A 43,932-nucleotide genomic window follows, 5' to 3' on the forward strand; every position below is an offset into this window, starting at 1 on the left:
GAAAAACGTAAAAGATACGTCAAATGTCCAATCCGTTATTTCGGAAAAACTGGTGGAAATCTATGAAGCTGGTGAAGCAGAAATCAATGAAATCAATTTTGTTGAAGGATTGACGGTTATTTTGATGGTTGGAGTTAACGGTGTTGGCAAAACTACCACTATCGGAAAACTCGCTCATCGTTTCAAAAATGAAGGCAAGACCGTTATGCTTGCGGCAGGTGATACATTCCGTGCCGGTGCAATCGAGCAATTGGATGTCTGGGGCAAGCGAGTTGGCGTAGATGTGATTAAACAAAGTGAAGGGTCAGACCCAGCAGCGGTTATGTATGACGCTGTACGTTCCGCTAAATCCCGCGGAGTGGACGTGCTTATTTGCGATACGGCAGGACGTCTGCAAAACAAAGTCAATTTGATGAACGAACTGCAAAAAGTTCATCGTGTTATTTCGCGTGAAATTCCCGGTGCGCCTCATGAAGTATTACTGGCACTTGATGCTACGACCGGTCAAAATGCTATGCTCCAGGCGCAGACATTCAAAGAAGTTACCGATGTTACAGGCATTGTGCTAACAAAACTAGATGGGACAGCAAAAGGCGGAATTGTCTTGGCGATTCGCAATAAATTAAAAATTCCTGTGAAATTTGTAGGGCTTGGTGAAAAACTAGATGACCTGCAACCTTTCGACGCGCAAAAATACGTTTACGGCTTGTTTGCTGAAGGATTGGATAAAGAGCAAGAATTGGAAGATGCAAAAGCAGACAAGTAAAATTACTTGACAGCTTTGTCGATTTTCAGTATTGTAAGCAATAGAATGAATGGGGTGAGCGTCAATGATGGGACTAGAAAAAACAACACGTATGAACTATTTGTTTGATTTCTATCAGGAGTTACTGACGCCAAAACAGCGTAGCTATATGATGCTGTATTATTTAGACGACCATTCACTGGGCGAAATTGCCGAAGAATACCATATCACCCGTCAGGCAGTTTACGATAACATTCGCCGGACAGAAGCAATGCTAGAAGAATATGAACGCAAGTTGCAGCTATTTGAAAAGTTTCAGAAACGGCAGCAACTGGTTTCGTCATTTGAAAAACAGCCATTCACAGAAGAGCGCGTCCAGCAATTTTTGGGCGAACTAAAGGAATGGGATTAGGAGGCGGAAAGAATGGCATTTGAAGGTTTATCCGAACGCCTGCAAGGGACGATGACTAAGATAAAAGGTAAAGGTAAAGTCAACGAAGCAGACGTTAAGGAAATGATGCGTGAAGTTCGTTTCGCCTTGATCGAAGCGGATGTCAACTTAAAAGTAGTGAAAGAATTCGTCAAGAAAATCAGTGAACGAGCGATTGGACAAGATGTCATGGACAGCCTAACACCAGGACAACAAGTCGTTAAAATCGTTAAAGATGAACTGACAGAATTGATGGGTGGCGAAGAGCGGAAAATCGAGTTTTCCACAAAACAACCGACGGTCATTATGATGGTTGGTTTGCAAGGTGCCGGTAAAACGACAACCACGGGAAAACTTGCTAATTTGTTGCGCAGAAAACACAATCGTAAACCGCTACTCGTAGCGGCCGATGTTTATCGTCCGGCCGCAATTCAGCAGTTAGAGACGATTGGTAAGCAGTTATCGCTTCCGGTTTTTTCTAAAGGGACAGACATGTCTCCTGTGGAAATTGCGCGTCAGGCAATTGAACATGCGAAGGCAGAGCATTTGGATACGGTCATTATTGATACAGCAGGGCGTTTGCATGTCGATGAGGCGTTGATGCAGGAATTGAAAGATATTCGTGCGCTTAAAGAGCCAGATGAAATTTTCTTGGTCGTCGATTCTATGACAGGGCAAGATGCTGTCAACGTGGCTCAAAATTTTGATGCAGCCATTGGCATCACTGGCGTCGTTTTAACGAAGCTTGATGGTGATACACGAGGCGGTGCGGCATTATCCATTCGTTCTGTCACTCAAAAACCGATTAAATTTGTCGGGATGGGTGAAAAAATGGATGCGCTTGAAGCTTTCCACCCCGAACGTATGGCGTCACGAATACTTGGCATGGGCGATATGCTGTCGCTCATTGAAAAGGCGCAGTCAAATGTCGATGAAGTAAAAGCAAAAGAGTTAGAAGAAAAGTTCAGAACTTCTACTTTTACTTTTGATGATTTTCTTGAACAAATGACACAAGTCAAACAAATGGGACCATTGGATGAGATACTGAAAATGTTGCCAGGTGCCAATAAAATCAAAGGGTTAGAAAACGCAAAAGTCGATGAAGGCCAAATGGATCGCGTAGAAGCGATTATCTATTCGATGACCAAAAAAGAGAAAACCACTCCCGAAATCATTAATGCCAATCGAAAAAAACGAATTGCTAAAGGGTCGGGGACCAATATTCAAGATGTCAACAGACTGCTAAAACAGTTTGAAGACATGAAGAAAATGATGAAGCAAATGTCTGGTATGAACACGAAAAAAGGAAGAAAAAAAATGGGAATGCCGGGCCTAGACTCACTTTTTAAGTAAAGATTTCAAGGTGTTAAGAAAAAATACTTTACAAACTATTTAAAGCTTGCTAATATAATATCTTGTGTGAAACTATTCGGAGGTGCTTTAAGAAATGGCAGTAAAAATTCGCTTGAAACGTATGGGAGCTAAAAAATCTCCTTTTTACCGTATTGTAGTAGCTGACTCACGTGCTCCACGTGACGGCCGTCAAATCCAGACAGTAGGTACTTACAACCCACTGACAGTTCCAGCTGAAGTTAAGATCGACGAAGAGCAAGTATTGAAATGGCTTCATGATGGTGCAAAACCATCTGATACTGTACGTAACTTGTTTTCTCAAAAAGGCATTATGGAGAAATTCCATAACGAAAAACTAAACAAATAAGGGAGAGTTTTTTATGAGGCAGCTGATTGAGAGCATTGTCAAACCGTTAGTTGATTATCCGGAAGAAGTTCGCGTCGTTACTGACGAAAACGCAAGCCGAATTGTCTACAAGCTTTCTGTGCATCCAGAGGATACAGGGAAAGTGATCGGGAAGCAGGGGCGTGTAGCGAAAGCTGTTCGTTCAATTGTGTACTCAGCAGCAGGTGGTTATCATAAGAAAAAAACGTATCTCGATATTGTTGATTAAGAAGAAGGAGCCCAGGTTCCTTCTTTTTTTTTCAGAAAAATAAAAGTGAAAGGATGTTTGCTTATGCAATGGTTTAATGTAGGAAAGATTGTCAATACACACGGAATTCGTGGCGAAGTACGTGTTTTATCGCGTACGGATTTTCCAGAAGAACGCTTTGCAGTTGGGACGAAGCTCGGGCTTTTCATGCCGGATGCAAAAAAACCAATCATGGTAAAAATCGCCAGTCAGCGCCGACATAAAAACTTCGAGTTACTAACTTTTGAGGGTTATCCATATATCAATGACGTAGAGCCGTTTAAAGAATCTTATTTGCGAATTTCTGAACATGATTTGACTGAACTAGAAGATAATGCGTATTACCATCATGAAATTTTGGGGTGCACAGTGTTTTCAACCGAAGGGCAAGAACTCGGAAAGATCAGTGAAATTTTGGAAACGGGTGCCAATGACGTTTGGGAAGTTACACCTGAGTCGGGGAAGAAGCATTATATTCCTTATACTGAAGAAATCGTCCAAGAAATTGATATTGACCAAAAGAAAGTCGTGATCGAAGTAATAGAAGGGTTATTGTCTTGATGAACATAAATGTTCTATCGTTATTTCCGCCGATGTTTGAAGGGGTCTTTCAACATTCAATTATGAAAAAAGCGCAGGATAAAAATGCAGTTAGGTTAAACGTTGTGGACATTCGTGAATTTGCCGATAACAAACGCCAAGTTGATGATTACCCATTTGGTGGCGGAGCAGGAATGGTTCTAAAACCAGAACCGATTTTCAATGCGGTTGAAAGTCTCACGCCAAACAGCAAACCACGCGTTATTTTAATGTGTCCACAAGGTGAGCGCTTTACGCAGCAAAAAGCTGAAGAGTTAGCAAACGAACAGGAACTAGTATTTATTTGCGGACATTACGAAGGCTATGATGAACGAATTCGGGAACATTTGGTCACAGATGAAATTTCAATTGGAGACTTTGTGCTAACCGGAGGAGAACTTGCAGCCATGACGGTCATTGATAGTGTCGTTAGACTGCTTCCTGGGGTGCTAGGTAACGCCGATTCGCCAATTCGCGACTCATTCTCTACAGGACTTCTAGAGCACCCGCAATACACCCGTCCTGCCGATTTCAGAGGTTGGAAAGTACCAGATGTCTTAACTTCCGGTAATCACGGTAAAGTTGATCAATGGCGCGAAGAACAAACCTTAAAACGGACGCTTGAAAGACGACCAGATCTGCTCGAACACATCAGGTTGGATGACAAACAGAAAAAAATAATCGCCCAATTAAAGAAATGAAAATAGAGTGCAGCTTGCTCTTGCGCTGTCAGGTTATCAGTGGTATTATGGACACTGTACTTTTATGTGAAGTACAGGATCACGATGTTCCGCTGCAACAGCTGATTTGGTGTAAGAACATCTGTAGAAGGAGAGAAAAATAATGCAAAACATTATTACAGAAATCACTAAAGAACAAATTCGTACGGATCTTCCAACGTTCCGTCCTGGAGACACTGTTCGCGTCCACGTTAAAGTTGTTGAGGGTACACGCGAACGTATTCAGGTATACGAAGGAGTCGTAATTGGCCGTCGCGGAGGCGGAATCAGTGAGTCATTCACTGTTCGCAAAATCTCTTACGGTGTTGGTGTTGAGCGTACATTCCCTGTACACACACCAAAAATTGCACAACTTGAAGTTACCCGTCGTGGTAAAGTCCGTCGTGCTAAATTGTATTACTTGCGTGACCTACGCGGTAAAGCAGCTCGTATCAAAGAAATTCGATAAGCTTGTATTAATGAAAGAGGGCGCTTGCGCCCTCTTTCTTTTTGCTAAAAAGTTTAATTCCTTGTACAATTAAAACAGTAAGTTTGGGGAGGAACGCGCATGGAGACTGAAGTGAAGAAGAAAAATGAAATGTGGGAATGGTCCAAAGCTCTGTTGATCGCCTTCGGTTTGGCAGCAATTATCCGTTTCTTTTTATTCACACCGATTGTAGTAGATGGAGAGTCAATGATGCCGACTTTAGAGCACGGAGATCGCATGATTGTCAACAAGATTGGTTATTCAGTTGGGGAACCTGACCGTTTCGATATTATCGTTTTTCATGCCCCTGAACAAAAAGATTATATTAAGCGTATAATCGGTTTGCCAGGTGATCACATTGCCTATGAAGATGACCAATTATATATAAATGGAGAAGCAGTAGAAGAACCTTATCTAGACATTTATAAGCAAGGAATTACCGGTACACTGACAGAAGATTTTGTCTTAGAAGATGTTACCGAAGGACAAAGTACCATACCTGAAGGATCTATCTTTGTGATGGGGGATAATCGCCGTGCAAGCAAAGATAGCCGCCATATTGGATTGGTCTCGACCGATGAAGTGATCGGGGACACAAATTTTGTTTTCTGGCCATTGGCTGAAGCGGGAATTGTAAAATAAGGAGTGGTTTTATGACGATACAATGGTTTCCTGGACACATGGCGAAAGCGCGAAGACAAGTTACTGAAAAACTAAAGTTAGTGGATATTATTTTCGAACTTGTGGATGCCAGATTGCCTTTATCTTCACGAAATCCAATGATCGATCAAGTGATTCAGCAAAAACCACGTCTTATTATCTTAAACAAAATGGACATGGCCGATGAAGTTGAAACGAAAAAATGGATTCGTTATTTCGAAGATCAAGGTACTCGTGCAGTTGCCATCAATTCACTTGAAGGCAGAGGGTTGCAATTAGTTACGAAAGCATCAAAAGAAATACTTGAAGAAAAATGGGATCGGATGATTTCAAAAGGTATTAAGCCTCGTGCCATTCGAGCGATGATTGTTGGAATTCCAAATGTCGGTAAATCGACACTCATCAACCGTTTATCGAAAAAAAGCTTAGCGAAAACTGGAAATATGCCAGGTGTTACGAAAGCTCAGCAGTGGATTAAAGTCGGGAAAGAAATTGAACTATTGGATACACCGGGTATTTTATGGCCGAAGTTTGAAGATCCTGAGACTGGATTGAAACTGGCCGTTACGGGAGCAATCAAAGATTCAGTTATTCAAATGCAGGAACTGGCTATTTATTCTCTGAAATTTCTAGCAGAACGCTATCCAGAACGCATGATGGAGCGTTATGGAATTGACCATGTGGATGAAGAAATCGTCAATACCTTTGATCATATCGGAAAAAAGCGTCGTTGTTTAGATCAGCATGGCGAAATCGACTATGAAACAACCGCTGAAATAATTGTTCGCGATATTCGGAACCAGCATTTGGGCAAAGTGACGTTCGATTATAGAGATGAAATGATTGAAGAAGAGTGAGGGTTTCCTCTATTCGATTACCGGCTGTTCCTCGATTTTGAGGAACAGCTTTTTTGATAAGTGACACAAGCGTTGCGGCTTTAACCGTAGCATTGGAATTGAAAAAAGCGATGGTGTAGTGAAACAGCACGAATAATTCAGAAAAAATTAAATGGTGAGAGAAGTTGAATCGATGCAAACAACTACGGAAATAAAAGAAAAATTGAATGGCATAACGGAATGGCAACCGTGGATGGAGGAGCTTGAAAAGGACACGCGTAAAAGTGTTCAAACTTTATTAGCATCTTGGCTACGCAAGCAAATGCATCGGAAAAAATTGTTGGAAAATCATAATTCTAAATTAGTGTTCGACGATGTATTCAGAAAAGCCAAAGCTGATTTAGTAGCAGGAATTGATGAAGCCGGAAGAGGTCCACTAGCTGGTCCTGTGGTAACAGCTGCCGTCATTTTGCCTGAGGACTGCTCGAGCCTTGTGGGTTTAGATGATTCTAAGCAGTTGAGTAAAGTTAAGCGCGATCAGTTTGCAGAAATTATTAAAACGATTGCCATTAGCTATTCGGTTCATGTCCAGTCCCCTGAAGAAATTGATCGGCTTAATATTTATCAGGCAACAAAAAGCTCGATGACCCAAGCAGCACTGGCGCTCTCCCCTTCTCCTCATATCGTACTGGCTGATGCGATGATGCTCAAACTGCCAATGCCTTGTGAATCCATCATCAAAGGTGATGCTAAGAGCTTAAGCATTGCAGCAGCTTCTATTTTAGCGAAAACAGGAAGAGATGCCCTTATGGCGGAATACGCTCTTCAATATCCACAGTACGGATTTGAAAAACATTCCGGTTATGGCACGAAAGATCATATTACAGCGCTTGAAAAATATGGTCCATGTAAAATCCACCGATCAACATTCGAACCGATAAAATCTCTTTTGACAAAAAATTCACTGGTTTAAATAGATGAAGTTTTGTCGGAATAACGAACAACGGTGGACTTTTTGTGACAACTTTAATACAATGGTAAAGGCAATAAAATTACGATAAAGATGTTTGATTGGAGGATGACAGATGAATATCCATGAATATCAAGGAAAAGAACTCCTCAGACAATACGGCGTAGCAGTTTCTTACGGCACTGTTGCTTTTTCTCCGGAAGAAGCAGTAAAAGCGGCGAAAGAACTGAGTACGGATGTTGTCGTGGTTAAAGCGCAAATCCACGCAGGTGGACGAGGCAAAGCTGGCGGTGTTAAAATCGCTAAAAATCTGGATGAAGTCCGTACATATGCAAAAGAACTTTTAGGTAAAGTTCTTGTGACTCATCAGACAGGTCCAGAAGGCAAAGAAATTAAACGCCTGTTGATCGAAGAAGGATCTGACATTAAGAAGGAGTATTACATCGGATTGGTGCTTGACCGCCAAACTGCTCGTGTTACTCTTATGGGCTCTGAAGAGGGCGGAGTTGATATCGAAGAAGTTTCTGAAAACACTCCTGAAAAAATCTTTAAAGAAATTATCGATCCAGTAATCGGTTTGACTGGTTTCCAGGCACGCCGCATGGCTTTCAACATGAATATTCCGCCAAAGCTTGTAAACAAAGCAGCGAAATTCATGCTTGGTCTATACACTGTATTTATCGAAAAAGATGCATCTATCGTTGAAATTAACCCGTTAGTTGAAACTGGCGACGGCAATATTTTAGCGCTTGATGCGAAATTTGATTTCGATGAAAACGCTCTTTACCGCCACAAAGACATTGTGGAACTTCGCGATTTCGACGAAGAAGATGCAAAAGAAATCGAAGCCTCTAAGTATGACTTAAGCTACATTTCTTTAGATGGGAACATCGGCTGTATGGTTAACGGCGCCGGACTTGCTATGGCAACAATGGACACGATCAACTATTACGGCGGAACACCCGCTAACTTCCTTGACGTTGGGGGCGGTGCGACCGCTGAAAAAGTAACGGAAGCTTTCAAAATCATTCTTTCAGATAAGAATGTAAAAGGAATTTTCGTTAACATTTTTGGCGGTATCATGAAGTGTGACATCATTGCAGAAGGCGTTATTCAAGCTGCCAAAGAAGTAAGCCTTGAAGTGCCATTAGTAGTCCGTCTTGAAGGAACAAACGTAGAAATCGGTAAAAAACTGCTGAATGAATCAGGTCTTAATATCGTAGCTGCTGGAACAATGGCAGACGGCGCTAAACAGATCGTAGAACTTGTAGGCTAAAGAAGGGCAGGGACAAAAATGAGTGTATACATTAACAAAGACACAAAAGTGCTTGTACAAGGAATTACAGGGTCAACTGCCCTTTTCCATACAAAGCAAATGCTTGAATACGGAACGAAAATCGTTGCGGGTGTAACACCAGGTAAAGGCGGAACTGAAGCTGAAGGCGTACCTGTCTTCAATACTGTTGAAGAAGCAGTAAAAGCTACAGGCGCTAACGTATCTGTAATTTACGTACCGGCACCTTTCGCAGCAGACGCAATTCTTGAGGCTGTTGAAGCTGAGCTTGACATGGCAATTTGTATCACTGAGCACATTCCTGTATTGGATATGGTGAAAGTGAACCGTTACATGGAAGGCAAGAAAACACGTCTTGTTGGACCAAACTGCCCGGGCGTTATTACTCCGGACGAATGTAAAATCGGCATCATGCCTGGATACATTCACAAAAAAGGACATGTTGGCGTTGTTTCCCGTTCAGGTACATTGACGTATGAAGCGACTCACCAATTGTCTGAAGAGGGAATTGGCCAATCGACAGCTGTCGGTATCGGTGGAGACCCTGTAAACGGTACAAACTTTATCGATGTGTTGAAAGAATTCAACGAAGATGAAGATACGTACGCAGTTGTTATGATCGGTGAAATCGGCGGAACAGCTGAAGAAGAAGCTGCTGAGTGGGTTAAAGCGAACATGACAAAACCTGTTGTCGGATTTATCGGCGGACAAACTGCACCTGAAGGAAAACGTATGGGCCATGCCGGTGCGATTATTTCTGGCGGTAAAGGAACAGCTGCTGATAAAATCAAAGCAATGAACGAAGCTGGAATCGAAGTTGCAGACACTCCATCCGTAATTGGAGAAACGTTGATTAAAGTGATTAAAGAAAAAGGTTTATACGACAAGTGTAAAACTCATTGATCTATAAGGAAGGCTCAAAATGCTGTGTTATCAGTATTTTGAGCCTTTTTTTGCATTGTGAAAATCCGGTGAAAGCAAACTGGCAATAACTGGATTAATTATAGAATTCCTGATTTTATCAAAACCGATACAGTACTGACTGTTTTATCTTAGCTTTTGATAATCCATTAAAAGGATTCTGTCCGAACGGTCATATGGTTAGTAAAAAACTTTACTATTCATTTTCCTTTATTTACAGCAAGTGTAAAACCTATTAATATGGACTATAAGTGCATGCGAAGATATGCATTTTTACCTTAAAAAAGAACAGGAGGAATAACATGAACAAAGAATTTACAGAACGGTTACTAGCGCTGCATTACGTATATCCAAAAAGCTTGAACAAATTACTGCCACTACTGGCGGATGATCCAGATTTATCAGCACTTGAACAAAAATCACCAAATGAATTAATGTCACTACTGAACATTAAATTAGAACAAGCAATCAAACTAAAAGCCTCTTACAGACAATCCCTGACATATCCCTTACGTGAAGCCTACGACAAATATAAGATCCTCCCCATGTCTTATCAACATCCTTTTTATCCCGAAAGTTTATTTGAATTAATCGATCCACCGGCTGTAATTTATGCTAAGGGAGACCTCACTTTACTCGCAAATCCTCAAAAAATCGCCATTATTGGTTCTCGGAAAGCCACTTCTTATTCGCAAAAAGCGTTGCACACAATCATTCCCCCTCTTGTTGAGAACAACTTTATCATTGTAAGTGGATTAGCAAGAGGTGCGGATGCGATGGCCCATCAAAAAACGATTGACTTAGGTGGTCGAACGATTGCTGTTACAGGTAGTGGTTTTTTGCATCCTTACCCAAAAGAAAACAACGCATTAAACGATATAATAGAAGAAAAACAGTTGGTTTTGACTGAGTATCCCCCTTATATGAAACCCTTAAAATGGAATTTTCCGATGAGAAATCGCATCATTAGTGGATTGTCTAAAGGAATTGTTGTAACGGAAGCTCTAGTGAAAAGTGGTACTTTGAGTACAATTGAACATGCGCTAGATCACGGAAAAGATATTTTTGCAGTTCCTGGAGATATTGGTTCGCTATTATCTGAAGGACCGCATAAATTAATTTTAGAAGGCGCAAAACCCGTGTGGAATGGCTGGCAAGTACTCGAAGAATACCAACAAATGACAGCTGAAAAACAATGAAAAAAATGAAAAGCCTTGCATTAAGCTAAAATCTGTTATACATTTTGCAACAGGTAATTCTTTTAAGCATTTTGAGAAACCTCTATGAGGAGGAAATAGTTATGGCGGATTTTTTAGTGATTGTTGAGTCGCCTGCAAAGGCTAAGACGATCGAACGGTATTTGGGTAAGAAATATAAAGTCCGTGCTTCACTTGGACATTTACGCGATTTGCCCCGGAGTCAAATGGGTGTAGACGTGGAAAACAATTATGAACCTCGATATATTACGATAAGAGGTAAAGGACCAATCTTACAAGATCTTAAAAAAGAAGCGAAAAAAGCGAAAAAAGTCTTTCTCGCGGCTGACCCCGACAGAGAAGGAGAAGCAATTGCATGGCATTTGGCGACGGCACTCGGTATTGATCAAACTTCAGATTGCCGTGTCGTTTTTAATGAAATTACCAAAGATGCGATTAAGGAATCATTTAAGCATCCGCGTAAAATTGATATGGACTTAGTCGATGCGCAACAAGCACGACGGATATTAGATCGACTTGTCGGCTACAGCATCAGCCCATTACTTTGGAAAAAAGTAAAAAAAGGCTTATCAGCTGGACGCGTACAATCTGTCGCGTTGCGTTTAGTTATCGATCGAGAAAATGAAATCAAGAGCTTCGAACCAGAGGAATACTGGTCAATCACTGGACAGTTCGAAAAAGCGAAGAAAAACTTCGAAGCGCAATTTTATGGCAACACAAAAGAAAAAATGAAATTGCATAATGAGGCTGACGTTAAAGCGGTCATGTCTTCCATGTCAGGAAAAAACTTTACCGTAAATCGCGTAGTGAAAAAAGAAAGAAAAAGAAACCCTTCGCCTTCTTTTACAACTTCTTCACTTCAGCAAGAAGCTGCTCGTAAATTAAACTTCCGAGCTAAAAAGACCATGATGCTTGCACAACAGCTGTATGAAGGTATTTCAGTAGGGAAAGAAGGCATCACGGGTTTGATTACGTATATGAGAACGGACTCTACCCGAATCTCGGATACGGCAAAAAAAGACACAATGGACTTTATCGTCGAGAACTACGGCGAGGAATACGTAACACAAAAAGCGCCAGCTAAGCAGTCAGCAAAATCACAAGACGCCCATGAAGCGGTTCGACCGACAAGCGTGATGAGAACGCCAGAATCGATGAAGAGCATTTTATCACGTGATCTTTACCGTCTATATAAATTGATTTGGGATCGATTTGTAGCGAGCCAAATGTCATCGGCTGTTCTAGATACAGTTATGGCAGAGTTGCAAAACGGTGAAGCAGTGTTCCGTGCAAATGGTTCACAGGTTAAGTTTCCCGGTTTTATGAAGCTTTATATTGAAGGCACCGATGACCAAAAAGAAGAAAAAGATAATATACTGCCGGAAATGGCTGAAGGCGATATCGTGAAAGCGGTCGACGTTACACCAAATCAGCATTTTACGCAGCCACCTCCGCGTTTTACAGAGGCTCGCTTAGTACGAGCACTTGAAGAACTAGGGATTGGACGTCCATCAACTTATGCACCAACTTTGGATACCATTCAAAAACGCGGCTATGTTACATTAGACGCTAAACGCTTTATTCCAACGGAGTTAGGTGAAATTGTTCATCAGCTAGTGCTCGAGTTTTTCCCGGACATTTTAAATATCGAATTTACGGCTAAAATGGAGCATGATTTGGATACAGTGGAAGATGGCGAAATTGAATGGCGCACCATTATCGATGCTTTTTACCAGAAATTCGAAAAAAATGTCGAAGTGGCAGAAAATGAAATGGAAAAAGTACAGATTAAAGATGAACCAGCTGGTGAAGATTGCGAACTGTGTGGTTCGGCAATGGTTTATAAATTGGGACGTTATGGTAAGTTCATGGCTTGTAGCAATTTCCCTGAATGCCGAAATACAAAAGCCATCGTCAAGCATATTGGCGTGAAATGCCCAACATGTAAAGAAGGCGAAATTGTTGAAAGAAAAAGTAAGAAGCGCCGGATATTCTACGGCTGCGAACGTTATCCAGAATGTGAATTCGTATCATGGGATAAACCAATTGAACGCCCATGTCCGAAATGTAACGAGTTGCTGGTAGAGAAAAAAGTGAAAAAAGGCGTTCAAATCAATTGCACAAGCTGTGATTATAAAGAAGAAGTTCAATAATACTATAGAGGTGTTTGAAAATGACGAAATATGTAAACGTAATTGGGGCAGGATTAGCTGGTAGTGAAGCAGCGTGGCAAATCGCAAAACGCGGGATTAATGTCCGTTTATACGAAATGCGCCCTGTTAAACAGACAGCAGCCCATCATACAGACAAATTTGCCGAGTTGGTGTGCAGCAATTCACTACGTGCTAACTCTTTAACTAATGCAGTTGGAGTTATTAAAGAAGAAATGCGTAAACTGGATTCAGTGATTATCGAATCAGCAGACGGTGCGTCTGTACCGGCTGGAGGGGCACTTGCGGTGGATCGCCATGAATTTGCGGCGGCCGTTACTGACAAAGTAAAAAACCATCCGTTAGTAGAAGTAATCAACGAAGAAGTAACAGAGATTCCAGAAGGCATTACGATTATCGCGACAGGCCCATTAACATCTCCTGCGCTTGCTGAAAAAATACGTGGCTTGACTGGCGAAGAATATTTATACTTCTATGATGCAGCAGCGCCAATCGTTGAAAAAGACAGTATTGATATGGATAAGGTTTATTTGAAGTCCCGTTACGATAAAGGCGAAGCGGCTTACCTGAACTGTCCGATGACAGAAGAAGAATTTAAACGTTTCCACACCGCGCTTGTCGAAGCAGAAGTTGCGCCTCTGAAAGAATTTGAAAAAGAGATTTATTTTGAAGGCTGTATGCCTGTCGAAGTGATGGCGGCTAGAGGTGAAAAAACCTTAACGTTTGGTCCGATGAAACCAGTAGGACTAGAAGATCCGAAAACAGGCGAGCGTCCGTATGCGGTCGTTCAACTTCGTCAAGACGACGCTGCTGGAACACTTTACAATATTGTTGGATTCCAGACGCATTTAAAATGGGGACCTCAAAAAGAGGTATTGAAATTAATTCCCGGTTTAGAGAATGTGGAAATTGTGCGTTATGGTGTGATGCACCGTAACACGTTCATCAATTCACCACGCGTACTGAAACCGACGTATCAGCTGAAAGCAGATGCCAATATCTTCTTCGCAGGTCAAATGACTGGAGTCGAAGGGTATGTAGAATCTGCAGGAAGTGGGTTACTAGCAGGAATCAATGCAGCGAAATTAGCGTTGGGCGAAGAATTGCTAGTGTTCCCAGCGGACACAGCGTTAGGTAGCATGGCACGTTACATTACTGAAGCAGACAGCAAGAATTTTCAGCCGATGAATGTTAACTTTGGGTTATTCCCGGAGCTAGGTGAACGGATTCGTTCGAAACAAGAACGTGCTGAAAGACACGCAAACCGTGCACTCGAATCAATTCAAAATTATATGAATACAGTAACGGTTTAATTGATAAAAGCCTCTAAATGTTGTTATAATTTAGAGGCTTTTCTATTTGGTGAAAGGTGGAGCACATATGGAGAAAGAAAAGATGCTTGAATCCTTTATGACCTATATTCAATTAGAGAAAAATTATTCAGAACACACTGTCCACCATTATGAACATGATTTGGCGGATTTTTTTCTGTTTTTGAATGCTGAAGGCGTACCTAACATTAGAGAAGTTGAGTATATACATGCCCGAAACTATATGACAAAGCTATATGATGCCAAGTTGTCTAGAACGACGGTTTCTAGGAAAATTTCTGCGATTCGATCATTTTTCCGTTACGGCAATCGTGAGTTTGGACTAGATGAAGCTGCATTTAGATCTCTCTACCATCCAAAAAAAGAAGAACGTCTCCCACAATTTTTTTATGAAGAAGAGCTTGCGCAGCTTTTTAAGTCCGTTCTAGGTGAAGACAAATTATCAGTACGCAATACCGCGCTCTTAGAATTGTTGTACGCGACAGGAATGCGAGTCAGCGAGTGCGTCTCTATTCGCTTAGGTGATTTAGACCAAGCCATACAGATTGTCAAGGTGATGGGCAAAGGCAGAAAAGAACGTTACATCCCTTATGGGCAATTCGCACAAGACGCGTTGGAACATTATATGGAAGATGCGCGTCCTAAACTGATGAAGAATCAAAAACACGATTACTTATTTGTAAATAGCCGGGGAGAGGCAGTAACCGATCGTGGAGTTCGCCACATTTTGAGCGAGTGCATGAAAAAGGCTTCTGTCAATTCTTCAATCTATCCGCACATGATTCGCCACAGTTTTGCAACTCACTTAATAAACAACGGAGCCGACATTCGGACCGTCCAAGAACTGCTTGGGCATTCCCACTTGAGTTCTACACAAGTTTATACGCATGTGACGAAAGAACATTTGCGCAATACGTATTTAAATTCACACCCGCGAGCTTAGAGAGGAGAATTTCACAATGCAAGAATTCCATGCAACTACGATATTCGCTGTTCGCCACAATGGCCAATGCGCCATGTCAGGCGACGGTCAAGTAACATTTGGTAATGCTGTTGTCATGAAGCACACAGCCAGAAAGGTACGGAAACTTTATAACGGACAAGTTCTGACTGGATTTGCAGGGTCAGTCGCAGACGCTTTTACTCTCTTCGAAATGTTCGAAGGAAAACTGACTGAGTACAACGGCAACTTGCAACGAGCAGCTGTCGAATTAGCAAAACAATGGCGCGGAGACAAAATGCTTCGTCAATTAGAAGCAATGCTCATCATTATGAACAAAGATGAATTGTTGCTCGTTTCAGGTACTGGAGAAGTAATTGAACCTGATGATGGAATTTTAGCAATCGGTTCGGGCGGCAACTACGCACTAGCAGCAGGGCGGGCGTTAAAGAAATATGCAGGTGATCATTTTACAGCTGCAGAAATTGCAAAATCGGCTTTAGAAACAGCCGCAGATATTTGTGTTTATACAAATCATCAAATTGTTGTGGAGGAATTGTCCGAATGAAAAATCAGTCAGATTTAACGCCAAGACAAATTACTGATCACTTAGATCGTTATATCGTTGGTCAAAAAGACGCAAAGCGTTCTATAGCAATCGCTTTGCGCAATCGCTACAGAAGAAGCCGTTTGGACGAAGAAATGCGTGGAGAAGTTATTCCGAAAAACATTTTGATGATCGGACCTACAGGCGTCGGAAAAACAGAAATTGCTCGCAGAATTGCTAAATTGACAGGGGCGCCATTTATCAAAGTCGAAGCAACCAAGTTTACAGAAGTTGGCTATGTGGGTCGAGATGTCGAGTCGATGGTTCGTGACTTGGTCGAGGCAGCTGTTCGTATTGTCAAAGAGGAAAAGTTTGAAGCAGTTCAATTTCAAGCAGAGTCGGCGGCTAATGAACGAATTGTAAAATTGTTAGCTCCCTCGATGCGTAAAAAACAAGCAAACCAAAATCCGTTAGAAATGCTATTTGGTCAGAAGCTTGAACAAGAAGAAGAAGAAGAACCGACTGCAGAAGTTGAAGTTCGTGTGAAAAGAAGAGAAATCGCTGCGGACTTAAAAGCAGGTAAGTTAGAAGATGAGTGGATAACTGTAGAAGTAGTTGAAAATTCAAATTCTATGTTTGATGCATTGCAAGGTTCGGGCATGGAGCAAATGGGTGCGAGTATGCAAGATGCATTTTCTTCCCTTATGCCAAAGAAAAAGAAAAAACGTCGTTTGCAGGTAAAAGAAGCGCGTCGTATTTTAACAACTGAAGAGGCGGCAAAATTGGTGGATGATGAAGAAGTGGCATCAGAAGCAATTGAGCGCGCAGAACAGCATGGCATCATCTTTATTGATGAAATGGACAAGATTGCTAGCAAGAATGGTTCTTCATCTGTAGATGTGTCACGAGAAGGTGTGCAGCGTGATATTTTGCCAATCGTTGAAGGCTCTACTGTGTCCACAAAATATGGTGCGGTTAAAACGGATTATATGTTATTCGTTGCTGCTGGAGCTTTCCATATGTCCAAACCGTCTGATTTGATTCCTGAATTACAGGGGCGTTTTCCGATTCGTGTTGAATTACAGAAGCTAGAAGTGGGAGATTTTGTTAAAATTTTAACGGAACCAAAACATTCTTTAATAAATCAGTATAAAGCTCTTCTCGAAACAGAGGGAGTTGTGGTACAATTTAATGATGCCTCAATAGTCAGACTTGCAGAAATTGCATATGAAGTAAATCAGGACACAGATAACATCGGCGCACGCAGACTGCATACCATACTCGAGCGTCTGTTGGAAGATTTGTCTTTCGAAGCTTCCGAGATTTCACCGGCACAAATTGACATTACCCCTCAATATGTGAACGAAAAACTCGAGAATGTGGCGAAAAACAAAGACTTGTCACAATTTATTCTGTAAAACAAGGCGAAATAGTTTCAATAAAGAGTAAAAACCTTTAGAATATTGAATAAACAGAGCAAGAATTTATGTAGGAGGTTCATTTAAATGAATTTATTAGGGAAAACAAGACGAATTAACTCAATGCTGGAAGCAGCAGGCGGGAAAAAAGTAAACTTTAAAGACATGGCTGAGACTTTAAGCGAAGTAATCGAATGCAACGCATTCGTAGTTAGCCGTAAAGGTAAAGTATTAGGCTATGCAATTAACCAACAGATCGAGAATGATCGTATGAAAGGTATGCTTGAAGATCGTCAATTCCCAGTTGAGTATACACAAAAGCTTTCAAACATCACTGAAACGACTGAAAACTTAGATGTTAACAGTGAGCACACAATCTTCCCTGTAGAAGAACGCGAATTGTTTAAAAACGGTTTAACAACGATCGTGCCAATTAATGGTGGCGGCGAACGTCTTGGAACTTTGCTTCTTGGACGTGTGGATGCAGAATTCCATGACGACGATTTAATTCTTGGTGAATATGGCGCTACTGTAGTAGGGATGGAAATCCTTCGCGAAAAAGGTGACCGTATCGAAGAAGAAGCACGCAGCAAAGCAGTTGTACAAATGGCGATTTCTTCACTTTCTTACAGTGAACTTGAAGCTATCGAGCATATCTTTGAAGAACTTGATGGCAACGAAGGATTGTTAGTTGCTTCTAAAATCGCTGACCGCGTAGGAATTACACGTTCAGTAATCGTTAACGCACTTCGCAAACTTGAAAGTGCTGGTGTTATCGAATCACGTTCTCTAGGAATGAAAGGGACATACATCAAAGTATTAAACGCAAAATTCCTTGCAGAACTAGAACAATTAAAAATGAACTAAACGAATTTCAAGATGTCAGGAATTTATCCTGACATCTTTTCTTCTGTCTATTTAACCTTATTTAAGATAAAAGTGTTGCGCTTTAAAGCGTTAGCGTGATATAATTTCAAATGGTGTTAAATACACACGCATTTCGATTTGAGTCGTGGGTGCCCAATCCGGGTAACGGTTCAGAGAAGAAAAATGCGGAGGGAAAAAAATAACCTATCAGGAGGAAACATATCATGGCAGTAATCTCAATGAAACAATTGTTAGAAGCTGGTGTACACTTCGGTCACCAGACTCGTCGTTGGAACCCGAAAATGAAAAAATATATTTTCGTGGAACGTAACGGTATCTACATCATCGATCTACAAAAAACAGTTCGCAAACTGGAAGAAGCTTATAGCTTCATGAAACAAGTTGGCGAAGAAGGCGGAAAAGTTCTTTTCGTTGGTACGAAAAAACAAGCTCAAGACGCTATCAAAGAAGAAGCAGAACGCTCTGGTAACTATTACATCAACCAACGTTGGTTGGGTGGAACACTTACTAACTTCGGTACAATCCAAAAACGTGTGAACCGTTTGAAACAAATCGAGCGCATGGAAGAAGATGGAACTTTCGAAGTTCTACCGAAAAAAGAAGTTGTTCAGTTGAAAAAACAACACGAACGTCTTGTTAAATTCCTAGGCGGTATCCGTGATATGAAAGCTCTACCGGACGTAATGTTCGTAGTTGACCCACGTAAAGAACGCATTGCAGTTGCAGAAGCAATGAAATTGAACATTCCAATCGTTGGTATCGTTGATACTAACTGTGATCCGGATGAAATCGATTATGTTATTCCTGCAAACGACGATGCGATTCGCGCAGTTAAATTGTTAACTGGTAAAATGGCGGATGCTTTGCTTGAATCAAAACCGGAAGAAGATGAAGAAACTCAAGCTGAATCTGCTGAGTAATTCACGATTACACAGGTGATAAGCGGCCAACCCCTCTTATCACCTTTTTTTGAGAAAATAGCAACAAATTATGAAGGAGGAAATTAATCATGGCAGTTACAGCACAAATGGTGAAAGAATTGCGCGGAAAAACAGGCGCGGGTATGATGGATTGTAAAAAAGCATTAGTAGAAACAGACGGTAATATGGAAGCAGCACTTGATTTCCTACGCGAAAAAGGTCTTTCAAGCGCTTCTAAAAAAGCAGACCGCATTGCAGCTGAAGGAATTACTTCAATTCTTGTAAAAGAAAACGAAGCAATTATCTTCGAAGTAAACGCTGAAACTGACTTTGTTGCGAAAAACGACGGTTTCCAAACCTTAGTAAAAGAATTGGGCGAGCACCTGATTACAACAAAACCAGCTACTGTTGAAGAAGCAAATTCATCAACTATGTCTAATGGTTTATCAGTTGCAGACCACATTTCAAACGCAATCGCTAAAATTGGTGAAAAAATCACATTGCGTCGTTTTGAAATTCGTACAAAAACAGATGCAGATGCTTTCGGACCATACCTTCACATGGGTGGACGAATTTCAGTGCTTGTAGTTCTTGAAAACTCTACAGATTCAGATGCTGCACGCGACATCGCTATGCACATTGCTGCATTAAACCCTAAATACATCTCACGTGACGAAGTTTCTGCTGACGAAGTAGAACACGAGCGTAAAGTGTTGACTGAGCAAGCATTAAACGAAGGCAAACCAGAAAAAATCGTTGCGAAAATGGTTGAAGGCCGCCTTGGTAAATATTTCGAAGACATTTGCTTGCTTGACCAAGCATTTGTTAAAAACTCTGATCAAAAAGTTCGTGATTTCGCTACTTCTACTGGTGGATCGATTAAAGAATTCATCCGTTACGAAGTTGGAGAAGGCATCGAAAAACGTGAAGACAACTTTGCTGATGAAGTTATGAGCCAAGTTAACAAAAAATAAGATTTTTTATCATATGTTTTATCTTGGGGAACACAAGAATGTGTTCCCTATTTTTCAATAAAAGTGTAACGGAGGGTACCGATGAGTGTTCAGCAATATAAACGCATTGTATTAAAACTAAGTGGTGAAGCAATGGCAGGTGGACAGGGGTTCGGATTGTCCCCTGAAATCATCAAATCAGTCGCAAGCCAAGTAAAAGAAGTGGTGGAACTCGGAGTGGAAGTCGCAGTAGTAGTAGGGGGCGGCAATATTTGGAGAGGCAAAGTTGGTTCTGAAATGGGAATGGATCGTGCCACAGCCGATTATATGGGCATGCTGGCAACGGTAATGAACTCATTGGCGTTACAGGATTCATTAGAAAAGCAAGATGTAGAAACGCGTGTCCTGTCATCTATTGAAATGCGCCAAGTAGCTGAACCTTATATCCGCAGAAGAGCCATCCGTCATTTAGAGAAAAAACGAGTTGTCATTTTTGCAGCGGGTACAGGAAATCCATACTTCTCAACTGACACAACAGCAGCATTACGTGCAGCAGAAATTGAAGCCGATGTCATTTTAATGGCGAAAAACAATGTTGATGGCGTGTATTCAGCTGATCCGAAGACGGATTCTACAGCAGTAAAATATGAAGAACTTTCTTATTTCGATGTGATTCAACAAGGCTTGCAAGTGATGGATTCAACAGCTTCAACACTATGTATGGACAATGATATTCCACTCGTAGTATTCTCAATTATGGAAAATGGAAATATAAAAAGAGCTGTACTCGGAGAGAAAATCGGGACAGTAGTGAGGAGAACAATCTAATGCCGAAATCAGTAATGAATGAAACTACATCTAAAATGACTAATGCAATTCAAGCTTTTTCGCGTGATTTGGCCTCTATCCGTGCGGGGCGTGCAACTCCATCAATTCTTGATAAGTTAACAATTGACTACTATGGTTCTCCGACTCCAGTCAACCAAGTGGCAGGAATTTCGATTCCTGAAGCACGGTTGATCATGATTCAGCCGTATGACAAATCAGTTCTTGGTGATATCGAAAAAGCAATCCTTAAGTCTGACTTAGGGCTGAGCCCATCAAACGATGGTTCGGTAATTCGTTTAGCCGTACCTGCATTGACAGAAGAACGCCGCAAAGATCTTGTGAAACAAGTGAAAAAAGAAGCAGAAGAAGCAAAAGTCGGAATTCGTAATATTCGTCGAGATGCGAATGACGAGTTCAAAAAACTGGAGAAGAAAAGTGAAATCACAGTTGATGACTTGCGTGGTTATTCTGACGACGTCCAAAAGCTAACGGACGATAACATTACGAAAATTGATGAAATGGTTAAAGGTAAAGAAAAAGAGATTATGGAAGTTTAAATCGAACTTCATTTCATGTCGAGCGTCCTGTTAAACAGGACGCTTTTTCATGCAAAAAATCGGTGCTGTCTCTTTAAAGAAGCGCACAATGCTGTTTTTTTTGATATGATAAGCTATAGACATGCCGATTTGTACTAGGTGGAGGATTAAATATGTTCAATAAACTATTAAAACGAAATACTGATCAGTCTTTGGGAACCGGAGATCGCTCAGTTTTGATTTCAACTGAAAAGGTTCCGGCTCATATTGCAATTATCATGGATGGTAATGGACGCTGGGCAAAAAAACGTGCACTGCCAAGAGTTGCAGGTCATCACGAAGGGATGAAGACTGTTCGCAAAGTGACTAAGCTTGCCAACGAACTGGGTGTGAATGTGTTAACTTTATACGCATTTTCTACTGAGAATTGGAAGCGACCAAAAATTGAAGTGGATTTCTTGATGCGGTTACCTGAAGAGTTTTTAACAACTTTTCTACCGGAACTGATTGAAGAAAATGTGCGAGTGGAAATGATGGGCTATCGTCATAATTTGCCAGGACACACATTACGAGCAATTGAGAAAGCGAAAGAAGCTACAAAGGGTAATACCGGACTGGTCTTAAACTTCGCTTTAAACTATGGCAGCCGTGCAGAGATTGTGGATGCTGTAAAAGATATCGCAGCGCAAGTAGCTGCTGGGACTTTAGATATCAATGATATAAGCGAAGACCTTATTTCTGGGGGGTTGATGACAAAAGGGTTGCCAGAACCGGATTTATTAATCCGCACAAGTGGCGAAGTCCGTTTAAGTAATTTTATGCTTTGGCAATTGGCCTATACTGAGTTTTGGTTCACGGAAACCTTGTGGCCCGATTTTAATGAAGATTCCTTGTTGGAAGCAATTGGGAATTACCAGAAACGCAATCGGCGTTACGGAGGGTTGAAAGGAGACGAAGTGAAATGAAACAACGGATTATAACAGGTGTCATTGCGGCAGCTCTTTTCATTCCTTTTGTTATTTATGGAGGTGTTCCGTTTGTCCTACTGGTTTATTTGCTAGGGACAGTAGCGTTGCAGGAACTTTTGAAAATGAAAGGCCGGAGTCTACGGAGTATTCCCGGTCTTATTTCTTTGCTAGCACTTTATGCGTTTATGCTCCCTGATCGTTGGGCAGACCAAGTATTTGAATGGACAGGTTATGAAAAAGTCGAATTTGCCTTTTTAGCCGTTATTCTTCTATTGATACATACAGTTGTCGTGAAAAATAGTTTTACTTTCGACGATGCCGCTTTTGCTGTTTTAGGAACTTTATATGTAGGAATCGGCTTCTTCTATTTTATCGAAACACGCGAAGCAAGCTTGAGTTACTTAATTTTTGCATTATTGGTAGTCTGGTTTACCGATTCAGGCGCATATTTTACAGGGCGCAAAATTGGAAAGCGGAAACTCTGGCCAGAAATTTCACCGAACAAAACGATTGAAGGATTTGTAGGTGGTATTGTTTGGGCAATTGGGATTGCATTGATATTTAACTACTTTATACCGTTAAATCACTCAATCATCCTGATTGTCATCGTCACAATTATCGCTTCGATTTTCGGACAAATGGGTGATTTGGTAGAATCTGCGCTAAAACGCCATTTCAATGTAAAAGATTCAGGGTCGATTTTGCCAGGGCACGGCGGAATATTGGATCGTTTTGATAGTATTTTATTTGTTATGCCTTTGCTTCATTTTTTACATTTTATCTAAGAGAGGAACTTGCTGAATGGTTAAGAAAATTGTTTTATTGGGAGCTACCGGTTCAATCGGTGTACAGACAGCTGATATCATCCGAGAACATCCGCATGAATTTTCGTTGATTGGATTTTCTGCCGGAAAAAACATGGATGTTACGCGTAAATTGATCGTTGAATTCAATCCGGAAATTGTCTGTATTCAGCAAGCGGAAGATGCTAAAACACTGACAGCAGAATTCCCAGCGACGACATTAGTTTCAGGTGCGAAAGGATTAATCGAAATTGCTGTTTGGGATGCTGACATCTTAGTTAATGCAGTTCTTGGCAGTGTGGGCCTTGAGCCGACGTTAGAAGCGATTAAACTGGGTCGTACCATTGCAATCGCTAACAAAGAAACGCTCGTTACAGCAGGCCATTTAGTTATGAATAGTGCCAAACAGTTTGGTGCAGTCATCCTTCCGGTCGACAGTGAACATTCCGCATTGTTCCAAGCGCTCAATGGAGAGAAAAAAGATCAAGCTAGTCGGTTGATTTTGACCGCTTCTGGCGGTAGCTTTCGCGATTTGACTCGTGACGAGTTAAAAAATGTTACGGTACAGGATGCCTTGAATCATCCGAATTGGTCAATGGGATCAAAAATTACCATTGATTCGGCGACTATGGTTAATAAAGGTTTGGAAGTCATTGAAGCTCATGTGCTATTTGGTTTTGCATATGCCGATATTGATGTGGTGCTTCACCGAGAAAGTATTATTCATTCGATGGTCGAATTTCAAGATACGAGCGTAATCGCACAACTTGGAACTCCTGATATGAGAGTGCCAATTCAGTATGCATTGTCCTATCCTAATCGACTTCCACGACCGACAGCAAAACGGTTGGATTTAGCTGAAATTAGTCAATTGAATTTTAAAAAGATGGACTATAAACGTTTTCATGCTTTGCAGTTAGCCTTTGATGCTGGAAATGCAGGCGGTACGATGACTACTGTTTTAAATGCAGCAAATGAACAGGCTGTCGCTCTGTTTCTTGACGAAAAAATCAAGTTCTTGCAAATTGAAGAAATGATTGAACGTGCAATGGATCACCATGAAGTTTTAAGCAATCCAGATCTTGAAACCATTCTGCACGTAGATGCTGAAACAAGAAAATCTGTAAAAAACATGCTAAAATGACTAAAGATCAAAACCGAATAAATTTATAAGGATGGGTTTAAAATGGAGACAGTTATCTCGTTTATAATAATTTTCGGTGCTTTAGTATTTTTTCATGAATTTGGTCATTTCCTTTTTGCAAAGCGAGCCGGTATTTTAGTCCGTGAATTTGCGATTGGTATGGGCCCGAAAATCTTGGGTATTACTAAAGGAGAAACGCTTTATACGTTGCGTTTGTTACCAATTGGTGGCTATGTACGTATGGCAGGCGAAGATATGGACACAATCCATCTTCAAGCAGGTCATCGTATTGGTGTTCTTTTAAACAAAGAAGGCCAAGCTAAAAAAATCATCATGAATCAGAAGCATGTTTACCCTGAAATTTTATTTCTTGAAGTAGAAGAAGCAGACCTTGAAAAAGAACTGTGGATCAAAGGCTATGATGAAGATGAAAAGCTAATACGCATTGAAGTTGCGCGTGACGCGGTTGTTGAGGAAAATGGCAGAGAAACCATTTTGGCCCCTTACGACCGACAATTTGATTCGAAATCAGTGGGCAAACGATTCATGACAATTTTTGCAGGACCGCTTTTCAATTTCATTTTGGCATTTCTTATTTTTACAGCAATTGGCATGATGCAGGGTGTCCCAACTTTTGAACCTGTTATTACCGAAGTAACGGAAGCAAGTCCAGCGGCAGAAGCTGGAATGCAAAATGGTGACTTGGTAACTGAAATTGAAGGAAAACAAATTGGCACTTGGGATGAACTAGTTGAATCGGTTCAGACGAATGCGGGGAATCCGCTTGCTTTTAGTGTTGAACGGGACGGTGAGCTGTTAGACTTTACCATTACACCTGAAATTTCAGATCAATCCGCTGAAGAAATCGGTGTAATCGGTGTACTTTACGAAAGTCCGGTAGAAAAAGATTTCTTTGGATCTTTTGCCTACGGCGCAGAACAAACCATCTTTTGGTTTAAAGAAATTTTCCGTTTGCTTGGTATGCTCGTAACGGGCCAGTTTACAATTGATGCACTTTCTGGTCCAGTGGGCATTTACAAAACGACTGAAGAAGTAGCTAAATATGGATTCTTTACTTTGATGAGTTGGGCAGGTATGCTCAGCATTAATCTCGGCATCATGAATCTACTGCCATTACCAGCACTTGACGGTGGACGTTTAATGTTCTTTATTCTTGAAGCGGTGCGGGGCAAACCGGTGGATCGGCAAAAAGAAGGAATGGTCCATTTTGTTGGAATTATGCTTCTCATGCTGTTAATGATTGTCGTCACCTGGAATGACATTCAAAAGTATTTCTTTTAAATAATAGCAAGTGGGCAGTACTGGACAGGCAACTATATGCCTGTCCAAAGCTTTTCGTCTTAAAAATTTTATAGTCAGTTGAGGTGTATTTTGGAATGAAACAAACAGCAACTTTTATCCCGACATTACGTGAAACGCCAGCAGATGCAGAAGTGAAATCGCATCAATTATTATTACGTGCAGGATTTATTCGACAAAATACGAGTGGTATTTATTCGTTCTTGCCACTCGGTAAACGTGTACTTCAAAAAGTTGAAACGGTAATTCGCGAAGAAATGGAAGCAGCGAACAGCGTCGAGATTTTCATGCCTGCACTTCAGCAAGCCGAACTATGGCAGGAATCAGGCCGGTGGTATACCTACGGGGACGAATTGATGCGTTTGAAAGATCGTAACGACCGCGAATTTGCCCTAGGCGCAACGCATGAAGAAGTGATCACAAGCTTATTGCGTGATGAAATCAAATCTTACAAGAAATTGCCATTGAACTTATTCCAAATTCAATCAAAATTTAGAGATGAGAAACGTCCTCGCTTTGGCTTGTTACGTGGTCGTGAATTTTTAATGAAAGATGCTTATTCATTCCATGCGACACCTGAAAGTTTAGACGAAACATACGATGTCATGATGCAAGCATATAAGAACATCTTCACACGTCTTGGTTTAAACTTCCGTGCAGTTATTGCAGATTCTGGTGCAATTGGCGGAAAAGACAATCACGAATTTATGGTGTTGTCAGAAATTGGCGAAGATACAATTGCTTACTCGGATACTTCTTCATATGCAGCGAATATTGAAATGGCAGCAGTTAACGTAAGCTATCCAGTATCAGGTGAAATTCCTGAAACGGTGGAAAAAGTTGCAACGCCAGGCAAAAATACCATTGCAGATGTAGCGGACTTCTTCCAAACGACTGCTGAAAAATGCATCAAAACGATGGTCTTTAAAGCAGATGATGAACTGGTCATCGTTTTAGCAAGAGGTGATCATGAAGTTAATGATGTTAAAGTAAAACACGCTACAGGTGCTACAGTTGTCGAAATGGCAACTCCCGAAGAGGTACAGCACTTATTAGGTTGTGATATCGGTTCGCTTGGACCTATCAATTTGCCGGAAGATATTCGATTGTTTGCTGACCATGCAGTAGAAAACATTGTAAATGGGATTGCTGGAGCTAACGAAAGTGGTTACCATTATAAAAATGTTACACCAGGAAAAGATTTTTTAGTTCCTGCTTTCCACGACCTGCGCTTTATCCAAGAAGGCGATGCTTCACCGGACGGTCAAGGAACGATTCAATTTGCTAAAGGAATCGAAGTCGGACATATCTTTAAGCTAGGGACGACTTACAGCATTCCGCTAAAAGGAACTTTCTTGAACGATCAAGGCAAAGCAATGCCTTACATTATGGGATGTTACGGAATCGGTGTATCACGTGTATTGGCTGCAGTTGCAGAACAATTCCAAGACGAAAATGGTTTTACCTGGCCAGACGTTGTTGCTCCTTATGAAGTTCATCTAGTACCAGTCAACGTTAAAGACGATGCTCAACGTGAACTTGGCGAGGAACTTTATTCGCTATTAAAAGAAAATCGTTACGAAGTACTACTTGATGACCGTAAAGAACGTGCAGGTGTGAAATTCGCAGATGCAGATTTGATTGGCTTACCAATCCGTATCACCATCGGCAAAAAAGCTTCAGAAGGAATTTTGGAAGTTAAAATACGTCGTACAGGTGAAACATTTGAATGGACGCGCGACGAAGTACTTGAGAAAATACAGCAGTTTTTTAAAAAATAACAGTGAAATCTGATATGATGAAAGGAAAGTACACATTGTACTTTCCTTTCTTTTTCTGCCCGCTTCAGAATCTACAGGGATGTCTTAAATGAGCTATCAAAATTTAATGAACGGGTATAGCTACCTTACTGATTAGGAAAAGAATCACTTACCTTCCTGTTTATTAATTTCTATATTTTTATGGTTTTAGTTACTTCTATACACATAGCATTTAAAGGAAGAGTGGAAAGCGTCCGCCTAAAGCAATTTTTTACAATTCGCTTTTCTCAAATCACTACCATGAAGGGGATCATTATGACAAACGAGCAAGACTCCAAAATGCGATTCAACTTGCTGCTTCAGCATCTCGACTTAACGGACGATGTGCACATGCCTTTTTTTGAAGAGGCTGAATTGACACGGATGACGGTCCATAAAAAAGAGCGGTCGTGGAAATTTCTTGTGAAATTGAAGAATATCCTGCCGATTGATTTGTACTTATTAGTTAAAGAACGACTTTATAGCACCTTTTCTCCGATTGCTTCCGTTCAATTAACTATTGAAACAACGCAAGAAACAGCACAAGAAAATCTTGTGTTGTCTTACTGGAAATACGCGGTTGAAGAATTAGCAGACATGGCACCTCCACTGCGTGATCGCTTATTGTCGCAAGTACCTGTATGGAATGGCAATAAACTATTATTACAATGCAATCATCAACATGAAATGATGGCGTTAAAATCAAAATACAGCGAAAAACTAGCAGCAGTATACCGTCAGTTTGGATTTCCACATGTCGCGATCGATTTCCAACTGTCTGACGAAAATCAGGAAGCTGCCCACGAAGCATTTATGGCAGAGCGTCTACGTGAAGAAGAAGAAATGGCTAGAAAAGCACTATCAGATATGAAAAAACGAGAAACCAACCAGAGAGAAAATGGAGCTCCTTCAGGACCATTCCAGATGGGTACTGCTATCAAGCCAGATGAAAACATTGTAGAGATTAAATCCATCACTGATGAAGAGCGCCGAGTGACAGTTGAAGGTTACGTCTTTGATGCAGAAGTGAGAGAACTTCGAAGTGGACGTTCGCTGTTAACAGTTAAAATAACGGATTATACTGATTCAATTCTTATCAAGATGTTCTCGCGTGATAAAGAAGATGCTGAACTCATGGCTAATGCGAAAAAAGGCATGTGGTTAAAAGCGCGCGGCTCGATCCAAACGGACACTTTTGTTCGTGATTTAGTCATGATGGCGCAAGATATGGTTGAGATCAAACCGGAACTTCGCCGGGATACAGCGGAAGAAAAGCGTGTCGAATTGCATTTGCATACACCGATGAGTCAAATGGATGCTGTGTCTTCTGTCGATTCACTCGTCAGTCAAGCGGCTAAATGGGGACATCCAGCAATCGCAATTACCGATCATGCTGGTGTACAATCATTTCCGGATGCCTATGCTGCCAGTAAAAAACATGGCATTAAAGCAATATTTGGTTTAGAAGCAAATTTAGTAGACGACGGGGTACCGATTGCTTATGAAGAGCGTCATGCGTTATTAGAAGAAGAAACGTTTGTGGTATTTGACTTAGAGACAACAGGGTTGTCTGCTGTATACGACACCATTATTGAACTAGCTGCTGTAAAAATTAAGGGCGGCCAAATTATTGATAAGTTCGAAAGCTTTGCCAACCCTCATCATGAGCTGTCATCGACGACAATTGATTTGACTGGCATTACAGATGACATGGTCAAGAACGCACCAGAAGTGGAAGAAGTGATTCGCAAATACCATGAATGGGCAGGCGATCATATTATGGTTGCCCATAATGCTTCATTCGATATGGGCTTTTTATACGTATGTTATAAAAAATACGGTATCGATAAAAAGCATGCCACCATTGATACGTTAGAACTGGCTCGCATGCTTCATCCAGAGTTGAAAAGTCACCGGTTAAACACCTTGGCTAAGAAATTTGGCATTGAGCTGACACAACATCACCGAGCCATCTATGATACAGAAGCGACTTCGTATTTATTGACGCATCTGTTAAAAGAAGCAGATCAAAAAGGGATTCTTTATCACGATCAAATCAATGACTATGTCGGTAGTGGGGATGCGTACAAACGTGCACGTCCAACTCACTGTACGTTACTTGCGCAAAATCAAGAAGGATTAAAAAACCTATTCAAGCTGGTGTCTGCTTCACATATCGATTATTTCTACCGAGTGCCGCGTATTCCACGTTCACTATTGCAAAAACATCGAAATGGACTGTTAGTCGGTTCAGGTTGTGATAAAGGTGAAGTATTTGAAGCGGTCATGCAAAAATCGATGGAAGAAGTTGAAAAAGCAGCGCAATTTTATGATTATTTGGAAGTTCATCCAAAAGAGGTTTACTCGCATTTAATCGAACGAGAAATGATCCGTGATGAATGGAACTTGGAAGACATTATCCGGAAATTAGTGAAAATTAGCCGTAAATTAGAGATTCCTCTGGTTGCTACTGGCAATGTCCATTATTTAGACGAGACAGATGCTATTTTCCGACAAGTGTTGATTGGATCTCAAGGTGGAGCCAATCCACTGAATCGAACCAAATTACCAAAAGTACATTTTAGAACGACAAATGAAATGCTAAATGCTTTTGAATTTCTTGGAAGTGAAACAGCGCACGAACTAGTTGTAGCAAATTCCTTGAAGATTTCAGACATGATTGATGTTGTGAAACCCATTAAGGATGAATTGTATACACCGAAGATTGAAGGAGCCGATGAAGAGGTCCGTGAGTTGAGCTACAACATGGCTAAACAGATTTATGGATTGCCTTTACCAGAAATCGTAGAGGCGCGTATTGAAAAAGAACTAAAGTCCATTATCGGTCACGGATTTGCGGTTATTTACTTGATTTCACATAAGCTTGTTAAAAAGTCATTGGACGATGGCTATCTAGTGGGTTCTCGTGGGTCGGTTGGTTCTTCGCTCGTCGCAACATTAACAGAGATTACGGAAGTAAATCCGCTGCCGCCACATTACATTTGTAGAAAATGCAAAAAATCAGAGTTCTTTGATGACGGTTCGGTAAGCTCTGGGTTTGACTTAAAAGACAAAAATTGTCCAGATTGCGATGTGCCATATCAAAAAGAAGGTCAAGATATTCCGTTTGAAACCTTCTTAGGATTTAAAGGGGATAAAGTTCCCGATATTGATCTGAACTTTAGCGGTGAATATCAATCAAAAGCCCACAACTATACAAAGGAATTATTCGGGGAAGACAATGTATTCCGTGCAGGAACAATCGGTACGGTTGCGGAAAAAACAGCCTATGGGTACGTGCGGGGATATGCAAATGATCGTGATATGACGTTGCGCGGAGCAGAAATCGATCGTCTGGTGCAAGGATGTTCGGGTGTTAAACGAAGTACCGGACAGCATCCAGGAGGAATCATTGTCGTACCTGATTATATGGACATTTATGATTTTTCGCCGATACAGTTTCCGGCGGATGCGCAAGACTCTGAATGGAAAACAACGCATTTTGATTTCCATTCGATTCACGATAATTTATTGAAGCTTGATATACTTGGTCACGATGACCCGACAGTTATTCGCATGCTACAAGATTTATCAGGAATCGATCCGAAAACCATCCCGACCGATGATCCTGAAGTGATGAAAATATTCGCTGGACCAGAATCGCTCGGTGTAACGAAAGAACAAATTGGTTGCAAAACGGGGACACTTGGCATTCCTGAATTTGGTACGCGATTTGTGCGGCAGATGTTAGAAGAAACAAAGCCAAATACATTCTCGGAACTGGTTCAGATTTCAGGACTTTCTCACGGGACAGACGTTTGGTTGAGTAACGCGCAAGAATTAATTCAAAACGGAACTTGTCAGCTGTCCGATGTAATTGGTTGCCGTGATGACATTATGGTTTACTTGATTTATCAAGGGCTTGAATCTTCATTAGCGTTTAAAATTATGGAGTCAGTCCGAAAAGGTAAAGGGTTAACGCCTGAATTTGAGGAAGCGATGAAAAAAGAGGGTGTGCCGAACTGGTACATCGAGTCATGCAAAAAGATTAAGTATATGTTCCCGAAAGCCCACGCTGCTGCTTATGTATTGATGGCGGTAAGAATTGCTTATTTCAAAGTACATTTTCCGGTTCTTTATTACGCGGCTTACTTTACGGTTCGTGCGGAAGATTTCGATGTCAATGCTATGGCCAAAGGATCACAAGCGATTCGGACTGTAGTTAGCGAAATTAATGCCAAAGGATTGGAAGCTTCGACAAAAGAGAAAAACTTATTAACGGTTATGGAACTGACACTCGAAATGGTGGAGCGTGGCTATACTTTCCAAAAAGTCGATTTGTATAAATCCTCTGCAGATGAATTTATTATTGAAGGAAATAGCCTGATTCCTCCTTTTAATGCCATTCCTGGACTCGGGACCAATGCGGCAAAATCGATCGTTGCTGCACGCGAGCATGGAGAGTTTTTATCAAAAGAAGATTTGCAGCAACGTGGTCGTGTTTCAAAAACAATCATCGAATACATGGATGATCACGGTTGCCTTGAAGGCATGCCTGAGGCTAATCAGCTATCCTTGTTCTAGCCAGTTGCACCGCGGTGCCGGTTGTGGTATTATTGTAGTAACATTTATTGATAGCTCTGTCGCAGAAGAGTGGGTTCTCCCGCTCTTTTCTGTTTGTTTGGCATAAAATTGGCGGGAGGCTTATATGAGCAAAATTACAGAACAAATCGAGAAAATAGTACAACCCATTACCAGTGAATTAGCATTGGAACTTGTAGACGTGGAATTTTTAAAAGAAGGTCGCGACTGGTTTTTACGAGTATATGTAGATAATCCAGAAGCACCTATCGATATTGACCAATGCGCTTTAGTAAGCGAAAAGTTGAGCGAAATTTTGGATCAATTAGATCCGATTGAACAAAACTATTTCTTGGAAGTTTCATCTCCAGGTGCTGAACGTCCATTGAAGAAAGAAAAAGATTTTGAAAAAGCCCTTACTAAATTTATCTACATCAAAACCTATGAACCGGTTGAAGATGCTAAAGAGTTTGAGGGTTATTTAAAGTCCTACGATGATGAACAAGTAGAAATTGAAATTAAAATCAAAACACGCAGAAAAATAATTAATATCGCAAAAGACAAGATCGCAGTGATCCGTTTAGCCATTGATTTTTCTGTAAAACCTGATTGAAGAACCTGGGAGTGAATAAAATGAGCAGTGAGTTATTGGATGCTTTTGAAGTACTAGAGAAACAAAAAGGGATTTCACGTGAAGTCTTGATTGAAGCGATTGAAGCGGCATTAGTAACAGCATACAAACGGAATTTTAACCAAGCGCAGAATGTTCGTGTAGACTTGAACTTGAACACAGGAACAATGCTGGTTTACTCACGTAAAGATGTTGTAGAAGAAGTAGAAGATGAACGTCTTCACATCTCATTAGAAGATGCTAAAGTTATTAATCCAGCTTATGAACTAGGAGATATCGTGGAACAAGAAGTAACACCACGAAACTTCGGTCGTATTGCTGCACAGACAGCCAAACAAGTTGTTACTCAGCGCGTTCGTGAGGCTGAGCGTGGCTTAATCTTTGAAGAGTTTGTTGATCGTGCAGATGATATCGTAAACGGTATCGTTGAGCGTATGGACGCTCGTAATTTATACGTTGGACTTGGCAAGGTTGAAGCTGTGTTACCGCAGACAGAACAAATGCCAAATGAACATTACAAACCGCATGACCGCATTAAAGTGTACATCACGAAAGTAGAACGCACGACACGCGGACCACAAGTGTTTGTATCACGTACACATCCAGGACTACTGCGCCGTTTATTCGAAAACGAAGTGCCTGAAATTTATGATGGCATTGTTGAAATCAAATCAATTGCACGCGAAGCAGGAGATCGCTCGAAAATTTCCGTTTTTGCCCACCGTGATGATATTGATCCAGTAGGTTCGTGCGTTGGATCTAAAGGTGGTCGTGTTCAGACAATCGTTAACGAATTAAGTGGAGAAAAAATCGATATTGTAGAATGGTCAGAAGAACCGGTCGTTTTTGTAGCAAATGCGCTTAGCCCATCTAAAGTATTAGATGTACAAGTAAACGAAGAAGCAAAATCCACAACCGTTGTTGTGCCTGACTATCAACTATCTCTTGCTATCGGTAAACGTGGACAAAATGCCCGTTTAGCAGCGAAGTTAACAGGTTGGAAAATCGATATTAAAAGTGAAACAGATGCACGCGAACTAGGAATTTATCCAAACGAAAATTCTAGCATTGAACTAGTTGAATCTGGCGAAGAACTAGACGATTTTGATTTTTACGAAGAAAAAGAATAACGTAGAAAAGGTGATGTCCGTTGGCTCTGCAAAAGAAAATTCCATTACGGAAGTGTGTAGCTACAGGCGAGATGCATCCTAAAAAAGAAATGACCCGCGTTGTCCGTTCGAAAGAAGGCGAAGTATCCGTCGATTTGACAGGCAAAAAATCAGGACGCGGCGCATATCTTTCAAAATCGGAAGATGCCATCGCGACTGCCCGCAAAAAGAAAGTACTGGACAAGCAACTAGAAGTTAAAGTTCCAGACGAAATTTATGATGAGTTAATTCGCGTCGTTCTTAGAGAGCAGTTGAAATAATGAACAAACAAAAAATCCTTCAATTACTTGGATTAGCCACACGTGCAAGAATGACCATTTCAGGTGAAGAGATGTCCGTGAGCGAAGTTCGAAAAGGGAAAGCGAAATTAGTAATTATTTCTGAAGACGCTTCTGATAATACACACAAGAAGTTGCACGATAAATGTAAATCCAATGGAGTAGAACTCCGTGTTTTTGGGTCCCGGTATGAATTGGGACATGCGATAGGTAAGGAAGAGCGAGTAGTAATTGCAATCACAGATTCTGGATTTGCAAAAAAACTAATCAGCTTAATTGAAGAAATTAATCGGGGGCGAGCAGATGACCAAAATTCGAGTACATGAATACGCGAAAAAAGTAGATAAGCCAAGTAAAGAAATTATCAATGAATTGTCAAAGCTTAATGTTAAAGTGCCAAACCATATGGCGACATTAGAAGATACAGATGTGACAAAGTTGGACGGCATTTACAAAAACGCTTCAGCTGGACAGCGCACACAAGCACCATCAAGCCCGTCACGTCCATCATCACAAGGCCAGTCACGTCCATCGGGAAGTCAATCCCGTCCGTCACAAGGTCAATCACGCCCATCACAAGGTGGACAATCCCGTCCGTCACAAGGCGGACAGTCACGCCCATCAGGACAAAGTCAATCCCGTCCGGCAGCAGCTCCTAGTCAAGGACAATCCCGTTCACAAGGGAATGGCCAACGACCAACAGCACCAGCCAAAACAGGATCAAACTTTACGCCAAAGGCAGCTAAACCAACAGCAGGTCCGGGTCAACGTTCTTCAGGTCGTCCTGGTGGTGGAAACCGTAACGGCTTCCAAAACCGTAACCGTAAAGGCAAACAGCAACAACCGGTAAATCCGTTGCCACCAATGCCTAAAAAAGAAAAAGAGTTACCAGCTAAAATTACTTTCAGTGAGTCATTGACAGTAGCTGAGCTGGCAAAAAAATTAGGACGCGAGCCGTCTGAAATTATTAAAAAATTATTCATGCTTGGTGCAATGGCTACCATTAACCAAGAATTGGATAAAGATACAATTGAATTAATTTGTGCTGAATATGAGGTTGAAGTAGAAGAAGAGATCTTGGTGGATAAAACCGATCTTGAAGTTTATTTTGAACCAGAAGATGAAAATCTTAATGAAGAGCGTCCACCAGTTGTCACAATTATGGGGCACGTTGACCATGGTAAAACAACTTTGCTGGATTCAATCCGTAACACGAAAGTGACTGCTGGAGAAGCAGGTGGAATTACGCAACATATTGGTGCTTACCAAGTAGTTGACAACGGCAAAAAAATCACGTTCCTGGACACTCCTGGACACGCAGCGTTTACAACAATGCGCGCGCGCGGAGCAAAAGTGACTGACATTGCGATTATCGTTGTAGCGGCTGATGATGGCGTTATGCCACAAACGGTAGAGGCGATTAACCATGCCAAAGCTGCAGAAGTTCCAATTATTATCGCAGTCAACAAAATGGATAAGCCAAGTGCAAATCCTGATCGTGTCATGCAAGAATTGACTGAACATGGACTAGTGGCAGAGGCTTGGGGTGGCGAAACAATCTTCGTTCCAATTTCTGCTTTAACTGGAGACGGCATCGATTCATTACTTGAAATGATCTTACTAGTTTCAGAAGTTGGCGAACTAAAAGCAAATCCCGCGCGTCGTGCAATTGGTACAGTGATTGAAGCAGAGCTTGACAAAGGTCGCGGTTCTGTTGCAACTCTTCTAGTACAAGATGGAACATTAAAAGTTGGAGATCCGATTGTTGTCGGAAATACATTTGGTCGCGTTCGAGCAATGGTGTCTGATATTGGCCGCCGCGTAAAAGAAGCGGGACCATCAACACCAGTTGAGATTACCGGTTTGAATGATGTACCTCAAGCGGGTGACCGTTTTGTTGTCTTCGAAGATGAGAAAACTGCTCGTCAAGTGGGAGAAACACGTGCAACTTCAGCGCTTCAAGTTCAGCGTTCTGAGAAAACACGCGTTACACTTGATAACTTGTTTGATCAATTGAAACAAGGCGAAATGAAGGAGTTAAACTTGATTGTCAAAGCTGACGTTCAAGGAGCCGTTGAAGCAATGGCTGCATCTCTTCTTAAACTTGATGTAGAAGGCGTCAATGTGAAAATTATCCACACGGGTGCTGGTGCGATTACAGAATCTGATGTTTCATTGGCAGCTGCTTCAAACGCTATCGTTATTGGTTTTAACGTTCGTCCAGATGCAAACGCAAAACGTGCTGCTGATGCTGAAGGCGTCGACATCCGTTTACACCGCATTATCTATAAAGTAATTGAAGAAATCGAATTTGCTATGAAAGGGTTGCTTGATCCTGAATTTGAAGAAAAAATTATCGGACAAGCAGAAATCCGTAGTACATTCAAAGTTTCTAAAGTCGGAACAATTGCCGGAAGTTATGTAACTGAAGGCAAGATCACGCGTGATAGCGGCGTCCGTGTCATTCGTGAAGGAATCGTTGTATTTGAAGGCGAAATCGATACGTTGAAACGTTTTAAAGACGACGCGAAAGAAGTAGCAAAAGGATACGAATGTGGGATCACAATTAAAAACTTCAATGATGTTAAAGAGTTAGACATTATCGAAGCATATATTATGGAAGAAATCGTACGCAAATGATCTTGTATATGGAATGTGAATTTTTCATTCCAACTGCACATTCGTTAAAAGATAAACGGGCAGTAGTGAAGAGTATGCTGACCCGTAGCAAGCAAAAATTCAATGTTTCTACAGCAGAGATTGATCACCAAAATGTATGGCAGCGAACCCGCCTTGCTTTTGTTATTGTTTCTTCATCAAAAGAAGTGGCAGATAAAGAAATGGCACAAGTTCTCTACTATTTGGAAAGCAATCCTGCATGGGAATGCTTGGAGTTTGAAAAAGAATATTTGTAAGAACGAGGTGGACCATCAATGACAATGCGCGCGAATCGTGTAGCTGAGCAGATGAAAAAAGAGCTTAGTGATATCATCAGTCGAAAACTGAAAGATCCACGTATCGGATTTGTCACTGTAACAGATGTTGAAGTTACAGGAGATCTCCAGCAGGCAACAGTATACATCAGCGTATTAGGCGAAGACCATGCAAAAGAACAGACATTGCTTGGGTTGACGAAGTCAAAAGGATTTATTCGCTCCGAAATTGGACAGCGGATCCGTCTCCGTAAAACTCCTGAATTGTCTTTTGAAATCGATTCATCGGTTGCGTACGGCAATCGAATTGATACGTTATTGCGTGGTATTCAAGAACCAAAAGAAGATTGAAATCAAAGCCTGCTGTCTATTGTAGACAGCAGGCTTTTTTGGCATCAAGCAAAGGAGATCAACAAAATGGCGCTAAATGGAATTTTACCATTATGGAAAGAAAAAGGAATGACTTCCCATGATTGTGTTTTTAAACTCAGAAAAATTCTTCAAACAAAAAAAGTAGGACATACGGGCACACTAGACCCTGAAGTGGATGGGGTATTGCCGATTTGTATCGGGAACACGACAAAAGTGGCTGAATATATTACGGACCAAGGCAAGACCTATGAAGCTGAAGTAACAATTGGCTACTCAACAGATACAGAAGATGCTACAGGTGAAACAGTTGAGACAGATGCTTCCGAAAAAGTGATTACGCGAGCGCAAGTGGCAGAAGTTTTGCTGCAGCTGACCGGTAACATTAAACAAATTCCACCGATGTATTCAGCAGTCAAAGTAAATGGCAAAAAATTATACGAATATGCCCGTCAAGGAATTTCGGTTGAGCGACCTGAACGAATTGTGCGCATTGATTCGATTGAATTGCTTGATGACGATCAGCGATGGATCGGTGAAAAAATTAGCTTTAACATTCGCATCCGTTGTGGCAAAGGAACTTATATTCGGACATTGGCCGTGCAAATTGGGGAAGCGCTAGGTTATCCTGCGCATATGTCGAGACTAACACGCACAGAATCAGGGAAATTTAGTGAAAAAGATTGTGTAACACTTGCTGAAGTGGCTGAACTTGCTCAAAATGGGCATATGGATGATATTTTAAAACCGTTGAGTTATGGCCTAAGTGCGTTTCCGTTTTTGGAAATTGAACAGCAACAAGTTTTTGCTGTGAAAAATGGTCAAGTGTTAGCGCGCCACGCCATACTAGATGAAATGGGTTTTGTAGCTTTAACCTACAAGGGGCAGCCAGTGGCACTCTATAAAAATCACCCTGAAAAAGCGGATAAAATGAAGCCTGAAAAAATGTTCGGTTTTCCGACAGCAGACGAGGTGTAATATGGAAATTATTCATTTGAATTACCCGAACCATGTAAAACCAGATAGTGAAACTGGACCAATCTCCCTGGCGTTAGGTTTTTTTGATGGTGTACATAAAGGACATCAACGCGTCATAGGAGAAGCCATTAAACAAGCTCACCAAAAAAATATAAAGTCAGCAGTCATGACTTTTGATCCTCATCCATCGCTTGTATTGGGCGGAAGAAAAGAAGAAGTCTTTTATATTACACCTATGCAGCAAAAAATGGATATCTTAGAGGAGATGGACGTGGATTATTGTTTTATCGTCCGCTTTACTTCTGAATTTGCTAAATTGACGCCACAGGAATTTATCGAAATTTTCGTTAAAAACCTTCAAGTAAAACACGTGACAGCTGGATTCGATTTTTCTTTTGGTAGCAAAGGAAAAGGTGATATGGCATTGATGAAACTAATGAGCAAGGGTCATTATGATGTAACCGTTGCAGAGAAGTTAGAAGAAAGTGACGAGAAAATCAGTTCGACCCGTATTCGTGAATTATTAAAGCAAGGCGAAACCGGAAAAGTATGCCAGTTGCTTGGTCGACCGTTCAGAGTTCTGGGTACTGTAGTTAATGGCGACAAACGAGGCCGTACGATTGGATTTCCGACAGCTAACGTGGAGCCAGAGCTTGGTGCAATCGTACCGAGCCGCGGGGTCTATGCGGTGAAAATTCAGGTGCAAGGACAGCTATATAATGGTGTCTGCAATATTGGTTACAAGCCTACCTTCAATGATCCAGATGTAAAAAAACAAGTAATCGAGGTCCATATTCTTCATTTCGATAAATCCATTTACGGGGAAATGGTAGAAGTCGAGTGGTATGAACGGATCCGGGATGAGCAAAAATTTTCAGGGATTGACGAATTGAAAGCACAGATTCAATCGGATAAATTAACAGCTGAACAGTTTTTTGCAGGGATAAATTAACTCGTACGGTTGATTTTGAAAAAGTCTTATGCTATTATTTATGAGTACTGAAAGTACAAACCGTTGCTTGGCAATTCGATTCACCAACGTTTGCTCGGTAATAGGGGATATTAGAAATTAGGAGGTGGAAACAGTATGGCAATCACTCAAGAACGCAAAAATGAATTGATTAGCGAATACAAAGTGCACGACACAGATACTGGGTCTGCAGATATTCAAATCGCTATTCTTACAGAAGACATCAACAACTTGAATGAGCACTTACGTACTCACAAAAAAGATCATCACTCACGTCGTGGTCTATTCAAAATGGTTGGACGCCGTCGTAACTTGCTAAAATACTTACGTGAAAACGAAGTAGCTCGCTACCGCGAGTTAATCGCAAGACTTGGCCTACGCCGTTAATAGTAAACAGTAAAAGCGGGATTCGTCCCGCTTTTTCTTTATGGATTAAACTTTAATTTATCGCATCGCACATTGGATGCCTTTTTGATACACTACTAGTAGATACATACAGTATATAGATATACGGTAAGAGAGAGGAGCTCGATAATATGGAGCAAACAAAAAAAGTTTACACACTTGATTGGGCTGGCCGCGAGTTGCAAGTTGAGGTCGGTCAATTAGCAAAACAAGCAAACGGAGCAGCGTTAATCCGTTATGGCGATACAGCAGTTTTATCTACGGCAACGGCATCAAAAACGCCGAAACCTTTAGATTTTTTCCCGTTGACTGTTAACTACGAAGAACGTCTTTACGCTGTCGGTAAAATTCCTGGTGGTTTCATTAAACGTGAAGGCCGTCCATCTGAAAAAGCGACGTTAACAAGTCGTTTAATCGATCGTCCGATCCGTCCATTATTCCCAGACGGTTTCCGTAACGAAGTCCAAGTGATTTCAATGGTTATGTCTGTCGATCAGGATTGCCCGTCAGAAATGGCTGCAATGTTCGGTTCTTCACTTGCATTAATGATCTCAGATATTCCTTTTGGTGGACCGATTGCTGGAGTCATTGTTGGGTTAATCGACGGACAATACATCATCAACCCAACAAATGAACAACTTGAGCAAAGCTCGATTAACTTGATCGTAGCTGGTACAAAAGATGCGATCAACATGGTTGAAGCAGGAGCAAAAGAAGTTTCTGAAGAAATCATTTTAGAAGCTATTATGTTCGGTCACGAAGAAATCAAGAAATTGATCGCTTTCCAAGAACAGATTGCTGCAGAAGTTGGTAAAGCAAAAACAGATATCAAATTGTATGAATTAGATGCAGAATTGACATCTTCTATTAAAGAAGCTGTGGAAACTGACTTAAACGCTGCTGTTCAAATTAACGAAAAACAAGCGCGCAACGAAGCAATAGATGAAGTTAAAGCACGTGCAATGGCTGCATATGAAGAGTCAGAAGATGCAGTTAAGAAGCAAGCTGGCCAAATTCTTGATAAAATGGTCAAAGAAGAAGTTCGCCGCCTAATTACAGACGAAAAAATTCGTCCGGATGGCCGTGGACCTTCTGAAATTCGTCCATTGTCTTCTGAAGTCGGTGTTCTTAACCGCACACACGGCTCAGGATTGTTTACTCGTGGACAAACGCAAGCAATGAGTATTTGTACACTAGGTGCATTAGGCGATGTTCAAATTATTGATGGCCTTGGCATTGAAGATACAAAACGCTTTATGCATCATTACAACTTCCCGTTGTTCTCGGTTGGTGAAACTGGATTCCTTCGTGGACCAGGACGCCGCGAAATCGGTCACGGGGCACTTGGTGAACGTGCATTAGAAGCGGTTATTCCAAACGAAAAAGATTTCCCTTACACAATTCGTCTTGTTGCAGAAGTACTTGAATCGAATGGTTCAACTTCACAAGCAAGTATTTGTGCGTCAACACTTGCGATGATGGATGCAGGTGTACCTTTAACTGCTCCAGTTGCAGGTATTGCAATGGGTCTAGTGAAAAAAGGCGAAAACTATACTGTTCTTTCTGACATTCAAGGAATGGAAGATTATCTTGGCGATATGGACTTTAAAGTAGCGGGTACTGCAAAAGGCATTACGGCTCTTCAAATGGACATTAAAATCGACGGTCTTTCTCGTGAAATTTTGGAAGAGGCATTGGCACAAGCTCAAATCGGTCGTATTCATATTCTGGAATCGATGCTTGCGACGATTGCTGAACCGAGAACGACTCTTTCTAAATATGCACCGAAAATTATCATGGTGAAGATCAACCCAGACAAGATCCGCGATGTTATTGGACCTGGTGGTAAAGTGATCAACAAAATCATTGATGAAACGGGCGTTAAGATTGATACCGAACAAAACGGTACAATCTTCATTTCATCTGTTAATGAAGAAATGAACGCGAAAGCGAAAGCAATGATTGAAAACATCGTTCGCGAGGCGAAAGTCGGCGAATATTACGAAGGCAAAGTGAAGCGAATTGAGAAGTTCGGTGCATTTGTTGAATTGTTCCCTGGCAAAGACGGTCTTCTTCATATTTCTGAAATCCAAGAAGAACGGACTAAAGAAGTAGAAGACGTTTTGAAAATGGATCAAGTCATTCAAGTCAAAGTAATTGAAATTGACCGTCAAGGCCGTGTAAACTTGTCACGTAAGATTGTTTTAAAAGAACAAAAAGAAGCTGCTGAAAAACAAGACCAAGAATAAAGTTAACCATACGGAAATTGCCGACTTTGTCGGCAATTTTTTACTATGAGGAGGAACATGCACATGGTGACTACACAGACTTGCAAAAATGGATTGCGCATTGTTTCCGAACATATCCCGCATTTTCATTCTGTCGCAATGGGTGTCTTTGTGAACAACGGATCCCGAGACGAACTGCCAGAAGAAAATGGCATTACCCATTTTATCGAACATATGCTGTTTAAAGGTACGGAGTCACGAACAGCTAAAGAAATTGCTCGTGAATTTGATCGTATTGGCGGAGACATCAACGCTTATACCTCAAAAGAATATACATGCTACTATGCCAAAGTATTAGACCATCATGCAGAACACGCAGTAACCGTGCTAGCAGATATGTTTTTCCACTCACAAATGGACCCTGAAGAGTTTGATAAAGAACGTCAAGTTATTCTTGAAGAAATTAGCATGACAGAAGATATGCCTGACGATGATGTTCATGAGCAACTTTGGCGTGTGATGTATCCCGAAAATTCCATTGGTGCACCCATACTTGGAACTGCTGAAACATTAGCGAAATTTACACCAGAGAAAATTCGCGATTATATGGACCACCACTACACACCAGCGAATACTGTAGTGTCAGTAGCAGGTAATATTACTCCGGCCTTAATTGAGAAGATTGAAACGTTATTTGGGCATTTTGAAAAAGAAGAAAGCCCTAAAAAGTATGAACTTCCTAATTTCATGTCTGGCTATTCTTTAAAAAATAAAGAAACGGAACAAGGTCATTTATGCCTTGGTTATCCGGGCTTATCTTTAAACGATCCAGATATTTATAACATTACAGTGTTAAACAATATTATCGGGGGATCTATGTCTTCGAGATTGTTCCAAGAAATTAGAGAACAACGGGGTTTAGCTTACTCTATTTTTTCTTATCATTCGGCATATTCCGACCACGGAACTTTGGCGATTTACGTAGGAACTTCAGATGAGCAAATGGCTGAAATGCAACAAGTCATTTTAAGCTTACTTAAAGAATTAAAAAATGGTGGTATTACAGAACAAGAGGTCACAGACTCTAAAGAACAGTTAAAAGGCAGTTTGATGCTTGGGCTTGAAAGTACGAGCGCACGCATGAGCCGCAATGGCAGACATGAATTGCTGCTAGGAAAACATCAATCTTACGAAGAAGTGTTAACACAAATTGACCAAGTATCACTCGAAAAAGTAGTGGACTTATTAGAAATTCTGATAGAAGCACCCGCTGTTTCTATTATTCGTCCGAAAGAAGCTTCCTTAGTTTAAGGAAGCTTCAGCTTGTAGACAAAAGAATAGTTACTCATTTTTTGTATGCATGTGGGATTCTCCGCACCTAGTGGACGCTTTCCGCGGACTCCGCGCTGAGCCTCCTCGTCGCAAGATCCTGCGGGGTCTCATCCCTTCGTTTTTCCGCAGGAAAGCCACTGACCGAAGGAACTTCGGGCAGTGGCTTTGCGACGAAGCTAGCGCAGCGATGCAGGAGCATATCTTTGCCCTTCGTCACTAGGTGCTCCGAATCCTAGAGTGAGTAGGCAAAAAGCTTTTAACACGTTATTTATACGGTGAAGCGCACTAAAAAATCTCACGTTGTTCGTAGTAAGAAGCCTTCAACTGGGCTGGTCCACGAAGACTCCTGTGGGACAGCGAAAGCTGAAGACCCCGCAGGAACGTCAGTGACGAGGAGGCTGAAGCTGACATAGCTGTCAACTTAAGAAAAAGGACTAACTTCTCTCGAAAGATGGTATGGAAGAATACCCATCAACGAGAGGAGTTTTTTCTTTGACAGCTCCAACTACGCTCAGCTACCTAGATGCACTATTTGCATTCCTGGAACCAGAAAAGGTCGACGCCCTAGCCAAAGAAACGGGATTTATTCAACGTAAGAGAAAACTAACCGCCAGCGATTTTCTGTCGTTGCTTTTTCAGGCCCATGGAA

42 protein-coding genes (1 of these 42 cut by a window edge) are annotated in these 43,932 nt (G+C 41.2%); all 42 read left to right on the forward strand.

Going from position 1 to position 43,932, the window contains the following annotated elements:
• On the forward strand, positions 1-766 hold the 3' portion of the coding sequence (ftsY, locus tag QMF37_RS03785; RefSeq protein WP_058384926.1) for a signal recognition particle-docking protein FtsY. 251 nt of this gene lie to the left of the window's left edge; the window shows 766 of its 1,017 coding nt (coding positions 252-1,017); the start codon falls outside the window, past its left edge; the stop codon is at positions 764-766.
• A gap of 67 nt (positions 767-833) precedes the next feature.
• Positions 834-1,157, forward strand: coding sequence for a putative DNA-binding protein (locus QMF37_RS03790; protein ID WP_058386872.1), 324 nt, complete (start codon positions 834-836; stop codon positions 1,155-1,157).
• Positions 1,158-1,169: 12 nt separating this feature from the next.
• The gene (ffh, locus tag QMF37_RS03795; RefSeq protein WP_058384927.1) at positions 1,170-2,528 is read left to right on the forward strand and encodes a signal recognition particle protein; all 1,359 of its coding nucleotides are present in this window, start codon (positions 1,170-1,172) and stop codon (positions 2,526-2,528) included.
• Positions 2,529-2,622: 94 nt separating this feature from the next.
• Entirely contained in the window at positions 2,623-2,895 is a 273-nt protein-coding gene (gene rpsP, locus QMF37_RS03800) for a 30S ribosomal protein S16 (RefSeq protein WP_008497962.1), read from the forward strand.
• Positions 2,896-2,908: 13 nt separating this feature from the next.
• Complete coding sequence (locus QMF37_RS03805; protein WP_058384928.1) at positions 2,909-3,142, forward strand: KH domain-containing protein; 234 nt, start codon at positions 2,909-2,911, stop codon at positions 3,140-3,142.
• A 63-nt stretch (positions 3,143-3,205) separates the two neighbouring features.
• On the forward strand, positions 3,206-3,721 hold the full coding sequence (gene rimM / locus QMF37_RS03810) for a ribosome maturation factor RimM (protein WP_058384929.1): 516 nt from the start codon (positions 3,206-3,208) through the stop codon (positions 3,719-3,721).
• Positions 3,721-4,440 carry a tRNA (guanosine(37)-N1)-methyltransferase TrmD gene (trmD, locus tag QMF37_RS03815; RefSeq protein ID WP_071153651.1) on the forward strand — a complete coding sequence of 240 codons (720 nt, stop codon included), beginning with the start codon at positions 3,721-3,723 and terminating at the stop codon, positions 4,438-4,440. Before rimM ends, trmD begins: the two co-directional genes overlap by 1 nt.
• Before the next feature lie 142 nt (positions 4,441-4,582).
• On the forward strand, positions 4,583-4,927 hold the full coding sequence (gene rplS, locus QMF37_RS03820) for a 50S ribosomal protein L19 (protein WP_058384930.1): 345 nt from the start codon (positions 4,583-4,585) through the stop codon (positions 4,925-4,927).
• Between the two features lie 99 nt (positions 4,928-5,026).
• Positions 5,027-5,587: a signal peptidase I gene (gene lepB, locus QMF37_RS03825; RefSeq protein WP_058384931.1), complete on the forward strand. Its 561-nt coding sequence runs from the start codon at positions 5,027-5,029 to the stop codon at positions 5,585-5,587.
• Between the two features lie 11 nt (positions 5,588-5,598).
• Positions 5,599-6,462: a ribosome biogenesis GTPase YlqF gene (gene ylqF / locus QMF37_RS03830; protein ID WP_058384932.1), complete on the forward strand. Its 864-nt coding sequence runs from the start codon at positions 5,599-5,601 to the stop codon at positions 6,460-6,462.
• 172 nt (positions 6,463-6,634) lie between these two features.
• The gene (locus QMF37_RS03835) at positions 6,635-7,414 is read left to right on the forward strand and encodes a ribonuclease HII (protein ID WP_071153646.1); all 780 of its coding nucleotides are present in this window, start codon (positions 6,635-6,637) and stop codon (positions 7,412-7,414) included.
• A gap of 112 nt (positions 7,415-7,526) precedes the next feature.
• Complete coding sequence (gene sucC, locus QMF37_RS03840) at positions 7,527-8,687, forward strand: ADP-forming succinate--CoA ligase subunit beta (protein ID WP_058384934.1); 1,161 nt, start codon at positions 7,527-7,529, stop codon at positions 8,685-8,687.
• Positions 8,688-8,705: 18 nt separating this feature from the next.
• Positions 8,706-9,608: a succinate--CoA ligase subunit alpha gene (gene sucD / locus QMF37_RS03845; RefSeq protein ID WP_008430844.1), complete on the forward strand. Its 903-nt coding sequence runs from the start codon at positions 8,706-8,708 to the stop codon at positions 9,606-9,608.
• Between the two features lie 320 nt (positions 9,609-9,928).
• Positions 9,929-10,825: a DNA-processing protein DprA gene (gene dprA / locus QMF37_RS03850; protein WP_071153647.1), complete on the forward strand. Its 897-nt coding sequence runs from the start codon at positions 9,929-9,931 to the stop codon at positions 10,823-10,825.
• Between the two features lie 101 nt (positions 10,826-10,926).
• Positions 10,927-12,996 carry a type I DNA topoisomerase gene (gene topA / locus QMF37_RS03855; protein WP_071153648.1) on the forward strand — a complete coding sequence of 690 codons (2,070 nt, stop codon included), beginning with the start codon at positions 10,927-10,929 and terminating at the stop codon, positions 12,994-12,996.
• A gap of 20 nt (positions 12,997-13,016) precedes the next feature.
• On the forward strand, positions 13,017-14,327 hold the full coding sequence (gene trmFO / locus QMF37_RS03860) for an FADH(2)-oxidizing methylenetetrahydrofolate--tRNA-(uracil(54)-C(5))-methyltransferase TrmFO (RefSeq protein ID WP_283476661.1): 1,311 nt from the start codon (positions 13,017-13,019) through the stop codon (positions 14,325-14,327).
• A 67-nt stretch (positions 14,328-14,394) separates the two neighbouring features.
• The gene (gene xerC / locus QMF37_RS03865) at positions 14,395-15,288 is read left to right on the forward strand and encodes a tyrosine recombinase XerC (RefSeq protein ID WP_058384938.1); all 894 of its coding nucleotides are present in this window, start codon (positions 14,395-14,397) and stop codon (positions 15,286-15,288) included.
• A 16-nt stretch (positions 15,289-15,304) separates the two neighbouring features.
• On the forward strand, positions 15,305-15,853 hold the full coding sequence (gene hslV / locus QMF37_RS03870; RefSeq protein WP_058384939.1) for an ATP-dependent protease subunit HslV: 549 nt from the start codon (positions 15,305-15,307) through the stop codon (positions 15,851-15,853).
• Entirely contained in the window at positions 15,850-17,250 is a 1,401-nt protein-coding gene (hslU, locus tag QMF37_RS03875; protein WP_058384940.1) for an HslU--HslV peptidase ATPase subunit, read from the forward strand. The genes hslV and hslU overlap by 4 nt, the downstream gene beginning before the upstream one ends.
• An 87-nt stretch (positions 17,251-17,337) precedes the next feature.
• Entirely contained in the window at positions 17,338-18,117 is a 780-nt protein-coding gene (codY, locus tag QMF37_RS03880; RefSeq protein ID WP_058384941.1) for a GTP-sensing pleiotropic transcriptional regulator CodY, read from the forward strand.
• Between the two features lie 224 nt (positions 18,118-18,341).
• Positions 18,342-19,058, forward strand: coding sequence for a 30S ribosomal protein S2 (gene rpsB, locus QMF37_RS03885; RefSeq protein ID WP_038704256.1), 717 nt, complete (start codon positions 18,342-18,344; stop codon positions 19,056-19,058).
• 89 nt (positions 19,059-19,147) lie between these two features.
• On the forward strand, positions 19,148-20,032 hold the full coding sequence (gene tsf / locus QMF37_RS03890; protein ID WP_283476668.1) for a translation elongation factor Ts: 885 nt from the start codon (positions 19,148-19,150) through the stop codon (positions 20,030-20,032).
• Between the two features lie 81 nt (positions 20,033-20,113).
• Entirely contained in the window at positions 20,114-20,839 is a 726-nt protein-coding gene (gene pyrH, locus QMF37_RS03895) for a UMP kinase (protein ID WP_058384943.1), read from the forward strand.
• A complete protein-coding gene (gene frr, locus QMF37_RS03900) occupies positions 20,839-21,396 on the forward strand; it encodes a ribosome recycling factor (protein WP_058384944.1) in 558 nt (185 codons plus the stop codon). Before pyrH ends, frr begins: the two co-directional genes overlap by 1 nt.
• A gap of 152 nt (positions 21,397-21,548) precedes the next feature.
• Positions 21,549-22,340, forward strand: coding sequence for an isoprenyl transferase (locus QMF37_RS03905; RefSeq protein WP_078080559.1), 792 nt, complete (start codon positions 21,549-21,551; stop codon positions 22,338-22,340).
• Entirely contained in the window at positions 22,337-23,128 is a 792-nt protein-coding gene (locus tag QMF37_RS03910) for a phosphatidate cytidylyltransferase (protein WP_058384946.1), read from the forward strand. The genes QMF37_RS03905 and QMF37_RS03910 overlap by 4 nt, the downstream gene beginning before the upstream one ends.
• A 16-nt stretch (positions 23,129-23,144) precedes the next feature.
• Positions 23,145-24,290: a 1-deoxy-D-xylulose-5-phosphate reductoisomerase gene (gene dxr / locus QMF37_RS03915; protein ID WP_283476673.1), complete on the forward strand. Its 1,146-nt coding sequence runs from the start codon at positions 23,145-23,147 to the stop codon at positions 24,288-24,290.
• Positions 24,291-24,332: 42 nt separating this feature from the next.
• The gene (rseP, locus tag QMF37_RS03920; protein WP_078080558.1) at positions 24,333-25,592 is read left to right on the forward strand and encodes an RIP metalloprotease RseP; all 1,260 of its coding nucleotides are present in this window, start codon (positions 24,333-24,335) and stop codon (positions 25,590-25,592) included.
• Positions 25,593-25,687: 95 nt separating this feature from the next.
• Positions 25,688-27,391, forward strand: a complete 1,704-nt coding sequence (locus QMF37_RS03925) for a proline--tRNA ligase (RefSeq protein WP_283476676.1) — start codon at positions 25,688-25,690, stop codon at positions 27,389-27,391.
• A gap of 294 nt (positions 27,392-27,685) precedes the next feature.
• Positions 27,686-31,993 (forward strand): PolC-type DNA polymerase III, encoded by a 4,308-nt coding sequence (locus QMF37_RS03930; protein WP_283476678.1) that lies wholly within the window; start codon positions 27,686-27,688, stop codon positions 31,991-31,993.
• Positions 31,994-32,117: 124 nt separating this feature from the next.
• Complete coding sequence (gene rimP, locus QMF37_RS03935; RefSeq protein WP_058384951.1) at positions 32,118-32,603, forward strand: ribosome maturation factor RimP; 486 nt, start codon at positions 32,118-32,120, stop codon at positions 32,601-32,603.
• Between the two features lie 20 nt (positions 32,604-32,623).
• A complete protein-coding gene (gene nusA / locus QMF37_RS03940) occupies positions 32,624-33,751 on the forward strand; it encodes a transcription termination factor NusA (protein ID WP_058384952.1) in 1,128 nt (375 codons plus the stop codon).
• Between the two features lie 20 nt (positions 33,752-33,771).
• Positions 33,772-34,050, forward strand: a complete 279-nt coding sequence (rnpM, locus tag QMF37_RS03945) for an RNase P modulator RnpM (protein WP_008430874.1) — start codon at positions 33,772-33,774, stop codon at positions 34,048-34,050.
• Positions 34,050-34,394, forward strand: a complete 345-nt coding sequence (locus tag QMF37_RS03950; RefSeq protein WP_058384953.1) for a YlxQ family RNA-binding protein — start codon at positions 34,050-34,052, stop codon at positions 34,392-34,394. Before rnpM ends, QMF37_RS03950 begins: the two co-directional genes overlap by 1 nt.
• The gene (gene infB, locus QMF37_RS03955) at positions 34,372-36,708 is read left to right on the forward strand and encodes a translation initiation factor IF-2 (RefSeq protein WP_071153811.1); all 2,337 of its coding nucleotides are present in this window, start codon (positions 34,372-34,374) and stop codon (positions 36,706-36,708) included. Before QMF37_RS03950 ends, infB begins: the two co-directional genes overlap by 23 nt.
• The gene (locus tag QMF37_RS03960; protein ID WP_071153812.1) at positions 36,705-36,983 is read left to right on the forward strand and encodes a DUF503 domain-containing protein; all 279 of its coding nucleotides are present in this window, start codon (positions 36,705-36,707) and stop codon (positions 36,981-36,983) included. Before infB ends, QMF37_RS03960 begins: the two co-directional genes overlap by 4 nt.
• 18 nt (positions 36,984-37,001) lie before the next feature.
• Positions 37,002-37,352, forward strand: coding sequence for a 30S ribosome-binding factor RbfA (gene rbfA / locus QMF37_RS03965; RefSeq protein WP_006828239.1), 351 nt, complete (start codon positions 37,002-37,004; stop codon positions 37,350-37,352).
• Between the two features lie 66 nt (positions 37,353-37,418).
• The gene (gene truB / locus QMF37_RS03970) at positions 37,419-38,348 is read left to right on the forward strand and encodes a tRNA pseudouridine(55) synthase TruB (protein ID WP_283476686.1); all 930 of its coding nucleotides are present in this window, start codon (positions 37,419-37,421) and stop codon (positions 38,346-38,348) included.
• A 1-nt stretch (position 38,349) separates the two neighbouring features.
• The gene (ribF, locus tag QMF37_RS03975; protein WP_078080555.1) at positions 38,350-39,300 is read left to right on the forward strand and encodes a riboflavin biosynthesis protein RibF; all 951 of its coding nucleotides are present in this window, start codon (positions 38,350-38,352) and stop codon (positions 39,298-39,300) included.
• A gap of 135 nt (positions 39,301-39,435) precedes the next feature.
• Positions 39,436-39,705, forward strand: a complete 270-nt coding sequence (gene rpsO, locus QMF37_RS03980) for a 30S ribosomal protein S15 (protein ID WP_038704238.1) — start codon at positions 39,436-39,438, stop codon at positions 39,703-39,705.
• 149 nt (positions 39,706-39,854) lie between these two features.
• Entirely contained in the window at positions 39,855-41,972 is a 2,118-nt protein-coding gene (gene pnp, locus QMF37_RS03985) for a polyribonucleotide nucleotidyltransferase (RefSeq protein WP_283476690.1), read from the forward strand.
• A 63-nt stretch (positions 41,973-42,035) separates the two neighbouring features.
• Positions 42,036-43,262 (forward strand): M16 family metallopeptidase, encoded by a 1,227-nt coding sequence (locus QMF37_RS03990; RefSeq protein ID WP_283476692.1) that lies wholly within the window; start codon positions 42,036-42,038, stop codon positions 43,260-43,262.
• Positions 43,263-43,932: the final 670 nt, after the last annotated feature.

The organism is Planococcus sp. S3-L1, assembly GCF_030063085.1.
Lineage (GTDB): Bacteria > Bacillota > Bacilli > Bacillales_A > Planococcaceae > Planococcus > Planococcus kocurii.

Bases quoted from the DNA above. Each gene is read 5' to 3' on its own strand.
- QMF37_RS03790 (WP_058386872.1), top strand. From the start codon at position 834: ATGGGACTAGAAAAAACAACACGTATGAACTATTTGTTTGATTTCTAT.
- ffh (WP_058384927.1), top strand. From the start codon at position 1,170: ATGGCATTTGAAGGTTTATCCGAACGCCTGCAAGGGACGATGACTAAG.
- rpsP (WP_008497962.1), top strand. From the start codon at position 2,623: ATGGCAGTAAAAATTCGCTTGAAACGTATGGGAGCTAAAAAATCTCCT.
- QMF37_RS03805 (WP_058384928.1), top strand. From the start codon at position 2,909: ATGAGGCAGCTGATTGAGAGCATTGTCAAACCGTTAGTTGATTATCCG.
- rimM (WP_058384929.1), top strand. From the start codon at position 3,206: ATGCAATGGTTTAATGTAGGAAAGATTGTCAATACACACGGAATTCGT.
- trmD (WP_071153651.1), top strand. From the start codon at position 3,721: ATGAACATAAATGTTCTATCGTTATTTCCGCCGATGTTTGAAGGGGTC.
- rplS (WP_058384930.1), top strand. From the start codon at position 4,583: ATGCAAAACATTATTACAGAAATCACTAAAGAACAAATTCGTACGGAT.
- lepB (WP_058384931.1), top strand. From the start codon at position 5,027: ATGGAGACTGAAGTGAAGAAGAAAAATGAAATGTGGGAATGGTCCAAA.
- ylqF (WP_058384932.1), top strand. From the start codon at position 5,599: ATGACGATACAATGGTTTCCTGGACACATGGCGAAAGCGCGAAGACAA.
- QMF37_RS03835 (WP_071153646.1), top strand. From the start codon at position 6,635: ATGCAAACAACTACGGAAATAAAAGAAAAATTGAATGGCATAACGGAA.
- sucC (WP_058384934.1), top strand. From the start codon at position 7,527: ATGAATATCCATGAATATCAAGGAAAAGAACTCCTCAGACAATACGGC.
- sucD (WP_008430844.1), top strand. From the start codon at position 8,706: ATGAGTGTATACATTAACAAAGACACAAAAGTGCTTGTACAAGGAATT.
- dprA (WP_071153647.1), top strand. From the start codon at position 9,929: ATGAACAAAGAATTTACAGAACGGTTACTAGCGCTGCATTACGTATAT.
- topA (WP_071153648.1), top strand. From the start codon at position 10,927: ATGGCGGATTTTTTAGTGATTGTTGAGTCGCCTGCAAAGGCTAAGACG.
- trmFO (WP_283476661.1), top strand. From the start codon at position 13,017: ATGACGAAATATGTAAACGTAATTGGGGCAGGATTAGCTGGTAGTGAA.
- xerC (WP_058384938.1), top strand. From the start codon at position 14,395: ATGGAGAAAGAAAAGATGCTTGAATCCTTTATGACCTATATTCAATTA.
- hslV (WP_058384939.1), top strand. From the start codon at position 15,305: ATGCAAGAATTCCATGCAACTACGATATTCGCTGTTCGCCACAATGGC.
- hslU (WP_058384940.1), top strand. From the start codon at position 15,850: ATGAAAAATCAGTCAGATTTAACGCCAAGACAAATTACTGATCACTTA.
- codY (WP_058384941.1), top strand. From the start codon at position 17,338: ATGAATTTATTAGGGAAAACAAGACGAATTAACTCAATGCTGGAAGCA.
- rpsB (WP_038704256.1), top strand. From the start codon at position 18,342: ATGGCAGTAATCTCAATGAAACAATTGTTAGAAGCTGGTGTACACTTC.
- tsf (WP_283476668.1), top strand. From the start codon at position 19,148: ATGGCAGTTACAGCACAAATGGTGAAAGAATTGCGCGGAAAAACAGGC.
- pyrH (WP_058384943.1), top strand. From the start codon at position 20,114: ATGAGTGTTCAGCAATATAAACGCATTGTATTAAAACTAAGTGGTGAA.
- frr (WP_058384944.1), top strand. From the start codon at position 20,839: ATGCCGAAATCAGTAATGAATGAAACTACATCTAAAATGACTAATGCA.
- QMF37_RS03905 (WP_078080559.1), top strand. From the start codon at position 21,549: ATGTTCAATAAACTATTAAAACGAAATACTGATCAGTCTTTGGGAACC.
- QMF37_RS03910 (WP_058384946.1), top strand. From the start codon at position 22,337: ATGAAACAACGGATTATAACAGGTGTCATTGCGGCAGCTCTTTTCATT.
- dxr (WP_283476673.1), top strand. From the start codon at position 23,145: ATGGTTAAGAAAATTGTTTTATTGGGAGCTACCGGTTCAATCGGTGTA.
- rseP (WP_078080558.1), top strand. From the start codon at position 24,333: ATGGAGACAGTTATCTCGTTTATAATAATTTTCGGTGCTTTAGTATTT.
- QMF37_RS03925 (WP_283476676.1), top strand. From the start codon at position 25,688: ATGAAACAAACAGCAACTTTTATCCCGACATTACGTGAAACGCCAGCA.
- QMF37_RS03930 (WP_283476678.1), top strand. From the start codon at position 27,686: ATGACAAACGAGCAAGACTCCAAAATGCGATTCAACTTGCTGCTTCAG.
- rimP (WP_058384951.1), top strand. From the start codon at position 32,118: ATGAGCAAAATTACAGAACAAATCGAGAAAATAGTACAACCCATTACC.
- nusA (WP_058384952.1), top strand. From the start codon at position 32,624: ATGAGCAGTGAGTTATTGGATGCTTTTGAAGTACTAGAGAAACAAAAA.
- QMF37_RS03950 (WP_058384953.1), top strand. From the start codon at position 34,050: ATGAACAAACAAAAAATCCTTCAATTACTTGGATTAGCCACACGTGCA.
- infB (WP_071153811.1), top strand. From the start codon at position 34,372: ATGACCAAAATTCGAGTACATGAATACGCGAAAAAAGTAGATAAGCCA.
- QMF37_RS03960 (WP_071153812.1), top strand. From the start codon at position 36,705: ATGATCTTGTATATGGAATGTGAATTTTTCATTCCAACTGCACATTCG.
- rbfA (WP_006828239.1), top strand. From the start codon at position 37,002: ATGACAATGCGCGCGAATCGTGTAGCTGAGCAGATGAAAAAAGAGCTT.
- truB (WP_283476686.1), top strand. From the start codon at position 37,419: ATGGCGCTAAATGGAATTTTACCATTATGGAAAGAAAAAGGAATGACT.
- ribF (WP_078080555.1), top strand. From the start codon at position 38,350: ATGGAAATTATTCATTTGAATTACCCGAACCATGTAAAACCAGATAGT.
- rpsO (WP_038704238.1), top strand. From the start codon at position 39,436: ATGGCAATCACTCAAGAACGCAAAAATGAATTGATTAGCGAATACAAA.
- pnp (WP_283476690.1), top strand. From the start codon at position 39,855: ATGGAGCAAACAAAAAAAGTTTACACACTTGATTGGGCTGGCCGCGAG.
- QMF37_RS03990 (WP_283476692.1), top strand. From the start codon at position 42,036: ATGGTGACTACACAGACTTGCAAAAATGGATTGCGCATTGTTTCCGAA.